Annotated in this window: 51 protein-coding genes and 2 pseudogenes (1 of these 53 only partly in view); 33 read left to right on the forward strand and 20 right to left on the reverse strand. The window is 66.3% G+C overall.

The window, feature by feature from the left end; genetic code table 11:
• The coding region (locus AB7O82_RS08945) for a beta strand repeat-containing protein (protein WP_428619204.1) at window positions 1–2417 on the forward strand (2417 nt) is incomplete at its 5' end.
• A 756-nt stretch (window positions 2418–3173) separates the two neighbouring features.
• Complete coding sequence (locus AB7O82_RS08950; RefSeq protein WP_428619206.1) at window positions 3174–4730, forward strand: hypothetical protein; 1557 nt, start codon at window positions 3174–3176, stop codon at window positions 4728–4730.
• A gap of 30 nt (window positions 4731–4760) precedes the next feature.
• Here AB7O82_RS08950 and AB7O82_RS08955 read toward each other — a convergent pair whose 3' ends face one another.
• Window positions 4761–5465 carry an HAD-IA family hydrolase gene (locus AB7O82_RS08955; protein ID WP_428548233.1) on the reverse strand — a complete coding sequence of 235 codons (705 nt, stop codon included), beginning with the start codon at window positions 5463–5465 and terminating at the stop codon, window positions 4761–4763.
• A gap of 99 nt (window positions 5466–5564) precedes the next feature.
• Here AB7O82_RS08955 and glmU point away from each other — a divergent pair, with 99 nt between their 5' ends.
• From glmU to AB7O82_RS08970, 3 genes are read left to right on the forward strand one after another with little or no spacing between them, the layout of a single operon-like run.
• Window positions 5565–6893, forward strand: a complete 1329-nt coding sequence (gene glmU / locus AB7O82_RS08960) for a bifunctional UDP-N-acetylglucosamine diphosphorylase/glucosamine-1-phosphate N-acetyltransferase GlmU (protein WP_428548230.1) — start codon at window positions 5565–5567, stop codon at window positions 6891–6893.
• A gap of 18 nt (window positions 6894–6911) precedes the next feature.
• Window positions 6912–8741 (forward strand): glutamine--fructose-6-phosphate transaminase (isomerizing), encoded by a 1830-nt coding sequence (glmS, locus tag AB7O82_RS08965; RefSeq protein WP_428548227.1) that lies wholly within the window; start codon window positions 6912–6914, stop codon window positions 8739–8741.
• A 43-nt stretch (window positions 8742–8784) separates the two neighbouring features.
• Window positions 8785–9144 carry a DUF1330 domain-containing protein gene (locus AB7O82_RS08970; protein ID WP_428619208.1) on the forward strand — a complete coding sequence of 120 codons (360 nt, stop codon included), beginning with the start codon at window positions 8785–8787 and terminating at the stop codon, window positions 9142–9144.
• Window positions 9145–9311: 167 nt separating this feature from the next.
• Here AB7O82_RS08970 and AB7O82_RS08975 read toward each other — a convergent pair whose 3' ends face one another.
• Entirely contained in the window at window positions 9312–10409 is a 1098-nt protein-coding gene (locus AB7O82_RS08975) for an EF-hand domain-containing protein (RefSeq protein WP_428548221.1), read from the reverse strand.
• Between the two features lie 262 nt (window positions 10410–10671).
• Between AB7O82_RS08975 and AB7O82_RS08980 the strand changes: the two genes are divergently transcribed.
• The 5 genes from AB7O82_RS08980 to AB7O82_RS09000 all read left to right on the forward strand — a co-directional run bounded on the left by AB7O82_RS08980 (window position 10672) and on the right by AB7O82_RS09000 (window position 15447).
• Complete coding sequence (locus AB7O82_RS08980; protein WP_428548242.1) at window positions 10672–11460, forward strand: ABC transporter ATP-binding protein; 789 nt, start codon at window positions 10672–10674, stop codon at window positions 11458–11460.
• Window positions 11461–12174, forward strand: coding sequence for an ABC transporter ATP-binding protein (locus tag AB7O82_RS08985; RefSeq protein ID WP_428548218.1), 714 nt, complete (start codon window positions 11461–11463; stop codon window positions 12172–12174).
• 12 nt (window positions 12175–12186) lie between these two features.
• Window positions 12187–13092, forward strand: coding sequence for a branched-chain amino acid ABC transporter permease (locus AB7O82_RS08990; protein ID WP_428548215.1), 906 nt, complete (start codon window positions 12187–12189; stop codon window positions 13090–13092).
• A 3-nt stretch (window positions 13093–13095) separates the two neighbouring features.
• Window positions 13096–14151: a branched-chain amino acid ABC transporter permease gene (locus AB7O82_RS08995; protein WP_428548212.1), complete on the forward strand. Its 1056-nt coding sequence runs from the start codon at window positions 13096–13098 to the stop codon at window positions 14149–14151.
• Between the two features lie 75 nt (window positions 14152–14226).
• Entirely contained in the window at window positions 14227–15447 is a 1221-nt protein-coding gene (locus tag AB7O82_RS09000) for an ABC transporter substrate-binding protein (protein WP_428548209.1), read from the forward strand.
• A gap of 106 nt (window positions 15448–15553) precedes the next feature.
• Here the strand turns inward: AB7O82_RS09000 and AB7O82_RS09005 are convergent, their stop codons facing one another.
• Entirely contained in the window at window positions 15554–18511 is a 2958-nt protein-coding gene (locus tag AB7O82_RS09005) for a hypothetical protein (protein ID WP_428548206.1), read from the reverse strand.
• Between the two features lie 461 nt (window positions 18512–18972).
• Between AB7O82_RS09005 and AB7O82_RS09010 the strand changes: the two genes are divergently transcribed.
• Both AB7O82_RS09010 and AB7O82_RS09015 read left to right on the forward strand, forming a co-directional pair.
• Window positions 18973–20193 (forward strand): ABC transporter substrate-binding protein, encoded by a 1221-nt coding sequence (locus AB7O82_RS09010; protein WP_428619210.1) that lies wholly within the window; start codon window positions 18973–18975, stop codon window positions 20191–20193.
• A 161-nt stretch (window positions 20194–20354) separates the two neighbouring features.
• Window positions 20355–22715, forward strand: coding sequence for a DUF4214 domain-containing protein (locus AB7O82_RS09015; protein ID WP_428551923.1), 2361 nt, complete (start codon window positions 20355–20357; stop codon window positions 22713–22715).
• A 25-nt stretch (window positions 22716–22740) separates the two neighbouring features.
• On the opposite strand, the gene AB7O82_RS09020 is transcribed toward AB7O82_RS09015, so the two are convergent.
• Window positions 22741–23244: an EF-hand domain-containing protein gene (locus AB7O82_RS09020; RefSeq protein ID WP_428551921.1), complete on the reverse strand. Its 504-nt coding sequence runs from the start codon at window positions 23242–23244 to the stop codon at window positions 22741–22743.
• Between the two features lie 137 nt (window positions 23245–23381).
• On the opposite strand from AB7O82_RS09020, the gene gor reads away from it, so the two are divergent.
• The 4 genes from gor (at window position 23382) to AB7O82_RS09040 (ending at window position 28302) form a co-directional block, all read left to right on the forward strand.
• On the forward strand, window positions 23382–24767 hold the full coding sequence (gor, locus tag AB7O82_RS09025; protein WP_428551919.1) for a glutathione-disulfide reductase: 1386 nt from the start codon (window positions 23382–23384) through the stop codon (window positions 24765–24767).
• Between the two features lie 133 nt (window positions 24768–24900).
• Window positions 24901–26334, forward strand: a complete 1434-nt coding sequence (locus AB7O82_RS09030) for a class II 3-deoxy-7-phosphoheptulonate synthase (protein WP_428551917.1) — start codon at window positions 24901–24903, stop codon at window positions 26332–26334.
• 42 nt (window positions 26335–26376) lie between these two features.
• The gene (locus AB7O82_RS09035) at window positions 26377–27537 is read left to right on the forward strand and encodes a hypothetical protein (RefSeq protein ID WP_428551914.1); all 1161 of its coding nucleotides are present in this window, start codon (window positions 26377–26379) and stop codon (window positions 27535–27537) included.
• Between the two features lie 135 nt (window positions 27538–27672).
• Complete coding sequence (locus AB7O82_RS09040) at window positions 27673–28302, forward strand: glutathione S-transferase family protein (RefSeq protein WP_428551911.1); 630 nt, start codon at window positions 27673–27675, stop codon at window positions 28300–28302.
• A 211-nt stretch (window positions 28303–28513) separates the two neighbouring features.
• On the opposite strand, the gene AB7O82_RS09045 is transcribed toward AB7O82_RS09040, so the two are convergent.
• A complete protein-coding gene (locus tag AB7O82_RS09045; protein WP_428551909.1) occupies window positions 28514–28927 on the reverse strand; it encodes a hypothetical protein in 414 nt (137 codons plus the stop codon).
• A 93-nt stretch (window positions 28928–29020) separates the two neighbouring features.
• On the opposite strand from AB7O82_RS09045, the gene AB7O82_RS09050 reads away from it, so the two are divergent.
• Window positions 29021–30226, forward strand: a complete 1206-nt coding sequence (locus tag AB7O82_RS09050; protein WP_428619212.1) for an MFS transporter — start codon at window positions 29021–29023, stop codon at window positions 30224–30226.
• Between the two features lie 10 nt (window positions 30227–30236).
• Here the strand turns inward: AB7O82_RS09050 and hemA are convergent, their stop codons facing one another.
• The gene (hemA, locus tag AB7O82_RS09055) at window positions 30237–31460 is read right to left on the reverse strand and encodes a 5-aminolevulinate synthase (protein ID WP_428548459.1); all 1224 of its coding nucleotides are present in this window, start codon (window positions 31458–31460) and stop codon (window positions 30237–30239) included.
• A gap of 239 nt (window positions 31461–31699) precedes the next feature.
• On the opposite strand from hemA, the gene AB7O82_RS09060 reads away from it, so the two are divergent.
• The 3 genes from AB7O82_RS09060 (at window position 31700) to AB7O82_RS09070 (ending at window position 35300) form a co-directional block, all read left to right on the forward strand.
• The gene (locus AB7O82_RS09060) at window positions 31700–33235 is read left to right on the forward strand and encodes a class I SAM-dependent methyltransferase (protein ID WP_428619213.1); all 1536 of its coding nucleotides are present in this window, start codon (window positions 31700–31702) and stop codon (window positions 33233–33235) included.
• A 60-nt stretch (window positions 33236–33295) separates the two neighbouring features.
• On the forward strand, window positions 33296–34018 hold the full coding sequence (locus tag AB7O82_RS09065) for a VWA domain-containing protein (protein ID WP_428548453.1): 723 nt from the start codon (window positions 33296–33298) through the stop codon (window positions 34016–34018).
• Between the two features lie 79 nt (window positions 34019–34097).
• Window positions 34098–35300 carry an SGNH/GDSL hydrolase family protein gene (locus AB7O82_RS09070; RefSeq protein ID WP_428548450.1) on the forward strand — a complete coding sequence of 401 codons (1203 nt, stop codon included), beginning with the start codon at window positions 34098–34100 and terminating at the stop codon, window positions 35298–35300.
• Window positions 35301–35355: 55 nt separating this feature from the next.
• On the opposite strand, the gene AB7O82_RS09075 is transcribed toward AB7O82_RS09070, so the two are convergent.
• Window positions 35356–35970: a cytochrome P450 gene (locus tag AB7O82_RS09075; RefSeq protein ID WP_428548447.1), complete on the reverse strand. Its 615-nt coding sequence runs from the start codon at window positions 35968–35970 to the stop codon at window positions 35356–35358.
• On the reverse strand, window positions 35928–36677 hold the full coding sequence (locus AB7O82_RS09080; RefSeq protein ID WP_428548444.1) for an SDR family NAD(P)-dependent oxidoreductase: 750 nt from the start codon (window positions 36675–36677) through the stop codon (window positions 35928–35930). The genes AB7O82_RS09075 and AB7O82_RS09080 overlap by 43 nt, the downstream gene beginning before the upstream one ends.
• A 111-nt stretch (window positions 36678–36788) precedes the next feature.
• Between AB7O82_RS09080 and AB7O82_RS09085 the strand changes: the two genes are divergently transcribed.
• Both AB7O82_RS09085 and gmk read left to right on the forward strand, forming a co-directional pair.
• A complete protein-coding gene (locus AB7O82_RS09085) occupies window positions 36789–37673 on the forward strand; it encodes a YicC/YloC family endoribonuclease (RefSeq protein ID WP_428548441.1) in 885 nt (294 codons plus the stop codon).
• Window positions 37663–38313 carry a guanylate kinase gene (gmk, locus tag AB7O82_RS09090; RefSeq protein ID WP_428548438.1) on the forward strand — a complete coding sequence of 217 codons (651 nt, stop codon included), beginning with the start codon at window positions 37663–37665 and terminating at the stop codon, window positions 38311–38313. The genes AB7O82_RS09085 and gmk overlap by 11 nt, the downstream gene beginning before the upstream one ends.
• Here the strand turns inward: gmk and AB7O82_RS09095 are convergent.
• The 4 genes from AB7O82_RS09095 to AB7O82_RS09110 all read right to left on the reverse strand — a co-directional run bounded on the left by AB7O82_RS09095 (window position 38288) and on the right by AB7O82_RS09110 (window position 42517).
• Entirely contained in the window at window positions 38288–39091 is an 804-nt protein-coding gene (locus AB7O82_RS09095; protein WP_428548435.1) for a lysophospholipid acyltransferase family protein, read from the reverse strand. The two genes, gmk and AB7O82_RS09095, sit on opposite strands and share 26 nt — an antisense overlap.
• A 319-nt stretch (window positions 39092–39410) precedes the next feature.
• Window positions 39411–40232, reverse strand: a complete 822-nt coding sequence (gene rsmA, locus AB7O82_RS09100) for a 16S rRNA (adenine(1518)-N(6)/adenine(1519)-N(6))-dimethyltransferase RsmA (protein WP_428548432.1) — start codon at window positions 40230–40232, stop codon at window positions 39411–39413.
• Window positions 40233–40250: 18 nt separating this feature from the next.
• Complete coding sequence (gene pdxA, locus AB7O82_RS09105) at window positions 40251–41255, reverse strand: 4-hydroxythreonine-4-phosphate dehydrogenase PdxA (protein ID WP_428548429.1); 1005 nt, start codon at window positions 41253–41255, stop codon at window positions 40251–40253.
• Complete coding sequence (locus AB7O82_RS09110; protein WP_428548426.1) at window positions 41252–42517, reverse strand: peptidylprolyl isomerase; 1266 nt, start codon at window positions 42515–42517, stop codon at window positions 41252–41254. The genes pdxA and AB7O82_RS09110 overlap by 4 nt, the downstream gene beginning before the upstream one ends.
• 210 nt (window positions 42518–42727) lie before the next feature.
• On the opposite strand from AB7O82_RS09110, the gene AB7O82_RS09115 reads away from it, so the two are divergent.
• The gene (locus tag AB7O82_RS09115) at window positions 42728–43774 is read left to right on the forward strand and encodes an FkbM family methyltransferase (RefSeq protein WP_428548423.1); all 1047 of its coding nucleotides are present in this window, start codon (window positions 42728–42730) and stop codon (window positions 43772–43774) included.
• Between the two features lie 117 nt (window positions 43775–43891).
• Here the strand turns inward: AB7O82_RS09115 and AB7O82_RS09120 are convergent.
• Window positions 43892–44545: pseudogene (locus AB7O82_RS09120) on the reverse strand (dTDP-4-dehydrorhamnose 3,5-epimerase family protein).
• Between AB7O82_RS09120 and AB7O82_RS09125 the strand changes: the two are divergent.
• A complete protein-coding gene (locus AB7O82_RS09125; RefSeq protein WP_428548420.1) occupies window positions 44479–44628 on the forward strand; it encodes a hypothetical protein in 150 nt (49 codons plus the stop codon). The pseudogene AB7O82_RS09120 and the gene AB7O82_RS09125 sit on opposite strands and share 67 nt — an antisense overlap.
• 130 nt (window positions 44629–44758) lie before the next feature.
• Here the strand turns inward: AB7O82_RS09125 and AB7O82_RS09130 are convergent, their stop codons facing one another.
• Window positions 44759–44971: a hypothetical protein gene (locus AB7O82_RS09130; protein ID WP_428548417.1), complete on the reverse strand. Its 213-nt coding sequence runs from the start codon at window positions 44969–44971 to the stop codon at window positions 44759–44761.
• Between the two features lie 53 nt (window positions 44972–45024).
• On the opposite strand from AB7O82_RS09130, the gene AB7O82_RS09135 reads away from it, so the two are divergent.
• Entirely contained in the window at window positions 45025–45189 is a 165-nt protein-coding gene (locus AB7O82_RS09135; RefSeq protein WP_428548414.1) for a hypothetical protein, read from the forward strand.
• Here AB7O82_RS09135 and AB7O82_RS09140 read toward each other — a convergent pair.
• Window positions 45179–45415, reverse strand: a complete 237-nt coding sequence (locus AB7O82_RS09140; protein ID WP_428548411.1) for a TylF/MycF/NovP-related O-methyltransferase — start codon at window positions 45413–45415, stop codon at window positions 45179–45181. The two genes, AB7O82_RS09135 and AB7O82_RS09140, sit on opposite strands and share 11 nt — an antisense overlap.
• A gap of 23 nt (window positions 45416–45438) precedes the next feature.
• Here AB7O82_RS09140 and AB7O82_RS09145 point away from each other — a divergent pair, with 23 nt between their 5' ends.
• Window positions 45439–45606 carry a hypothetical protein gene (locus AB7O82_RS09145; protein ID WP_428548408.1) on the forward strand — a complete coding sequence of 56 codons (168 nt, stop codon included), beginning with the start codon at window positions 45439–45441 and terminating at the stop codon, window positions 45604–45606.
• A 46-nt stretch (window positions 45607–45652) separates the two neighbouring features.
• On the opposite strand, the gene AB7O82_RS09150 is transcribed toward AB7O82_RS09145, so the two are convergent.
• Window positions 45653–46162, reverse strand: a complete 510-nt coding sequence (locus tag AB7O82_RS09150) for a hypothetical protein (protein WP_428619215.1) — start codon at window positions 46160–46162, stop codon at window positions 45653–45655.
• A 69-nt stretch (window positions 46163–46231) separates the two neighbouring features.
• Between AB7O82_RS09150 and AB7O82_RS09155 the strand changes: the two genes are divergently transcribed.
• The 5 genes and pseudogenes from AB7O82_RS09155 to AB7O82_RS09175 all read left to right on the forward strand — a co-directional run bounded on the left by AB7O82_RS09155 (window position 46232) and on the right by AB7O82_RS09175 (window position 50011).
• Window positions 46232–46939, forward strand: coding sequence for a pentapeptide repeat-containing protein (locus tag AB7O82_RS09155; protein WP_428619218.1), 708 nt, complete (start codon window positions 46232–46234; stop codon window positions 46937–46939).
• Window positions 46936–47379, forward strand: coding sequence for a hypothetical protein (locus AB7O82_RS09160; protein WP_428548402.1), 444 nt, complete (start codon window positions 46936–46938; stop codon window positions 47377–47379). The genes AB7O82_RS09155 and AB7O82_RS09160 overlap by 4 nt, the downstream gene beginning before the upstream one ends.
• 79 nt (window positions 47380–47458) lie before the next feature.
• Window positions 47459–48238 (forward strand): LexA family transcriptional regulator, encoded by a 780-nt coding sequence (locus tag AB7O82_RS09165; protein WP_428619221.1) that lies wholly within the window; start codon window positions 47459–47461, stop codon window positions 48236–48238.
• 43 nt (window positions 48239–48281) lie between these two features.
• A pseudogene (locus AB7O82_RS09170) lies at window positions 48282–49013 on the forward strand (transketolase).
• A 122-nt stretch (window positions 49014–49135) separates the two neighbouring features.
• Window positions 49136–50011, forward strand: a complete 876-nt coding sequence (locus AB7O82_RS09175) for a hypothetical protein (RefSeq protein ID WP_428549242.1) — start codon at window positions 49136–49138, stop codon at window positions 50009–50011.
• Between the two features lie 96 nt (window positions 50012–50107).
• Here AB7O82_RS09175 and AB7O82_RS09180 read toward each other — a convergent pair whose 3' ends face one another.
• Together AB7O82_RS09180 and AB7O82_RS09185 are read right to left on the reverse strand one after the other, a co-directional pair.
• The gene (locus tag AB7O82_RS09180; RefSeq protein WP_428549244.1) at window positions 50108–50884 is read right to left on the reverse strand and encodes an ABC transporter ATP-binding protein; all 777 of its coding nucleotides are present in this window, start codon (window positions 50882–50884) and stop codon (window positions 50108–50110) included.
• Window positions 50874–51785 (reverse strand): ABC transporter permease, encoded by a 912-nt coding sequence (locus AB7O82_RS09185; RefSeq protein WP_428549246.1) that lies wholly within the window; start codon window positions 51783–51785, stop codon window positions 50874–50876. The genes AB7O82_RS09180 and AB7O82_RS09185 overlap by 11 nt, the downstream gene beginning before the upstream one ends.
• A 475-nt stretch (window positions 51786–52260) precedes the next feature.
• On the opposite strand from AB7O82_RS09185, the gene AB7O82_RS09190 reads away from it, so the two are divergent.
• Both AB7O82_RS09190 and AB7O82_RS09195 read left to right on the forward strand, forming a co-directional pair.
• Entirely contained in the window at window positions 52261–53394 is a 1134-nt protein-coding gene (locus AB7O82_RS09190; RefSeq protein WP_428549248.1) for a tetratricopeptide repeat protein, read from the forward strand.
• A gap of 25 nt (window positions 53395–53419) precedes the next feature.
• The gene (locus AB7O82_RS09195) at window positions 53420–54997 is read left to right on the forward strand and encodes a hypothetical protein (RefSeq protein ID WP_428549250.1); all 1578 of its coding nucleotides are present in this window, start codon (window positions 53420–53422) and stop codon (window positions 54995–54997) included.
• A 290-nt stretch (window positions 54998–55287) separates the two neighbouring features.
• On the opposite strand, the gene AB7O82_RS09200 is transcribed toward AB7O82_RS09195, so the two are convergent.
• A complete protein-coding gene (locus AB7O82_RS09200; RefSeq protein ID WP_428549252.1) occupies window positions 55288–55836 on the reverse strand; it encodes an NUDIX hydrolase in 549 nt (182 codons plus the stop codon).
• Between the two features lie 6 nt (window positions 55837–55842).
• On the reverse strand, window positions 55843–56826 hold the 3' portion of the coding sequence (locus tag AB7O82_RS09205) for a UDP-glucose dehydrogenase family protein (RefSeq protein ID WP_428619224.1). It continues 348 nt past the right edge of the window; the window shows 984 of its 1332 coding nt (coding positions 349–1332); its start codon lies beyond the right edge, outside the window — the gene reads right to left on this strand; it ends in the stop codon at window positions 55843–55845.

Genomic DNA, 56826 nt, shown 5'->3' on the forward strand with positions numbered 1-56826 from the left:
GATTGGGCGCCGAGACGCTGACCGGCACGTCCGGCGACGACGTTATCGATGGCGGCGGTGGCGTCGACATGATGATCGGTCTTACCGGCAACGACAGATACTACGTCGACAATGCCGGCGACAAGATCACCGAGGCCATCGGACAAGGCGCCGACCATGTCTACAGCACTGTCGATTACACCCTGGCTGCCGGTCAGGAGATCGAGTCCCTGCGGGCCTACGGCATCGCGACGGGGCTGGTCCTGACGGGCAACGAGTTCGGCAACTATCTCGTCGGAGACGCGGGCAGCGATACGCTGAACGGCGAAGGTGGCGATGATGGGCTGAACGGCGGTGCCGGCGCCGACTTCATGGCGGGCGGCACCGGCAACGACAGATACTACGTCGACAATGCCGGCGACCAGGTCACCGAGGCGGCGGGCGGCGGCAGCGACACCATCTACGCTAGCGTCGACTACACGCTGGCGGCCGGCCAGGAGGTCGAGTTCCTGCGGAACAACGGATCGGCTGGCCTTGCGCTTATCGGCAACCAGTTAGCCAACCACCTAGTCGGCGGTGACGGCAACGATACGCTCAATGGCGGCAGCGGCGCTGACACGATGGCCGGCGGCGGCGGCGACGACAGCTACCATATCGATAACGCCGGCGACCTCGGGATCGAAGCGGGCGGGGGCGGCAACGACACGATCTACGCCAGCGTCGACTACACGCTGGCGGCGGGCCAGGAGATCGAATCTCTGCGTGTCGACGGGGAGAACGGCCTTCATCTGACGGCCAACGACTTCGGGATGGAACTGGTCGGCGGCGAAGGTGCCGATACCCTGACGGGCGGAGCCGGCAGCGACGTCATTTTTGGCGGCGCCGGAGCCGACGTCATGGACGGCGGCGACTTCAGCGTAGGGGATACCTTTCACGTCGACAACGTCGGCGACCAGGTCGTGGGACACGTCTTTTCTTCAACCATCTATACCAGTGTCGACTTTACGGTGAGCGGTGGTGTGGACAGCGCTACCGTGTACGCTGTAGGGCCAACCGGCCTTCATCTGACGGGCGGCAGCGGCATCAACACCCTGGTCGGCGCTGACGGCGACGACACGTTGACGGGCGGGGCGTTTGTCAACAGCCTCGACGGCGGCGCAGGCGCGGACATCATGATCGGCGGAGCAGACGCCGACTACTACTATGTCGACAACGCCGGGGATCAGGTGATCGAGGCGGAGAGCGACAACATCATCGGCAAGTTCGACACGATCTATGCCAGCATCGACTACCCCCTGGCGGCGGGGCAGGAGGTCGAGTACCTGCGCGTCGCAGGGGTGAATGGCCTGCGTCTGACGGGCAACGACTTCGGGATGGAGCTGGTCGGCGCTGAAGGCTCTGATACCCTGACAGGCGGAGCGGGCAACGACACCATCAAAGGCGGCGCTCAGCTAAGCGGCCCGTTTGATCCTCCGCCGGGCGATACGCTGCGCGGTGGAGCGGGTGACGACCACATTTTCGGCGGAGCTGGAAGCGACATCATCGACGGCGGCGCCGGCGCCGATATCATGGATACCGGTAGCGAGTACTTTGGCAGCTCGATCGATGGCAGCATCATGGGCATCCCGTCCTCCGATACGATCTATGTCGACAACGCCGGCGACCAGGTCTTCGGCAGCACCTGGACCTCGACCATCTATGTCAGCACCGACTGGACGGCGACCGGCAATGTGTCGGGCGCTACGGTGCGCGTTGTCGGGTCGGCCGGCCTTCATCTGACGGCTGGCGGCATCAAATACGCTCTCATCGGCGGTGCCGGCGACGATACGCTGACGGCTGTAGGGTCCACCGTCGCCCTCGACGGCGGCGCCGGAGCGGACATCATGACAGGTGGAACAGGTCGCAACACCTACTACGTCGACAACATCGGTGATCAGGTGATCGATGCGGCGCAGAACGACGGCACGGGGTTCTCCGGCGACCCGCCAAGAAGCGACATCATCTTCACCAGCGTCGACTACACGGTGGCGGCGGGCCAGGAGATCGAACATATGTACGCCACCGGGGTCAATGGCCTCCGGCTAACGGGCAATGAGTTCGCGATGAACCTGTACGGCAATGTCGGCGACGACACGCTCAACGGCGGCGGGGGTGTCGACACGCTGAACGGGGGAGCGGGCAATGACCTCCTTGTCGGCGGCACCGGCAACGATATCCTTGTCTTTGGTCTCGCGTCAGGCCACGACAAGGTTGGTGATTTCACGTCGGGCACCGACAAGATCGATCTCACGGCCTATGATTTCGCCTCCTTCGCGGAAGTCATGACGTTGGCCTCCGACGTCGGCGCCAACACGGTAATCACGTTGGACGCTTCCGACACGGTGACGTTGTCGGGCGTGCACATCTCCCAGCTTAGTTCGGGGGATTTTCTGCTCTGATCGGGCTGTACACGGCAGCCCGGCATGAGGCCATCTTGTCCCTCAAGTGGACCCAGGTGAATTTTCAAGGTGGGTCGGTGGAATTCCGGCGTAGGGATGCAAAGGGCAAGCTGCTACCGCAGACGAAGAAGAAGCGACCGAATGCACCGCAGTCCGACAGGTTGATGCGCTTCTTGCGTTACGCCTGGGCCAGGGAACAAGGTTGGCCAGAGAACAGGGTCGGCCAGTCGGCGAGTACGTAGTGCATCACCGGGGTGGCCCGTTGCTGTCCGTCAAGGATGCCTTCCAGAACGCGGCCCTTCGGGCCGGCCTGATCAGGACGCAGACCAACGCCGCGGGCAAGGTGAAGATTCTGAACCCCGGCGAGATCACGCCCCACATCATGAAGCACACACGGATCACGTGGCTACTGCGTGCCCGTGTGGCAGGTGTCGGGTCTCACTGCCACCAGTGTCGCCACGATCACCAAGGTGTATGGTCACCACATCCACGATGAGTCGAAGAATTACGCAAACGCCGTGTGAAGGCAGATGGGTGCTTTGCTTCCCCGCCGATTCGTGATGTTTGGTGCAGTCTGGTGATTGAGAAGATGTAAATTATTCAATGGGTTAACGAGGCGGGGGCCTTCACGCGGGTGGGGTCCTAGGTTCAATCCCTACAGCGCCCACCATCCATCCCCCCGGAACAATCCACACCGTGCCGCCCCTTGACATCGGGCCGAGGGTCGGAAGATCACGGGGCCTGATGCGGCGAGTGTTGGCAAACGGATTCCTGGTAGCGGTGTCGGTCGTGCTCTGCCTCGCGGTGGCGGAGGCGGCGACACGCTGGATCGATGGACATTCGTTCTTGGAGTTGCGGCTGCCCGAAGCCAGGGGCTCGATGGGGCTTGACACCACGGCGCAGCATATCGACTCGGTGCCGCTCGCGCGCGGGGTCGATCGCACGTGGTTCTACCGCCCGCCGCCCCCGTTGCCCAACCGCGGCCAGCACTCGCCCTGGACGGAGGGCGCGGCGCCTGCCGACCCCTTGGCGAGGGCCGACTTTCGCACCGACTTCAGGCCGCCGGACTTCTTCAAGGCATGGAACGCTGCCTTCGTCGGCGATCCGTGCGCCAGCCCGTTTTTCAGCGGCGCACCCGGTCGGCTGATCGTGTTCGATCCGCCTTCGGGGGAGCGCCAGCCGTTCTATCGCTACCTGCCCAATACCACCACGCCGCTCGGGCTGGTCACCAATCAATTTGGCTTCCGCGGCCCGCCGGTCGACTACAGGCGCCGGCCCGACACCGTGCGCATCGTCCTTATCGGCGCCTCGACGACGGCGGAGGCGCACGCCACAGCGTACTCCGGCTCGGAGATGCTTCACTACTGGCTCGGCCTATGGGCCGCCGCCAACCATCCCGGCCTCAGGTTCGAAGTCATCAACGCCGGGCGCGAGGCTGTGAAGTCGCCTGATATCGAAGCGATCGTGCGGCAGGAGGTCCTGCCGCTCCGCCCCGACCTGGTCCTTTACTACGAAGGCGCCAACCAGTTCGAGCTGGCGCCGCTGGTCAAGAATCTGCCTGCCCGCCCGCCGGGCGATCAGCAGGGCCGGGAGGGCACTGTGGCCGACTGGTTGCGCGAGGCGTCAGGCTGGTCGGCCCTGGCGCGACGGGGGCGCGCGCTGTTCGGCATGACGGAGATCACGGAGGGCGGGGGCGAGCCGCCGAAGCCCGACTACAAACTCGAATGGCCGCGCGGCGTCGACGAGGCCGATCCTGACATCGCGAGCCCGGATTTGCCGGTCAACCTTCCCGTCATCGTCGCCGATCTCGACCGGATGCGCAAAGAGCTCGCTGAGGTGGGCAGCGAGTTCGCGGTCGCGTCCTTCATGTGGCTGGTGCGCGAGGGCATGGTCCTGAACCCGCTGCGCAACCGGCTGATCTACGACTACCTCAACGTCAACCACTTCCCGTTCCGCTATCGCGACATTGCGCGGCTGGCGGCCTTCCAGAATCGCGTCTTCGCCAAGTACGCCGCCACGCGCGGAGTGCCGTTCATCGACATCGTGCGCTACATGCCGTTCGATCCCGACCTGTTCGCCGACGCCATCCATAACACCCAGCCCGGCATCAATCTGCGAGCCTGGATCGTGCTGCAGCAACTCGTGCCGATCATCGAGGCGCGCCTGGCGAGCGGCGCCTGGCCCAGGTCGCCGCCGCCCGCCCAGCCTGACAGCCATCCGGCCTTCGCCATCGAGCCGCGACTGATCACCTTCGATTGCACGCGGCCGCCGCCGGCGGCGTCGCCCGGCGACGGCAGGGATTCACGGGGCTAGACAAAGACCAGGGCTGCTTCGCCGGGCGGGTCAGCCGCGCGCGGCGATCTGCTCCAACGCCTGGGGCAGGCGGGCGAAGTGATCGATCACCGCTTCGGCGCCAAGCTCCTTCGCCGGCCGTGCCGTGTAGCCCCAGCTCACCAGCACCGCCGGCAGGCCGCCCGCATGAGCGGCGGCGACATCGTGGATCGAATCGCCGATCATGATGGCGCGGTCGCGCCGACCGCCGAGCCTGTCGATGAGCTTCAGGACATGGCCGGGGTCAGGCTTGCGCACCGTGAAGGTGTCGGCCCCGGCGACGTCGGCAATCGGCGGCATCAGCTTCAGGTCGCGCAGGATCGTGCGCGCCGGGTTCTCGAACTTGTTGGTGGCGACGCCCTGCCTCAGACCCAGCTGGTCGAGCCGCGCCACCACCTCGGCGACGCCGTCGAAGGCCACGGTGTAGCGCACGGGAAACTCCTCGTAGTACTGCACGAACTGCCGCGTCGCGGCGCTCAGCGCCGCATCGTCCAGCGTGATTCCGTTCTTGGCGAAGGCGCGCTTGATGGTGACTTTGCTGCCTTCGCCCATGAACAGGCGGGCGTCGTCGTCGCTGATCGGCGGCAGGTTGTGATCGGCCATCAGCCGGCTCACCGCCACGCACATGTCGCGCGCGCTGTCGATCAGGGTGCCGTCGAGGTCGTAGATGATCGTGTCGAACCGGGCGGCGATGAGATTGTCGGCGTTCGGGTGCATGCACACCCTCCTTAGCACACTCGCCTTGCAGGACCGCCAGTGTCGTGGCATCGGACGGGCATGAAATCGTCCCGCGCTGCGGCTCGCGCCGCGGACCCCGTGGCCGTCGTCGTCCTGGCGGCCGGGGCCGGCACGCGCATGAAGTCGCGTATTCCCAAGGTCCTCCATTCGCTCGCCGGCTGGCCGATGGTGCGCCACGTGATCGAGAATGCTTGCGCGCTGCGGCCGGCGCCGCGCATCGTGGGCGTCGTGGCGCCGGGCGCGAAGAGCGTGGCCGCCGCCTTCGCGCCGCACGCGGTCGTCGTGCAGGACAAGCCGCTGGGCACGGGGCATGCGGCGCGCGCGGCGCTATCGGCGCTCGCCGGGCATCGCGGGCCGGTGCTCGTGGTGTTCGGCGACGCGCCGCTGATCACGACGGCGACGCTTCGCCGCCTGGTGGCGGCTTGCTCGCGCGCGAGGGCCGCCGTCGGCGTGCTGGGGTTCGAGGCGGCCGATCCCGCGCCCTATGGACGCCTGATCCTGCGCGACGGCGGGCTGGAGAAGATCGTCGAGAGCCGCGACGCCGCGCCGGCCGAGAAGCAGGTGAAACTCTGCAATTCGGGCGTGATGTGCATCTCCGGCGAGCTGCTGCCCGGGCTGCTCGGCGCCATCCGCAATCGCAACGCCAAGCGGGAGTTCTATCTCACCGACGTCGTGGCGATCGCCCGCGCCGCCGGCCATCGCACTATCGCCGTGACCGGCGAGGAAGCCGAGTTCCAGGGCATCAACTCGCGCGAAGAGCTCGCCGCTGCCGAGCGCGCCCTGCAGCAGCGCCTCCGCCGCGCCGCCCTCGATGCAGGCGTTGGCATGCAGGACCCGGAAACGGTGTGGCTCGCCGCCGACACGCGGCTCGCCGCCGACGTATCGATCGGCCCGTGCGTGCGCTTCGGCCCGGGCGTCAGCGTGGGCGTGGGTAGCGAGATCAGGGCGTTCTGCGACATCGAGGGCGTCCGGATCGGCCGCGATACCATCGTCGGTCCGTTTACCCGCATCCGGCCGGGCTCGGTGGTCGCCGATCGTGTGCATATAGGCAACTTCGTCGAGCTCAAGGCGACCCGCATGGGGCGCGGCGCCAAGGCCAACCACCTGGCCTATCTCGGCGACAGCGACATTGGCGAGGCGAGCAACATCGGCGCCGGCACCATCGCCGTGAACTACGATGGCTACGGCAAGCACCGCACCATCATCGGCCGCGACGCCTTCGTCGGCTCCAATTCCTCGCTGGTGGCGCCGGTCCGAATCGGCAACGGCGCCAACGTGACGGCGGGCAGCGTCATCACGGAGGACGTGCCGGCCGGGGCGCTTGCCTTCGGGCGGGCAAGACAGGTGACAAAGAAGGGCCGGGCGGGCGAGCTTCGGGCACGGCTGAAAGCCCGCGCCGGCAAATAGCAACCAGCGAGCCCTCCCATGTGCGGCATCATCGGCATCATCGGCAAGGCGTCCGTCACCCCGCTGCTGGTGGAGGCGCTGAAGCGCCTGGAGTATCGCGGCTACGATTCGGCCGGCGTCGCGACGCTGGTCAACGGCCACATCGATCGCCGCCGGGCCGAAGGGAAGCTGGTGAACCTCGAGGCGCGGCTTGCCCGCGAGCCGCTCGCCGGCACCATCGGCATCGGCCACACGCGCTGGGCAACGCATGGAAAGCCGTCGGAGCGCAACGCACACCCCATCGCCACCGACCGTGTCGCCGTCGTCCACAACGGCATCATCGAGAATTACCAGGAGCTCAAGGACGAGCTGATCGCCGAGGGCCGCCGCTTCGACAGCGACACCGACACCGAGGTGGTGGCGCAGCTCCTGACGTCGCTGCTCGAGCACCAGGCCACGCCCCAGGAGGCAATGGCTGCGGCGATGGAGCGCCTGCGTGGCGCCTTCGCCCTGGTGGCGTTGTTCGCCGGCCGCCACGACCTGCTGCTGGGCGCGCGCCGCGGCAGCTCGCTCGCGGTCGGCTATGGCGACGGCGAGATGTATATCGGCACCGACGCACTTGCACTCGCGCCCTTTACCAAGCGCGTGACCTACCTCGAAGAGGACGACTGGGTGGTGCTGCGACCGGCCGGCGCCACGATCTTTTCGGGCCGCGAGGAAGTGAGTCGCCCGATCAAGCAGAGCGGCATCTCCGGCGCCATGATGGGCAAGGGCAACCACCGCCATTTCATGCTGAAGGAGATCTACGAGCAGCCGGCCGTGGTGGGCGACACGCTTCAGACCTACCTCGATCCCGCGACCCGAGCCGTCCGGCTTCCCGCGACGCCGCCGATCGATTGGACGAGTGCGGGCCGGCTCACCATCACTGCCTGCGGCACGGCCTTCTACGCCGGCCTGGTGGCGAAGTACTGGTTCGAGAAGCTCGCCCGACTGCCGGTCGAGGTCGAGGTGGCGTCCGAGCTGCGCTATCGCGAGCCGCCGCTGCCCGGGAAGGGGGGCATCTGCCTCGCCATTTCCCAGTCGGGCGAAACCATCGATACGCTGGAGGCGCTGCGCTACGCCAAGCGTCACGGCCAGACCATCGTGGCGGTGGTCAACGTGCCGGAAAGCGCCATCGCCCGCGAAGCCCACGCCGTGCTGCCGACCCTGGCGGGGCCCGAGATCGGCGTCGCCTCGACGAAGGCCTTCACCACGCAGCTCACGGTGCTGCTCGCCGCGGCGAGCGCCGCCGGCCGGGCGCGCGGTACCTTGTCGGCAGAGGACGGAGCCCGTCTTGCCCACGCCCTGATCGAGCTGCCGGCCGCCCTCAACGAGGCGCTGGCACTGGAGGCACAGTACCAGCGTATCGCCGAGGACATACTCGCGGTTGCCCGCGACGTCCTCTATATCGGCCGCGGCCCATCCTTCCCGATTGCCCTCGAAGGCGCACTGAAGCTGAAGGAAATCTCCTACATCCACGCCGAGGGCTATGCCGGCGGCGAGATGAAGCACGGCCCGATCGCCCTGATCGACGAATCGGTGCCGGTGGTGGTGGTTGCCCCGAGCGACGCCTTGTTCGACAAGACGGCCTCCAACTTCGAGCAGGTTCACGCCCGCGGCGGCAAGCTGGTCCTGCTGAGCGATGCAGCGGGCGCCGCGCGGCTTGCCGAGCATGCCGCGGCGACCGTGACGCTGCCCGCGGTCGATCCACTGGTCGTGCCCATTCTCTATACCGTGCCGGTGCAGCTCATCGCCTACTACACGGCGGTCGCGAAGGGCACGGACGTCGACCAGCCACGGAACCTGGCGAAGAGCGTGACGGTGGAGTAGGGCGCACGGTCGTCAGCCAATCGATGGAGAGCAGCGGCACGTCTTGAACGGCCGTGCGTTGCGGAGCACAAGACACGATGGCGTGCTGGACCCCGCAACGGAGGCGTTGATGGCAAAGGCCTACTGGATCGCAAATTATCGTTCGATCAAGGACCCCGCGGCTCTCGAGGCATACGCGAAGCTCGCCGGCCCGGCGATCGGCGCCGCGGGCGGGCGCATCGTGGTTCGCGGGATGCCGGCCAAGACCCTCGAGGCGGGCCTGAACCTGCGCACCGTCGTCATCGAGTTCGACAATGTCACGAGCGCCGTGGCGGCCTACGACAGCCCCGGCTATCGCGCCGCCCGGGAGCTTCTGGGTGATTCGGTCGAGCGCGACATCCGAATTGTGGAAGCCGCCGAGTAGGCCCTCGATCAGCCGGCAGGCTCGTGGGCGAGGTCGTCCGACCTCACTACGGTCCTGATCGGCACCGCCCAGGCACAGACGCTCATGTTAGCTGATCAGGCGGGTAGCCTAACGCCATTGCTTCCCGGCTTTGCCGAACCACGCCGGGGCGGAGGATGAGAATAGCCTTACCGCGTCCCCTGGGGCAGGCCAGGCGCGAGGCCCGGTGGCGCCTGCTGCGGCTGGGGGCGCGGCTGCGCCGGGGCGGGTCGCTGGGCGGGCGCGGGCGCCGGCTTGGCGGGCTGCATCGCCTGGATGATGGCGCGCATCTTCTTGGTCTCGGCTTCCTGCGCCTTCTTGAATTCCTCCTCGTTGAGGAAGCGGTCCTTGTTGGCGTCCATCTCGATGAACTGCTTGACCGCCGATGCGGTCATCTCGACGCGGTCGAGCACGCCGTCCTTGTTGGTGTCGATCTCCTGGAACTTGCGCAGCACGAGCTGGCGGCGGATGTCGTAGGGCAGCAGCCCCTGGGCCTGCGGGCCGTCGGCCGGTCCGGCCAGGGTCACGTATTCCTGCTGGCTGATCTTGACGTCGTTGTTCTTGTCGAGCTTGTCGGCCTCGCGCAGTTGCATGTCGATGAAGTCGTTGACCGCCGCCATGCCCTGGCGTCGGCGCTGCTCCATCTGCTGGCGCTCCTGCTGCTCGCGCGCGATCGAACGCTGCACGATCAGCCGCACCTCCGGCTCGGTGACCTTGTTGTCGCGGTCCGTGTCGTACTGGTTGAACTCGGAATGGATCAGCGCCTCGGTCTCGGCGCGCTCGACGAAGCCGTCGCGGTTGGTGTCGAGATTGCCGAACTCCGCCTTGGCGCGATTGCGGCGCTCATCGAGGCTCGGACCGTTGGCGACGTCGTGCGAGAAGGGCGGCTCGGCCACCTTGACGAACTCTTCGAGCGAGAGCTTGCCGTCCTTGTTGGTATCGAGCTGGTCGAACGACTTCATGCGATACTTCAGGAAGTCGGCCCGAGACACCTCGCCCTTCTTCTCGGTGTCGATCTCGACGAACCACAGCGGCAGCGGCACCGGCGGCGGAGTGCCGGTGGCGGTCTGGGCGGGCGGCGTCGCGGCGGGCGCCGGTTTCTGGGTCGTCTGCGGCGGCTTCGCCTGGGGCGCGGTCTGGTCGGCAGGGCGCGCCGCGGGCCAGCCTTGCGTCGGCGGCGTCTGCGCGAACGCAGGGGTGCCGACGGCGGTCAGAGCGAAAAGAATGGGGGGGAGCAATCGCTTCATCGGCGGTGAACCGGAATGTGAGGGGTCGTTTCGTATCAATGGCAACGCGCGGCGTGTCAACACTCCGCGCTGCGGATCGATCCTGCGACGCAATCACGCCGAAAGCATGGCGGACCGCCATTTGGGTTGCGCCAGTTCCCGGGATGAGCCATCGTGGTTTTCGAGGCATGACCCCGAAGAAGGGTCGCAAGGTATTGGGAGGCAAGGGTAATTTCGCGTGATCGGGACGTAATATGTGCCGGGCTGCGAATCCAGCATGACCATGGCAGGACCGTCTTCATCCAGCGGCGAACCGCTACTCAGCGTGTACGACGTGTCGGTCCGCTTCGGCGGAATCGTCGCGCTCGATGGCGTCACGTTCGACGTCTTTGCCGGACAAGTGGCGGGCCTGATCGGCCCCAACGGCGCCGGCAAGACCACCCTCTTCAATTGCCTCAGTCGGCTCTATACGCCCAACAGCGGCGACATCCGTTTCGAGGGCCGGACCATTCTAGACCGGCCGCGTCACGCAATCCCGCAGATCGGCATCGGCCGCACGTTCCAGAACGTGGCGCTGTTCGATCGCATGTCGGTGCTCGACAATGTCAAGGTCGGCTGCCACAGCAGGAGCTCGACCGGCTTCCTCGATAATGCGCTGCGCCTTCCCAAGGTGAAGCCGGAGGAGGAGCACATCGCCGAGCGCGCGCACGAGCTGATCGCCTTCATGGATCTCGAGCCGTTCACCAACGCCATGGCGGGCGGGCTACCGTTTCCGATCCGCAAGCGGGTCGAGCTTGCGCGAGCCTTGGCCTCGAGTCCCAAGCTGCTGCTGCTCGACGAGCCGGCGGCCGGCCTGAACCACGACGAGATCGACGTGCTGAAGGGCCAGATCAAGCGCGTGCGCGATACGCAGAACGTCACCGTGCTGCTGGTCGAGCATCACATGAGCCTGGTCATGTCCGTCTCGGACAAGGTGGTGGCGATCGATTTCGGCAAGAAGATCGCCGATGGCACGCCGGCCGAGGTGCAGCGTGATCCGGAAGTGATCCGCGCCTATCTGGGGACCTCGTAAATGGCTGCGCTGCTGGAAGTAAGAGGCCTCAAGGCATTCTACGGGCAGACGCAGTCGCTATACGACGTTGGCTTCGAGATCGAGAGCGGGGGCATCACGACCCTGCTGGGCGCCAACGGCGCCGGCAAGACGACGACTCTACGCGCGATCTGCAACATGGTGCGCACCGACGGCTCGATCCGCTTCGAGGGCAGGGATCTCAAGAACATGGCGACCGAGGAGATCGTTCGCCTCCGCATCGCCCACGTGCCCGAGGGCCGCGGCACCTTCACGACGCTCACGGTCGACGAGAATCTTCGCATCGCCGCATACACGCGCAAGGACAAGTCGGCCGTCCAGACCGATCTCGAGCGGGTGTTCACCTATTTTCCGCGGCTCAAGGAGCGAGTCCAGCAGCAGGCCGGCACGTTGTCGGGCGGCGAGCAGCAGATGCTGGCAATTGCCCGCGCCCTGATGCTGAAGCCGCGCCTGATGCTCCTCGACGAGCCGTCGTTCGGCCTGGCGCCGCTGATCGTCGTGGAAATCTTCCGCATCATGCGGCGCATCAACGAGGAGGAAGGGGTAAGCATGCTGCTGGTCGAGCAGAACGCGGCGCTCGCCCTCGATCTCGCCGATCACGCCTACGTGCTGGAAACCGGACGGGTCGTGATGTCGGGCCCGTCCGATGAGATCAAGAACGACGAGAACGTTCGCAAGTCCTACCTCGGCTACTAGAAGTCGGAGATCATGGAACAGTTTCTCCAGCAGATTGCCTCCGGCCTGGCCAACGGTGCGATCTATGCCTGCGTCGCCCTGGCGCTGGTCATGATCTACGTGTCGACCGACCACATCAATTTCGCCCAGGGCGAGATGGCGATGTTCTCGACCTACATAAGCTGGCAGCTCATGACGTGGGGGGCGAGCTTCTGGGTCGCCTTCGCCGCCGCCGTGGTGCTGTCCTTCATCATGGGCGTGATCATAGAACGGGTGATCCTGAGACCGCTGCACAGCGCGCCGCTGCTGTCGATCGTCGTGGTGTTCATCGGCCTGCTGGCGATCTGCAATTCGGTGGCGGGCGCGATATGGAGCTACCTGATCAAGGAATATCCGACGCCGTTCCCCAAGAGCAGTTTCGGGATCGCCGGCGTGATCGGGCCGCACCAGCTCGGCGTCGTGGTCGTCACCCTGGTGGTGCTCGGGCTGCTGTTCGTCTTCTTCCGCTACACGCCGCTCGGCCTCGCCATGCGCGCGGCGGCGCAGAACCCGCAGATGGCGCGGCTGGTCGGCGTGCGCGTCGACTGGATGCTGGCGCTGGGCTGGGGACTTGCCGCGGCGGTAGGCGCGGTGGCCGGCATGATGGTAGCGCACATCGTCTATCTCGATCCCAACATGATGGGCGGCATCCTGCTCTACGCCTTCGCCAGTGCCCTGGTGGGCGGCATCAGCAACCCGGGTGGCGCGGTGCTGGGCGGCTTCATCGTCGGCGTGCTCGAGAACATGGTGGCCTTCGCCGGCAACCAGATCGAGAAGGCGACCGGGGTCTACATCATCGGCAACGGCGAGAAACTCACTGTCGCGCTGATCATCGTCATTTTCGTTCTTACCGTGAAACCCGCTGGCCTGTTCGGTCGCGTCGTCGTGAAGAGGGTCTGAGCCATGCCCCGAACTTCCAACAAGGCGTGGCTGTGGGCTCTGCTGGCGGCGGCCTTCCTGGTCCCGCTGCTGCGCGACGCCGTGCCGGACGTGGTGTCCGACTACCGCCTGTTCCTGGTCAGCACCATGATGATAGCGGCCATCGCGGTGCTGGGGCTGAACCTCCTGACCGGCTTCAACGGCCAGATCTCGCTCGGCCACGGCGCGTTCTACGCCGTCGGCGCCTACGTGGCGGCAATTCTGATGGACCAGCTCGGCTGGCCCTACTGGCTGACCCTGCCGGCAGCAGCCATCATCTGCTTCATCGTTGGCTACCTGTTCGGCCTGCCGGCCCTCAAGCTCGAGGGCCACTACCTGGCCTTGGCCACCTTCGCGCTGGCGCTCGCGGTGCCGCAGATCCTGAAATACAAGTGGCTCGAAGGCCTGACCGGCGGCGTGCAGGGCATCGTGCTCAGCAAGCCCGAGGCGCCGTTCGGCCTGCCTCTCAGCGAGGACCAGTGGCTTTACTATTACATACTGGTCGTCATGGTGCTGCTGTACTGGGCGGCCGCCAACATTCTGAACAGCCGCAGCGGGCGCGCCATGATGGCGATTCGCGACCAGTACATGGCCGCCGACACGATGGGCATCGACACCGCCCTGTACAAGACCGTGACCTTCGGCATCAGCGCCGCCTATACCGGCATCGCGGGCGCGCTCTCGGCCTCGGCAATCGCCTTCGTTGCGCCCGACAGCTTCAACTTCTTCCTGTCGATCAAGTTCCTGATCGGCCTGGTGGTGGGCGGCATCGGCTCGCTGGCCGGGTCGGTGGTGGGGGGCATCTTCTACGTGCTGGTCGACAACTCCGCCCAGGCGCTCTCGACCTTCGTCAAGAACGACCTTGGCCTGCAATTCGACCTGTCGGCCTACACGGTGTTCGGCATCCTGCTGATCGTGCTGATGTACCTGATGCCGATGGGCATCGTGGGCGGCGTCACCCACCTGATCCGCAGCCTGCGCAGCAGCCTGCGCGGCACGCCGGCCAAGGAACATCAGGCCGCTGCCAAGCAGCGCGCCTGACCGCCTGAGCCTGAAAAAACCACGCATCCGAGTAAGGAGTAGTCGATGGCGTAAACCCACCCAGGGAGGATAACCATGAAGACGAACAGGCGTAGCGTCGTCGGCGGTCTCGCGGCCGCTGCAGTGCTTTCGGGTACCCGAGTAGCGTATGCGCAAAAGAAGTACGACGAGGGGGCGACCGACAAGGAGATCAAGATCGGTCATACCAACCCCTACAGCGGGCCTGCGTCTTCCTACGGCATCATCGGGAAGGCTGAGGAAGCCTATTGGAAGAGTGTCAACGACCGCGGCGGCATCAACGGCCGGATGATCAAGTTCGTCACCCTCGACGACGGCTACTCGCCGCCCAAGACGGTGGAGATGGTCCGCCAGCTCGTCGAGCAGGAGAAGGTGCTGGCCCTGTTCCAGACGCTGGGAACGCCGACCAACACGGCGATCCACAAGTACATGAACCAGAAGAAGGTGCCGATGCTGTTCGTCGCCACCGGGGCATCCAAGTGGGGCAAGCCCAAGGAGTTCCCGTGGACGATGGGCTACCAGCCCGACTACCATACCGAGGCCGTCATCTACGCCAAGCACATCCTGGCCAACGTCAAGGACGCCAAGATCGGCGTGCTGATGCAGAACGACGACTATGGCAAGGATTACTGGGAGGGTTTCAAGGACGGCCTGGGCAAGGAAGCCGGCCGCGTCGTCAAGCACGTCACCTACGAGGTGACGGACCCGACGGTCGACAGCCAGACCATCCAGCTCAAGGACTCCGGCGCCAACGTCTTCTTCAACATCTCGATCCCGAAGTTCGCCGCGCAGTCGATGCGCAAGGCGGCCGAGATCGGCTGGCGGCCGGTGCAGTACCTCAACAACGTCTCGGCCCAGGTGACGACGACGATGAAGCCGGCCGGCTTCGAGAACGTGCAGGGCGTCATCACGGCGGCCTGGCTCAAGGACCCGACCGACAAGCAGTGGGACAACGACGCCGAGATGAAGACCTGGCGCGAGTGGATGGCCAAGTACGTCCCCAACGGCAATGTCGGCGACGTGAACTACGTCTACGCCTATTCGGTGTCGTTCCTGATCGAGCAGACACTGAAGAAGTGCGGCGACAACCTCACGCGCGCGAACCTGATGCGTCAGGCCGCCAACCACCAGAAGCTGCGCGTGCCGTGCCTGCTGCCCGGCATCACCGTCAGCACCAGCCCGACCGACTTCTACCCGGTTCAGGCGGTCCAGCTCCAACGCTTCAAGGGCGAGAGCTGGGAACTGTTCGGTGACGTCCTGTCGGCCGAGGCGACCTGACGCCCGCCTGCGCACCTGCCGCAAAAGGCCGCCGTGAGGCGGCCTTTCTTTTCCCATCGCCCCGGGCCTCGCCGAGGCGCGTGATCACCACCGAGCTGGAACTCGGCTAGCTCAGCCAGGCACTGCCGTAGGCGCTGGTGAAGTCGATGCCTACGATGAGATCGTTGAAATCGTGGTCGCTGCTGCTGCCCTGGCGGTCTTCCCAGCCCCAGGTGTTGAGGCCGTAATTCCACAGGTGGGCGACCGGCTGGCCGCCCGAAGTTTCGTTGGCCTGGGAGAACCCCCAGTAGGTCTGCGAGGTCGTCAGGTTGACCAGGGTCATGGCGATCAGGTCGCCGGAGTCGACGTCCTTCAGCTTGGTCTCGTGGTACTTGCCGTAGCCCGGGCCGAGGATCGACGTCTCGTTCCCGTCCGTGTGGTAGGCGCGCGCCGCCGCCGCCGCTTCATAGCCCGCCGTACCCGGCAGGAGGCCGCCGACCGAGCCCAGCAGGTCGTCGACCCGGTAGAAGGTGAGGGCGATCGAATCGGTGCCGTCCTGGCGCAACCGCACGATCGCCGTCTGGTCGTCCAGGGCATCGACCGTCTCGGCGACGGCGATCGGCCGGGCGACGCGCACCATCTCGTGCGGCACCGTCCCGGTGCCGGTCGGCACCATGTAGTCGACGAAGCCGAAATCGGTGGTCAGCGTTCCCTGCACCGTCTTGCCCTGTGCGGCATGGATCTCGACTGTCAGCGTCTCGCCCTCGGCGAGGGCGTGCTGCACGATCGTGCCCTGGGTTTGCGAGTCGAACAGACGCACCAGCGCGGCGTCGAAGTCCTCTTGCAGGGACTGCTGAGCGAGCTGGCTGGTCCACGCCTGCGCGCCGCTCGCCGCACTCGTGTAGGAGTCGGTCTGCGTGCCCATCGACACGACGACGCTGGCACCGTGCTTGGACACCGTCTGGAAGAGCAGGCTCTGAGCGACCGCGCTGGTCGGATCCGACGCGCCGAGATCGAGCACCGGCGGCTTGTCGGTGTGCGACATCTGGGAATGCGCGATCGCCGTCAGAGTGCGCGCCAGGATGGTGCCGTTGGGTGTGCCCAGCCCGGTCGTCAGATCGTAGCCCGCCTGTGCTTCATAGCCGTTGCCGGTGGGCACGATGTCCAGGCCGACGTCGGAATCGTGGACCGGGCCGTCGGCCGTCGTATAGAAGCTGTTCTTGTTGTTGCCCATCGTGATGTCGTTGAACGACGCGGGCGCAATGGCTGCGGCGGCATAGAGCAGGTCGTTGTAGTAGCCGAGCAGAGGCAGATTCTGGTCGGTGAAGATCGCATCGATCTGCGCCGTGAGAGCGGCCCACAGCGGCGTCGACGCACTCGTGCCGCCGGTTGCGGTGAGCAGCGACTGGCTGGTGTCGCCGACATAGCCGGCGTTCAACACGGCGTACTTGGTATCGCCGTCCGCCAGCGCCGCGACGTCGGGATAGCCGCGCTTGCCGCCGGTCATGTCGGAGAGACCGAAATCCATCTGGTAGCCCGGAATCAGTACGCCCGAGGCAATGCCTCCCGAGCCGGCATTGTTGGAGCCGAAGGCTACCGTGAGCTGGTCGGTGTTCGGATCGACGAAGGCCTCGTCCATCTGCCAGACGGTCTCGAACAGCGTGGCCAGCGGGGTAGCCGCATCCGGAGGTGCCGGCGCCACGTCCGGCATCGTGTTCGGCAGGCTCTTGAGCCCGGCGGCGACCAGCGAGAACAGGGTCGCCGGAACGCTCATCAGGGCCGCATCCAGGTGGGTGGTGAGCGAATCGTCGAGGCCGGCGACGTAGCGTCCGGCGATCGAGGTGCCGCCGACTCCGATGGCAAACGGCGAGGCCTGCCACTGGTTGACGTTCGCGATACCGTTGTAGATGTACCCGGTCGCGCCCTGGTCGCCCGCCGCGTTGTGCACGGAGACGTTTGCCAGGGCACCGTCGACGAAAAGGTCGTGCCATGCCTGGTAGAACGGCGACCCGGCCGTCGACTGCGTGAACCCCACGATCGACGACGACAGGACGTGAGGATCGTTGATCTGATCGAAGAACGCCGCCTGGTAGGCGGCGAAGGGCGTCCCCGAGAGCAGGGCGTAAAGAAGCTGCGTGCTGTTCGGTGCAGCGCCTGCGACTGTCGAGATATCGAGCCCCAGCTCGGGGTCGACCTGGCCTGTGCCGTCGGGGCCGGTGACCACGACGAACTCGTCGGCCGTGACCGTCGGCAGGCCGACCTCCTGCCGGTAGGCATTGTAAGCCGCGAACAGCGCCTGCTGCTGATTTACGTCGTCCGCGATGATTGCGATGGCAGGCGTCTCGACCGTGGACGATAAAGGAAAACCGTAGTTGCTCGCGATCGCGGCCGGCGTGGCTTTCTCATAGTCGCCGTTGTTGGCGGCATCGTTTCCGATGCTGAGCGGTCCCGGGTCGAGGGTCACGCCCGTCGAGTCCTTCACCTCCGGATTGCTCAGGAGTGCGTCGACCTCGAACCACAAACCGCCGATGTCGTCTTTGGAGATCTTGCTGTTGAGGCCGAGATCTCCGGTCCAGGCGACCCCATCGTACGTCGACCCATCGACCCAGAGCAGCTCGTTGCCGAACAGATCCTGGAACGTCGTCGGGTCGACGGTCGCCCAGATCGTCCGGTTCTCGACGGAAGAAACGAAGCCGCTGCCCGTCGCATTGTCCAATGCGCTCTGGCCCACGACCGACACCAGGTCGGCGCGTACCTTTTCGTATGTCGCCTGGTCGGCACCGTACTTGTCGAAAACGGCGTTCTGGTCGGCGAGTGCCGCCTGACGCTCGGCCCAGGAATGGTTCGTCAGGAGATCGGTCGGATCGTGCTTGCGTTTGACGATCAGCGCGATGGTCAGCGCGGCGCCGGACGACGCTTCTCCTATGGTCGCGTCGGTCGAGCCGGACTTGAAGAAGCCGGCCAGTGTATCCTGCGCCTTGCTTGCGTCCCCCGTGGCGACGTCCTTGTACTGGCTCTCCGTGTATTGATTGGTCCCGAACGCGTCGAGAAACGTCGACTTCGTCAACTGACTATACGTCGCCACCCGGTACTCCCATTCCCACTCATATATAATTGCATGTTAAATGCGAACTGTCCAGTCGTAGCCTTTGCGATGGATGACGTCAGGTTGGCGCAGCGACAGCGCCGTCGCGAGCCGACCCTTCGACAGGGAGGGCACGCTTCACGTGGGACGACACAAACGTGCTTCGCGACCAGGGTGACAGTCACCGCGCGCTATGCGTTGGCCGCTGGCAGCGGAAGCGGTTCCGCTTCGGAACGACCTCGCGTTCCCGTCGCCTGATTGCGTGGCACTGGCATACGGTCTGCCACGCCATTCCTCTCTCCTGAGCAGGGAGACGAACGCGAAAATGGGGCATGCGTTTTACATTGCAAACTTGTATAGCGCGGAGCCCGTTTTCTCCTTCCCAGGGCCTGCGATTTCGCGCAAACCTGCCGCGTGTAAATGCGTAGTGCGTACAGAAGCGTAAGGCACAGGAGGACACGTTGAGGATCAATAGGCGTGGTTTTGTAGGCGGTGCGTCCACGGCCGCCATTTTGTCAGCGTCGGGAGTGACGTTCGCGCAAAAGAAGTATAGCGACGGAGCATCCGACAAGGAAATCAAGATCGGCCACACCAACCCCTACAGCGGTCCGGCGTCCTCGTACGGCGTGATCGGCAAGGGCGAGGAGGCCTACTGGAAGAGCGTCAACGACCGCGGCGGCGTCAACGGCCGCATGATCAAGTTCATCACGCTCGACGACGGCTATTCGCCGCCCAAGACCGTCGAGGTCGTGCGCCGGCTCGTCGAGCAGGAAAAGGTGCTGTGCACCTTCAATACGCTGGGCACGCCGACCAACACGGCGATCCACAAGTACATGAACCAGAAGAAGGTGCCGATGCTGTTCGTCGCCACCGGGGCGTCGAAGTGGGGCAAGCCCAAGGAGTTCCCGTGGACGATGGGCTATCAGCCCGATTACCACACCGAAGGCGTGATCTATGCCAAGCACATCCTGGCCAACATCAAGGATGCCAAGGTCGCCGTGCTGATGCAGAACGACGACTACGGCAAGGACTACTGGGAGGGCTTCAAGGAAGGCCTCGGCAAGGAAGCCGGCCGCGTCGTCAAGCACGTCACCTACGAGACGACCGATCCGACGGTCGACAGCCAGGTCATCCAGCTCAAGGATTCGGGCGCCAACGTCTTCTTCAACATCTCGATCCCCAAGTTCGCCGCGCAATCGATCCGCAAGGCGGCCGAGATCGGCTGGAAGCCGGTGCACTATCTCAACAACGTCTCGGCCTCGGTCGCCTCGGTCATGAAGCCGGCCGGCTTCGAGAACAGCCAGGGCATCATCACCGCGGCCTATCTCAAGGATCCGACCGACAAACAGTGGGAAAACGATCCCGAGATGAAGGCGTGGCGCGAGTGGATGGCGAAGTACATGCCTGGCGCCAATCAGGCCGACGCCAACTACATCTACGCCTATTCGGTGTCGTTCCTGATGGAGGCGACGCTGAAGAAGTGCGGCGACAACCTGACCCGCGAGAACCTGATGAAGCAGGCCGCCAATCATCAGAAGCTCAGGGTACCATTGCTGCTGCCCGGCATTACCGTCAGCACCAGCCCGACCGATTTCTATCCGGTCCAGTCGGTGCAGCTCCAGCGCTTCAAGGGCGAAACCTGGGAACTGTTTGGCGATGTCATGTCGGCCGAAAGCACCTGAGCGTTCCTAACAGCAAGAGAGAGAGAGGAAGGCCGCCGCTCACCGGCGGCCTTTTTTGCGTGCAACGTGAGAGTGTGTTCGTCGACCCTTTGCCATGATTCTGGTGTATAGTAACTTGTTAACTATGCATCTCGCGCCCCCGCAAATTCAAGGTAGTTTTCGTGGCCAATTTGTTGACCGACCAGACCGACGCGCCCGTGGAAGGGTGGCAGCCCGTCATTTCTCCCGATGGTTCAAAGGTCGCGTTCGCGAGTTACCGCTTTGACCTCGTTAGGGGTGACACCAACAACCAGCCCGACATCTATGTCGAGGACCTCACTACGAGGACCGTCGCGCGTCTGTCGAACGACGCCACAGGCGCTGCTTCCAACGGCAAATCGCTCGGTCCTGTATTCTCACCGGACGGGACCAAGGTCGCCTTCGTTAGCAACGCCACCAATCTGGTGCAGGGCGATACCAACGGAATGGCCGACTTCTTCATCGCAGACCTGTCGACAGGAGAAGTCCAGCGTGTAGCGACGGGAGCCGCCTACGAACCCGATTTCGACACGCCTCGCCTCGTGTTCTCACCCGATGGCTCGAAGATCCTGTTCCGAAGCCTCGCTTCCGATCTGGTGCCAGGCGACACCAATAACCACAACGACATCTTCCTGAAGGATCTCGCGACGGGCGTCGTCACTCGCGTCTCGATCGGCGAGGGCGGCGCGCAGGCAATCAGCGACTCATCAGACGCCGTTTTCTCTCCGGACGGAACCAGGATCGCCTTTTCCAGCGCCGCGTCGAACCTGGTTGCGGGCGACACCAACGGGGCGATCGATGTCTTCGTGAAGGACCTCGCGACAGGCACGATCGAGTGCATCGGGAGCGCCCTCCACAACGGTTCGACGACCAGTGCACCCGTTTTCTCGCCGGGTGGGACTCACCTCGCTTTTCGCTCAGGCAACGGGGTCTTTCTCTACGATCTGGCGACCGGGGAGCGCACGGCGGCGTTTCAGGAGGCGTTTGGGCGTCTGGCCTACAATCCCATCTTCTCGCCGGACGGCACGAAGACGGCCTTCTGGGCCTCCATCTTCGGCGTTTCCGGCATGGCCGTCTTCGTCAAGGACTGGGTTACCGGCGGTCTCATGGTCGCCACGCCACCGCCCGGCGACCTCATTCCGGGGACCGCTGACCTTAGCTGGGTCGGCAACACATTGGCCTACACGGCGACGCAGAATGTCTACCTGCAGGCCATGAGCATCGTCGCGGTAGCACCGCTCGACGCGGTCAAGCCGGAGGGCAACTGGGGCGAGACGACATTCACCTTCACCCTCACGCGAAGCGGTGAGCTATCGGCCTACCAGAGCATCCGCTGGGGCGTCTCAGCAGTTCCGTACGACGACCCGGGTATCTGGAGCACTCCCCGACCGGGCGGGGAGGTCACTTTCGCACCCGGCGAAACCACCAAGACGATCGCAGTCCAGGTCGCTGCCGACGGCTTCGTCGAGCCGGATCAACATTTTCTGGTGACGCTGTTCGATCCCGACGGTGGACTGATCTACGACACGGCATTGGTGGAGGGCGTGATCCTCAACGACGATTCGATCGTGCACGCTGATGCCTTCATCGTCACGCCGGGGCAGACGCTGCAGATCAGGACGACGATTCCTACCGATCCGAATGAGAGATTGGGCGTTCTGGCCAACGATCAGCTCACCGATCCGGTGACGGTTTCGCTGGTGCACGGTCCGGCGCATGGAACTCTCGCGTTCGGCACTGACGGACACTTCGATTACACGCCCGATCCCGGTTTCACCGGCATCGATCGCTTCACCTATAACGCTGACGACAGTCTAGGTCAGGGAAACGGCGAGGTGCTGCTCTATATCGTTCCGGAGATCGTTGGGCCGGCGACGACGCTCGACCTGCCGGCATTGACGCCCGAAGAGCAGATCGCGGCAACTTATGTCGCCTTCTTCAACCGGGGGGCCGATGCGCCGGGCTTCCAATTCTGGCTGAACCAGTTCCACGCCGGGCAAGAAACGCAAGGGCCGACGGCGCTGCTGGCCAACATCGCGAGCTCGTTCGCCATCAGTAGCGAGGCCAAGACACTCTATCCCTTCATCGATCACCTGCAGGATGCTCAGGACTTCGAGTTCAACGGGTTCGTGAACACCATCTACTCGAGTTTGTTCGGGCGTTCGCCGGACGCTGCCGGGCTGGCCTACTGGAGTGAACGGCTCCATCAGACTCTCGAGCAGGGCGGCTTTGTCGGCTCGGTGCTTGTCGACGTGATGAGCGGTGCCCAGAACACACCGGGCGGCGCGCAGGATATCACGAGGCTGATGGGCAAGGTGGCGGTCGGTTTCGCCTATGTAGCCGAGCAGCAGCAGTTAGGTACGTCCTGGACAGAGGATCAGCGTGCCGAAGCGATCGCGATGATGATCGGCATATCCGACAAGCCAGAGACGGTGCTGATGGGCATCGCTTACGCGGAGAACGTCGTGCTGGCCCACGCCCTCGCGAGCTTGGGCGGAGCCTGACGCTCCGCCTCTCGCCCTGCCGTGCTCAGCGGTCGCTGGGCCTCCGCTGCAGCGCGCCCCGGCACTCGGCAGTGTCGATGCGGCCGTCGTTGTTGGTATCGCACCGGGCAAAATTGCGGTCAGTCTGGGCCACGAACTCTGCCAAGGTCACGACACTGTCCTTGTTGGCGTCGAGCAATTGGAAGTAGGTCGACTGGCGCTGGGCCTGGCGATCGGTCGGCAGGACGCTGTTGGCGCCGGGAGTGCGGGCGAACAGCTCCTCCTTGGTGAGCTTGTCGTCGCCGTTGGCGTCGAGCCGACGGAAGCGGGCTTCCTGGCCGGCCTTCCATTCGGCCCGGTCGACCACGCCGTCCTTGTTGGTGTCGTATCGCATCAGCCCGCTCGGGGCGCGGCCGCCGCGCTCGGCAGGGGCCGATTGCTGCGAGGCCGGCGGCTGCGGCGATGTCGGCGCAGGCGAATCGCCGGGGGCGGCGAGGACAGCGCAGCTCACGAGGGCCAGGGTGGCGGACATGGAGAACAGCTTCAGCATGAGTCATATCCTATAAGTTGTATCAGGAAATGGTTTAGAAACCTCCAGTTCCCTTACTTCGCCGTCTAAGCCCCGATATAGTCCGACGCGCGACCGGATTGTGGCCGTGTTGTGGTTTTGTTCTCGAGGTTATCCACATGGCTTATGACTACGACCTGTTCGTGATTGGCGCCGGTTCGGGCGGCGTGCGCGCCTCACGTATTGCCGCCGGCCATGGCGCCCGGGTCGGCATCTGCGAGGACTACCGTGTCGGTGGTACGTGCGTGATCCGGGGCTGCGTCCCCAAGAAACTCCTGGTCTACGGCTCCAAGTTCGCGCACGAGTTCGAGGACGCCGCCGCGTACGGCTGGTCGGTGCCGCAGCCGGCACATTCCTGGGCGACCCTGCGCGACAATGTGCAGAAGGAGGTCGACCGTCTGAACGGCGTCTACATCCGCCTGCTCGAAGGTGCCGGCGTGAAGCTGCATCTGGGCCGCGGCCGGCTGATGGATCGCCACACGATCGCCGTCGGCGAGCAGACGGTGACGGCCGACAAGGTCCTAATCGCCACCGGCGGCGCGCCGGTGATCCCGGAAATCCCTGGTCGTGAATTCGCCATCACCTCCAACGAGGCGTTCCATCTGCCCGAGCTGCCCGAGCGCATCACCATCGTCGGCGCAGGCTACATCGCCGTCGAGTTTGCCGGCATCTTCAACGGGCTTGGCGTGCACGTCGACCTGGTGTTGCGGCGCGACCGCGTGCTGCGCGGCTTCGACGAGGAATGCCGCACCGCCGTGCACGAGGCGCTGGCCCACAACGGCATCAAATTGCGTACCGAGACGCAGATCGCGCGCATCGAGGCAACCAACGGCGGGGCGCCCTATCGCGTGCACACCCAGCACGGCGGCATGTTCGAGACCGACCTCGTCATGTATGCCACCGGCCGCGCTCCCAACACCGAGGGCATCGGCCTGGAGAAGGCGGGCGTGCAGCTCAACAAGGTGGGCGCCATCGCCGTCGACGAATGGTCGAAGACGACGGCCCCGAACATCTGGGCGGTGGGCGACGTCACCGACCGCATCAACCTCACCCCGGTGGCGATCCTCGAAGGTCATTGCTTCGCCGACACCGAGTTCGGCAGCAAGCCGCGCAAGGCCGACCATCGCAACGTGGCGTCAGCGGTGTTCTGCCAGCCCGAGCTCGCCAATGTCGGCCTGACCGAGGAGGAGGCGCGCCATACGCTGGGCGAGCTGCGCGTGTACGTGACCGCCTTCCGACCCATGAAGTACACCTTGTCGGGCCGCCAGCAGCGCACCTTCATGAAACTGATCGTCGAGGCCGCGACCGACAGGGTCGTCGGCGTCCACATGGTGGGCGACGATGCCGCCGAGCTGATCCAGGGCCTTGCCGTGGCGGTGAAGGCCGGGGCGACCAAGGCTCAGTTCGACGCGACGGTGGGCATCCATCCGACCGCTGGCGAGGAATTCGTCACCATGCGCACGGCCCGCGCCGAACCCACGCCGACGCGCCGCGCGGCGGAGTAGGCGGGGCCGCCGCCACTGGCCTTTTATCCACAGCGCGTATAGGTTCACCGTCCCCGACGACCGGGTGTCCCCGCCTGCTGGCCCCCTCTGGGTGTGAAGGCGGGGCGGCGGTCGCGGGCGTTTGGAGGAAGAAATGACTGCGATTGCGGGCTCATCCCAGGCTGCCGTGCAGGCCTCACACAGCTCGAGCGCCGCCGACTGGACGCCGACGAGCTGGCGCAGCCGGCCGGCCCTGCAGATGCCGGTCTATCCCGATGCCGCGCTGCTCGCAGGCGCCGAGGCGCGGCTGCGGCGCTACCCACCGCTCGTCTTTGCCGGCGAGGCGCGCAAGCTGAAGTCCGCGCTGGCCAAGGTGGCCAATGGCGAGGCCTTCCTGCTGCAGGGAGGCGACTGCGCCGAGAGCTTCGTCGACTTCACCGCCAATAATATCCGCGATACGTTCCGCGTGCTTCTGCAGATGGCTGTCGTGCTGACCTACGGCGCCGGTGTGCCGGTGGTGAAGGTCGGCCGCATGGCCGGCCAGTTCGCCAAGCCGCGTTCGTCCAACGTCGAGAAGGTGGGGGACGTGGAGCTGCCGTCCTACCGCGGCGACAACGTAAATGGCTTCGAGTTCTCGGCCGAGGCGCGCCGGCCCGATCCCGAGCGGATGGTGCAGGCCTACAACCAGTCGGCCGCGACGCTCAATCTCCTGCGCGCCTTCGCCCAGGGCGGTTACGCCGACCTGCACGAGGTCAATCGCTGGAACCTCGACTTCGTGCGCAACTCGCCGGCGTCGGAACGCTACCACGACCTGGCCGCGCGGCTCGACGAGACACTGAACTTCATGGCTGCCTGCGGGCTCACCTCGGCGACCACGCCGCAGATCGCCGAGACCGATTTCTTCACCAGCCACGAGGCGCTGCTGCTGCAGTACGAAGAGGCGCTGACCCGCGTCGATTCGACCTCGGGCGACTGGTACGACTGCTCGGCCCACATGGTTTGGATCGGCGACCGTACGCGCCAGCCCGACGGCGCGCATGTCGAGTTCATGCGCGGCGTGCGCAACCCGCTGGGCTTCAAGGCCGGCCCCTCGCTGTCGACCGACGATCTCCTGCGCCTGATCGACACCCTGAACCCGACCGACGAGGCCGGGCGCATCGTCATCATCGCCCGCATGGGCGCCGACAAGGTGGCCGACAAGCTGCCGCCCCTGGTGCGGGCGGTGAAGCGTGCCGGCCGTTCGGTGGTGTGGTCGTGCGATCCCATGCACGGCAACACGGTGACCGCGGCCAACGGCAGGAAGACCCGGCATTTCGACGCCATCCTGAGCGAGGTGAAGGATTTCTTCGCCGTTCATCGCGCCGAGGGAACGCACCCCGGCGGCGTGCATTTCGAGATGACCGGTCAGGAAGTGACCGAGTGCGTCGGCGGCGCCGTCGACATCACGGTCGACGGGCTTGGCGAACGCTACGAGACGCAGTGCGATCCCAGGCTCAATGCCAGCCAGGCGCTCGAGCTCGCCTTCCTGCTCGCCGAGCAGCTCAAGGCCGAGCGCCTGTCGGTCGCCCGGTCGCGCATCACGGCATAAAGCCGGAGGCGATCGGCGGTGGGGAAGGCCGGGGGAGGGCCGATGACGCAAACGCAGACGCATCCGAGCAGCGGCGAGATCGAACGCTACACCGATCATTATTTCAATCGCACCAAGCAGGTCATCGGCCGCTTCGGCGATTGCCGCGTGACCTATGCAATCTTCATGCGCCGACCGGTCGTGTTCGCGCCGCGGCTGGCGTTGGAATGGCTCGAGGAGCTCGGCCGCTCGCGCAACAACTCGGTCGACCTCGACCTGCGCTATGCCGAGGGCAAGTGGGTCGGCGCCGGCGAGCCGATGATGTACATCACCGGCTCGTTCTTCCATCTGGTCGATCTCGAGACGATCTTCCTGCAGAAGCTCGGGCCGGCCTGCGTCGCCGCCTACAACGCCTGGACGATGTGCGCCGACATGCCGAAGACGGCTTTCCTCGCCATGGACGCGCGACACTGCGCCGGCCAGGAGATGGCCGAGATGATGGCCTACGCCGCGTCGGTCGGCTCGGCGCGCGCCAAGCGCAAGGTGGGCGCGGTGGGCTTCATCGGCAACGCCACGCACGCGACGGCGCATTTCTTCGGCCGCGATCACGGGCTCGGTACCATGCCGCACGCGCTGATCGGTTATGCCGGCTCCACCGTGCGCGCCGCCGAGATGTATCACGAGACCTTCGCCGGCGAGCCGATGACCGTGCTGGTCGACTACTTCGCCCGCGAGATCTCCGACTCGCTGGAGGTCTGCCGGCGCTTTCCCGAGCTGGCCGCGGCTGGCAACCTGTCGCTGCGCCTCGACACGACCGGAGGCCGCTACATCGAAGGCCTCGATCCGGCCTCCTCGTACGCCGAGCTGGAACGCTTCTCGCCCGAATCGATCCGCGGCTATCGCAGCGAGGAGGAGCTGCGCTATCTCGTCGGCACCGGCGTGTCGGCGGCGGCGATCTTCCATCTGCGCGCCGCGCTCGACCGCGCGGGTTTCGACAAGGTGAAGATCGTGGCCTCGTCCGGCTTCGGCCCGGCCAAGTGCCGCGTCATGGCCTCGTGCAAGGCTCCGATCGACGTCGTCGGATCGGGCTCGTTCCTGCCATCGAGCTGGACCGAGACCTACGCCACCGCCGACATCGTCGAGTACGACGGCGAGAAGCGGGTCAAGATCGGCCGCGAGTTCCTGCACCGCGCACGCCCCAACGGCGCGGCGCGGCCGCTGTAGAGCTTTTTTGTCATCGTGAGTGCAGCGAAGGGTCTCATCGCCGCCGACCTCTGAAGTACATGGAACTCATGGCGCTGAGGCTGCGCTCAGGACGACGAAGGTTGGCTCAGACGACAGATCGAGGAGGGGAACGCAATGCTCAAGCTCTATTACGCGCCCGGGGCGTGCTCGACGGCATCGCATATCGGTCTCGAGGAAAGCGGCGCTAAGTTCGACTCGCAGGCCCTGGCCTTCGCCAAGAGCGAGCAGAGGACGCCGGAGTATCTGAAGATCAATCCGCGCGGCCGCGTGCCGGCACTGGTGATCGACGAGGGCACGATCGTGGAGAACACCGCGATCCTCGACTTCATCGCAACGAGATACGCACCGCACCTGATGCCCTCCGACCCGGTGCAGCGGGCGCGGGCGATCTCGCTGATGGCGTGGTTCTCCAATAACGTGCACCCGTCCTTCACCCACATCTCCCGGCCCGAGCGCTTTGCCACCGATACCGGTGTGTTCGACCACCTGAAGGCGGTCGGCCGCGAGAACTTCCACAACGCGTTGAAGGAGATCGACGGCATCATCGGCACCAAGCAGTGGATCCTGGGTGACCAGTTCAGCGTCGTCGATGGCTACGCCCTGGTGTTCTACGGCTGGGGTAAGCGCATCGGCCTGCCGGTCGAGGAACTGAAGAACTACACTGCCTGGAAGGACCGCATGCTGGCCCGACCGGCCGTGCGCCGTGTGCTCGAGCGCGAGAACAACGTGCTGGTTGCTACCTGAAGCGCGCTGGGCCGGCTCGGGCAAACCGCAGGCGGCCCGCACATAGGCGCGGTCCTGATTGGAAGGGGCTACGTCCGGAGGGGGCGATGATTAGGAAGCTGGTTTTCGTGTCTGCGTGAATGCTGAAAAGCGCCCGACTCATGGTACCTGTCAGTGGGTCTGGACGCCGAACTGAAGCGCCAATTTGGACGGCGCCGAATTAGCAATCGCTCTACCCAGCCACGAAGCTCCGATACAGTGACTGCAGGTCGGCCGTATCCTGCGGCGTGATCTCGCCATCCAGCACGCGGGCTTCCCAGCCGCGCAGCCGGTTCTTGATCTCGGGCGGGGTGCGCGGGCTCAGCAGCAGCATGAAGAACTGTTCGTGCGCCGTCGGCTCGCGATCGCGGCGGTAGCCGAACGGGCCGGCACCTCCGGCGGCGCCCGCGGCGCGGCTCTCCAGTTGATCGGGCGGTGGCTGTGACGGCGCCTCGCCGATCGTGGCCGCAAGCACTTCGTCCCAGGTGAGGCCGGCCTCGCGCACCATGGTCGAGGCGAGCTTGGCCGCCGCCAGCGCCTCGTCGGCGTGGCTGCTGTCCAGAATTTCGAGCACCTTGACCAGGGTGGTACGGTTGAGCGTCGTCATCGGCCTGCTTCTGCTTCTTTGACTGCCGTGTCAGGAAGCGGCATTAAGCGCCTGCAAAATATAGATTGTGCAACTCGCGATCAAGTTCGTCCCGTGGCTTCCTCCCGCAACGTCTTCGGTTTCTATCTGCTCGGCCTCGCGAGCTGGTTCGTGCCGCTCGGCATCCAGATGGTGCTGTTCCCGTGGCTGGTTGCGGTGGTGCTACACATGGACGCCTTCGCGGTCGGACTGGCCCAGACGGCGATGATGGCGCCGTCGCTCCTGTTCCTGCCGATCGGCGGCCTGGTTGCCGATCGCGGAAACGCCCGTCGCCTGCTGCTCGTCTATCACGTGATCTACGCCCTCCCGCCGCTGGTGCTGGCGGTCGTGCTGGCCCGCGGCGGGCTCTCCTATCCACTGCTGATCGCCTACGGCGTCATCACGGGAGGGATCGGCGCCTTCGCCGTACCGACACGCGATGCCCTGCTGCCGGTCGTTGCCAAGGAACGCGGCCTGCCGCGCGCGGTGGCGCTGGTGACGGCGCTGCAGTTCCTGGGCCAGCTGATCGGCATCGCCTTCGCCTCGTCGGCCGATCGCTTCGGCGCCGAGCCGCTGCTGCTGTTGCAGGCCGGATTGCTGCTCATCGGTTGTCTCGCCGTGCGCGCGCTGCCCGAGGCGCTGCCGCATCCTGCCGCGGCATCGACCGGCTTCTGGCGCAGCATGGCCGAGGGCGTCGTCGTGGCCGCCCGATCCGAGCAGGTCTGGCCCGTGCTGCTGATCAATTTCGGCGTCGGGGTGTTCTATGTCGGGCCGTTCATGGCGGTGCTGCCGCTCGCCGTGCGCGACGTCTATGCCGGCGGCGCACTGGAGCTGTCCTACGTCAACCTGGCCTTCTGGGCGGCGACGATCCTGGCCAGCATGGCGCTGGTCGGGCTGGCCCGCCGGCTGACCCTGCGGGGCCGGCTCATCGCGGCCGCCGTGTCGGCGGGCTTCGTCATCCTGTTTGCCCTCTCGACCTTGCCGCCCTTCCCGGTGTTCGTCGGCCTGATCTTCGTCTGGGGAATCGGCGCCGGCGTGACCATGACGCAAAGCCGCACGGTGGTGCAGATCGTGGCGCCGGCCAGCCATCGCGCGCGCCTGATGTCGCTGTTTCAGCTCGGCATCGGCGGCGGCGGCCCGATCGGCGCCTTCCTGACCGGCTCGATCTGCGCCCTGTGGGGATTGCAGGCGGCCATGCTCCTGCCGGCGGCCGGAATGGTGCTGCTGGTGCTGGTGATTCTGTTCCGCTCGCGCCTGTGGAGCATGCGCACGGTCGAGTAGGGCGCCGGGCCTACTCGGCAGCAGCGCGCTGGCCGAGCCCCAGCCGCTGCCAGACGTCCTGCAGCGCCGCGACCAGGCAGGCCATCTCGCCGTCGCCGTGCAGCGGCGTCGGGGTGAGACGCAGCCGCTCGGTACCGCGCGGCACCGTGGGAAAGTTGATCGGCTGGACGTAGATGTCGTGGCGGTCGAGCAGCAGGTCACTCGCCTGCTTGCAGAGTGCGGCGTCACCCACGAACACCGGCACGATGTGGGTAGAGGAGGGCATCACCGGCAGGCTGGCCGCCGCGAGCTTGCGCTTCAGCATTGCGGCGCGTTCCTGATGGCGCACGCGCAGCTCGGGATGGCTCGTCACGTGGCGCACGCTCGCCAGCGCCGCGGCAGCGATCGCAGGGGGCAGCGAGGTGGTGAAGATGAATCCCGAACCGCAGGAGCGTACGAAGTCGACGGTCGCGGCCGAGGCCGCGATGTAGCCGCCGATGACGCCGAATGCCTTGGCGAGCGTGCCCTGCACGATGTCGACCTTTTCAAGGACGCCGTCGCGCTCGGCAACGCCTGCACCATTGGCGCCATACATGCCGACGGCATGGACCTCGTCCAGGTATGTGAGCGCGCCGTAACGATGGGCGATATCGCAGATTTCCTCGATGGGCGAGACGTCGCCGTCCATCGAATAAACCGATTCGAACGCCACGATCTTGGGGGGCGCCGGATCGGCCGCGGCCAACAGCGCCTCGAGATGGGCGACGTCGTTGTGGCGGAAGATGCGCCGTGTCGCGCCGGAGTGGCGGATGCCGGCGATCATCGAGGCGTGATTGAACGCATCCGAGTAGATCTCGCAGCCCGGCAGCATGGCGCCCAAGGTCTGCAACGTCGTCTCGTTGGCGACATATCCCGAGGTGAAGACGAGGGCCGCATCCTTGCCGTGCAGGGCCGCCAGCTCGCGCTCGAGCGCGGCATGGAGCCAGTTGGTGCCGGAAATGTTGCGCGTGCCGCCGGCGCCCGATCCCTGAGTGTCGATCGCCTCGCGCATCGCCTGGATCACGACCGGGTGCTGACCCATGGCGAGATAATCGTTGCTGCACCATACCGTGACGTCGCGCGGCGCCTGGCCCTCGCGGTGCAGCCGGGCGCGCGGAAACGCTCCGACGATCCGCTCCAGCTCGGCGAACACCCGGTAGCGGCCTTCGGCGCGCAACCGGTCTAGGTGCTGCGAGAAGAATCCCTGATAGTCCATTTTCTTGCTCCCGGGAGCCGATTTTAGTCGGAATGCGCGCCGCCAATAGGGGTATTTTGGTCGCGGCGCGCCTTGATCCCGCGCAAACACCCCAGTCCCGCCCCGACGCACGGAATCGTGATGGCCGCCTACGGAGGCGCGCTGCAGGGGTTTCTGCCCGTGGCGTGCCTGGCAATGAGAGCCATGACCCCGTCGCAGGCATTCGCTATGAGGGGGGCGGCCTCTTGCGAGACTGATCGATGAGTGACTGGACTGACGGCTACCTCACCGACGTGGAGTATTCCCACGCCTACAACAAGGAGCTTAATCCCCTGGTGGCGCGGCTGGCGTTGCTGGCCGCCGGCCTTTCGCCGCCCCGGTTCGGCACAGCCTGCGAGCTGGGTTTCGGCCAAGGCCTCAGCATAAATCTCCATGCCGCGACATCGACCACCGAATGGTGGGGCACGGACTTCAACCCGGCACAGGTGGGCTATGCCCGTGAGATTGGCGCTGCGTCGGGCGTCGATGTGAAGCTCCTCGACGAAGCCTTCGCCGACTTCGTCCACCGGCCCGATCTGCCGGATTTCGATTTCATCGGCATGCACGGCATCTGGAGCTGGATCTCGCCCGAAAACCAGGCGCTGCTCACCGACTTCATCCGCCGCAAGCTCAAGGTCCGAGGAATTCTGTACATCGGCTACAACGTGGTTCCGGGATGGGCGTCTTTCGCGCCGATCCGCCACCTGATGGCCGAGCATGCCGCCCTCTCGGGCGCCGCGGGAGGTGGCAAGCTCAACGTTCTCAAGGGCACGCTCGAGTTCGTCGAAAAATTCCTGGCGACGAACCCGGCCTTCCGCCGCCACAATCCGTTGGTCGTGGACCGTTTCGACGGTATCAAGGGCAAGGATCCCAACTACCTCGTTCACGAGTTCCTGAACGGTCATTGGCGGCCGACGTACTTCACGACCATGGTCGAGGCGCTCGGACCGGCCCGCGTCTCGTTTGCCTGCTCGGCGAGCTACTTCGAGCATTTCGATCCGCTGAATATCACCGCCGAGCAATGGGGGCTGCTGCAAAGCGTGCCCGACGGCCCGTTCCGCCAGTCGCTGCGCGACTTCATGATCAACCAGCAGTTCCGTCGAGACTATTGGGCCAAGGGTGCCGGTCGGCTGACGCACCTGCAGCAGGCCGAAGCGCTCGCCGCCGAGCGCCTGGTGCTGGTGTCGCACCGACCCAAGGTCGAGCTCAAGATCAAGGCGCCACTGGGAGAGATTGCCCTGCACGCGCTGGTCTACGATCCAATCCTGGACCTGTTCGCCGATCACCAGCCCAAGGCGATCGGCGAGATCGCCCGAGGGATGCAGCCCCGCAACGTCAACTTCAAGCAGGTGATCGAGGCAGTCATGGTGCTGGCGGGCGCCGGCCACCTGGCGTCGGCCCACGACGACGCCACGAGCGACCAGGTGCGTCCGGCGGCCAAGAGACTCAACGATGGATTCCTCGAGCGTGCGCGCAGTGCTGGCGATGCGAACTTTCTTGCCAGCCCCGTGACCGGCGGCGGGATTGCCGCGACCCGCCTGGTGCAGAACTTCCTTCTCGGCCATCGCAAGGGGCGAAAGACCCCGGGCGAGCTGTCGGAGTTCGTCTGGCAGATGCTGGATGCGCAGGGCCAAAAGCTCATCAGGGAGGGCCAAACACTCGAAACGCGTGAGGGAAGCCTCGCCGTGCTGATGCCCCAGGCGACAGGCTTCCTCGACGAGCAGCTCCCGATCCTGAAGGCATTGCAGATCGAGTAAGGTCCCATTGGCTCTCGACCCGGTCGACAGCGGGGCATCGGTTGAGGCAAAAAGCGTCCCATGAGCAACCCTCCCCGGAACCAGGACCCTCGCGGCGTCCGCAAGGCCGAGGGATCGTCTGCGGTCGACGACTTCGTCCGCGAGGTCGAGCAGTTGCCGGCCAGCCGCTCAGCCGGCGGTCGTGGACGCCTGCTGTTCGCCATGGACGCGACGGCGAGCCGTGAGCCGACGTGGGATCATGCCTGCACCATCCAGGGCGAGATGTTCGTGGCGACCGAGACGCTGGGCGGGCTCGACGTGCGCCTCGCCTTCTATCGCGGCTTCGACGAGTTCAAGGTAAGCCGCTGGACGGCCGACGGGCATGAGCTGGCGCGGCTGATGAGCGGCGTGCGCTGCCTCGCCGGCCGCACCCAGATCGGCCGCCTGCTCGCCTATGCCGCGGCGCAACGCCGCGAGAGCCGGCTCGATGCCGTGGTCTTCGTCGGCGACTGCTGCGAGGAGGATGTCGACGCCGTAGGCCACGAGGCGGGCCAGCTCGGACTTCTGGGCTTGCCGGTCTTCGTGTTTCAGGAAGGCGAGGACCGCGTCGCCTCGCGGCTGTTCCCCCAGATCGCCCGGCTGACCCGCGGCGCCTATTGCAGGTTCGACCGCTCGAGCCCCGACCAGCTCAAGCGCCTGCTGGGCGCGGTCGCCGCCTATGCCGCGGGCGGACGCCAGGCTCTGCTGAAGTATGGCCGCGAGCAGGGCGGCGCCGCGGCGCTGCTCACCAACCAGATGAAATGACGCCGGCCGCGCGAAACGAGCACGCCGCCGTTGCGACCTTCCTCATGACGCGGTTCGCCGGTTAGCCAGGATCGCATCCGTGCGTTGGCTTCGTGTCGTCCTGATCAATTTCCTCGGCATCGTGCTGGTGCTGGTCTTCGCCGAGGGCGTGGCCCGTTTGGTCGAACCCAAGGTTTCCGACAGTTCCAATCCGATCACCTTGCCCGATCCCGAATTGGCCTGGGCGCCGCATCCCAACGGCCGTTCGCACGGTGTGAGCTCGGAGTTCGACATCGAGACGGTGAGCAACGCGCTCGGCAACTACGATTTCCGCGTGCCGCCGGACGCCGACGGCAGGCGGCTGTCGATCCTGGCGCTGGGCGATTCCCACACGGCGGCGTCCGGAGTCTCGACCGGGCAGACCTGGCCCAAGGTCCTGCAGGCCGACCTCGAGAGGAGCGGCGTGTCGGCCTGGGTTCACAACGGCGGCGTCCACGGCTACAGCCTCGACCAGTACTTGGTGCGCCTGCGCCGCATGGCGCCGATCGTGAAGCCACGCGTGGTCATCATTGGCTTCTCGGCTGCAACCGATTTTTACGACGTCGGCCGCACCAGGGCCGGCGACTTCGTCTACGGCAGCGACATCGGCCGCGTCTACTTCTCGCTCGGCGACAACGGCGAGCTGGTTGAGCACCGCGAGCTGGTTGGCAAGAGGCTTGGTCGTGAGGACGGCACGACGCCGATGCTTAGCCTCGCAAGGCTGCGCAGTGCGCTCGAGCGCCTCGCGCTCTACCGCCTGTTCAAGCGCAGTGAGCTCGCGATGTGGCTGGCAATGCGGCTCAGCACCACCGACGAGGCGCTGTGGCCCGGCCTCGACACCGCGCTGAAGATCGATCTGGCAGGCGAGGACCGCCGGCGCTTCGATCTCGCCAGCAAGCTCATCGGCCGCATCGCCGAGGAGTCGCGCGGGGTCGGGGCCACGCCCATGCTGGTCCATATCCCTTACCTTGCGCAGGTCTACGATTCAGTGTGGCAGAGCTCATTCGGCTCGGTGCCGGGTTATGATCGCGACCTTGCCGGCAAGCGGCTGGGCGATATCGCCCGGGAGTACGGCCTGCTCTATGTCGATGTCTATCCGGCGATGCGCGACTACGTTGCGCGCCATGGCGGCGAATGGGTGCACTACCCGATCGACGCTCATCCCAACGTCACCGGCCAACGACTGATCGGCAATGCGGTGTTCGACGTGCTGAGCGCCTGCTTGAAGAAGAACCCCGAGCTGAAACCGGACGGCTGTCGCTGACTCTCGTGTAGAGGAGTTCATTGCCGGGAGCGCGCCACTCCGTGGCGCTCATGAGCTATGTGATCACCAAGAAGAGCGCCACCGAGTGGCGCGCTCCCGGCGCATGACGCTCGATGTGGAAGGAATACGGCGCCTCGAAAACCGCTTCGTCGCGGTTGGCCGACCAGTAGCACATCAGGAGACTTTCGCCGGCGCGGATATTTCGCCCGCCCAACGCGTAGTCCTCGGTGGCCGTGCGGAAGAAGTGCTTCACTGGCGAGACCCAGCGCGGCATCTCGTCGATAGCGCCCGGCAGCGGATCCGGATTGCCCCGCAGCCTGGCGAGCTGGTCGGGATTCTGCAGCAGCGCCAGAAATCCGCCGGCCGCGGTCGAGCTCGTCGTGTCGTGGTCCGCCGTGACGATGATGACGTGGCAGGACAGGGCCTCGAACTCGGCGATGGGCTCGCCACCGATGGTGGCGTTGGCAATTACGCTCGCCACGTCGTCGCGCGGGTTTCGGCGGCGATCGGCGACGATCTTGCGGAAATACTCGAAGAAGTCCGCTGCCGTCTGCCTGGTCGTCTCGGGGCTTTCGGCACGCCGCAGTTCGGGATCGGTCGAGCCTTCGCCCGCAGCTACGTCGCCGGCTAGGCCCCCATCAATCGCGACGTCCAGCGGCCGGGCAGGCACAGGCCGAGCCATACGGCGGCCTTGGTACCGATCGGGAAGGCGATTCGGGCGTGGTTGCGGGCCAGCCCGCGGCGGATGATGGCGGAAGCCCTTTCCGCAGTCATCAGGAAGGGCATGGGGAAGGGCGCGTTGGCAGTGATGCGCGAGACGACGAAGCCCGGGCAGACGACGCTCACGCCGACTCCACTCTTCTTCAGCACGAAGCGGATGCTCTCGCCCCACACCCGCACGGCCGCCTTGCTGGCATTGTACGATGCCGAATAGGGCAAGCCGATGAAGCTTGCGAGAGAGGACACGATGGCGATCTGCCCGCGCCGGCGCTCGATCAGGCGGCCCATCAATGGCTCGACCGTATTGAAGACGCCGTCGACATTGACCTCGAAGGTCTTGCGGATGAGGGTGAAGTCGTCGAGCGAGGAATTGTCCTTGTCGATCGAGATTCCGGCATTGGCCACGATCAGGTCGACCGGATGGCTGTCGTCGAACGCCGTCAGCCAGGCGGCAAAACGGTCGCGATCGACGACGTCGATGGTGTCGGCGACGACGGTGGCGCCCTTGGCGCGGCAGGCCTCGGCCACTGTCTCCAGTCGTCCGGCGTCGCGGCCGGTCAGCGCCAGGGCGGCGCCCGGACGGGCATAATCGAGAGCCAGGGCCTCTCCGATGCCGCTGGAGGCGCCGGTTATGACGATGCTGGAGAATTCCTTCATGGGATAACCTTCTGGCCCGGCGCGTTGTCTGCACGTCGGGCCGATACTAGAGTGCCGCGCCGCGCAACGGCCAGTAGGCGCGGCAGTGGAGTTCGACGGTTGATTGCAAGCATGACGGGATACGCCCGCGCCCAGGGCGCGGATGATCGGCGGCGCTGGGCCTGGGAGGCGCGCAGCGTGAACGGGCGCAACCTCGATATCCGCTGCCGCGTGCCCCAGGGTTTCGATCGCCTGGAAAACCCGGCGCGCAGCGCTGTCGGGGCGAAATTGAGGCGCGGAAATGTCTCGCTCACCCTGACTATCACCAGCGAGCGCCAGTCCAAGCCCTTGCGCATCAACCGTGCGCTTCTCGCCGAGCTTTGCACCCTGGTCGAGGAGGTTCGCCGCGACACCGGCGCCGCGCCGCCGGCCGCGGACGGCCTGCTGCGCGTGCGCGGCGTGATCGAAGAAGAGGACGAAGGCGAGGAGACCGAGGAGGCGCTGGCCCGGCTCGACAAGGCGCTCTCGGCCACGCTCGACGAGGTGCTGAGAGCCCTGGCATCGGCGCGCGCCGCCGAGGGGCAGGCGTTGGCTCGCGTCATCACGGGGCACATCGACGAGATCGACGGATTGTGCCGGCGGGCTGCCGAGCGCGCCGCGACGCAAACCGGCACCCTGCGCGCGCGCTTCGAAGGGCAGCTTTCCGAGCTGCTCGAGCGCGCGCCGCCGCTCTCCGAGGAACGCTTCGCCCAGGAGGTGGCGCTGCTGGTCGGCAAGGCCGACGTGCGCGAGGAACTCGACCGGCTCGACGCGCACATCGCGCAGGCGCGCGAATTGCTCACTGAGGCGCGACCCGACAATCCGGTCGGCCGCAAGTTCGATTTCCTGTGTCAGGAATTCAACCGCGAGGCCAACACGCTGTGCTCGAAATCGGCCGATATCGAGCTCACGCGCGTCGGCATCGATCTGAAGGGCGCCATCGAGCGCATGCGGGAGCAGGTCCAGAATGTCGAATGACGCAGAGGTGCCGCCTCCCCATCGGCGCGGCCTGATGCTCGTGCTGTCCTCGCCGTCGGGGGCGGGAAAGACCACCCTGTCGCGCCAGCTCCTGGAGAACGATTCGCACATAAAGCTCAGCATCTCCTGCACCACCCGCGAGCGCCGGCCGGGCGAGGTCGACGGCGTCGACTACCGTTTCGTCGATACCGCCACCTTCCGCGACATGCTGGAGCGCGGCGAGTTTCTGGAGCACGCCCGCGTGTTCGATCACTACTACGGCACGCCGGGGTCGGCGGTGGCGGAGGCCCTCGATGCCGGCGGCGACATGCTGTTCGACATCGACTGGCAGGGCACCCAGCAGCTCAAGGAAAAGGGGCGCGACGACCTGGTGACAGTGTTCATCCTGCCGCCGTCGACGCACGATCTGGAAAAGCGGCTGATCACGCGTGCCCAGGACACGCCCGATATCGTCGCCCGCCGCATGGCCAAGGCGGCCGACGAGATGAGTCACTGGGCGGAGTACGACTACGTCATCATCAATCGCGATATTGCCACCAGCCTGATCCAGCTCAAGTCGATCCTGACCGCCGAGCGGCTGAAGCGCGAGCGCCAGTACGGCCTCGCCGATTTCGTCATGGCGCTGCGCGAGGGGCGGTAACCGGCTGGCCGATGCCGGTCTGACCTTGCGAGCGCAGCACGAGCTGCGAGGGCGTGTAGGTCCGGCCGGAAAACTCGGCGATCAGCCGATCGCTGTTGCTCTCGATCGTCTCCTCCAGCCGGCGCATGAAGGTCTGCTTGTCGAGACCGGTCTCGATCGCCGGCAGGAATTCGATCGCGGCGCGGCCCGCATGCTTGCGCCAGTCGCGCCGGTTCCACAGCAGCCCGAGCGAGGTGGCCACCGGCGTCACCGGCAGGCCGAGGTCGCGATAGAGATAGTAGATGCCCGAGCGATAGCGCTCGCGCTCGCCAGGCGCCATCAGATTGCCTTCGGGATAGATCGCGATGTGCCGCCCGCTGTCGTAGGCCCGCTGGGCGAACTCCGACAGGTTCTCGCGCTCACGTCCGCCGCCGCACGTGTCGACGCGGATCATCTGCAGTCGATAGAGGATCGTGCCGATCAGCGGATAGTGGAAAAGTTCCTTCATGGCGACGAAGGCGATGCCCGGGATGATGGCCGCCAGATAGATGCCGTCGCTCTCGCTGTGATGCTTGTTGGCGAGCAACGCCGGCCCCCGCGCCGGCAGGTTCTCCCGCCCGCGGAACTCGACCTTCATGCCGCCGATCACCTGCGCCGCCCACACCACGCCCTTGGCCCAATAGTGCAGCAGCCCGCGCAGAACTACCGGCGTCGGGATCGGCACCAGGATGATGCCCACGATCGCCGTGACGATGGTAAATCCGTAGAAGAAGAGGTTAAAGGCGAGGGAGCGGATCATGACTGGGCAAATTAGTGAGTGAGCGCTCACTTGTCAATGGAGGAGCTGCCGTCCAGTATTCGTGTGGGAGGCGTAGAGCGCAAACGGCATGGGTGCGCTGGTTGGGCAGCCTGATGCGAGGTGGGCTGGGGCGTCCGTCGATTGCACCGTCCACTCCAGCCAGACACGGCGACGGGTGCGGTTCTCCGCCTCGGACAGCGCCGCATCGGCCCAGCCGACCGACGTCGACGTACAGACGATGACAGGCGTCGAAATCCGCTATCCTCTGGCGGCAGACACGCAGCCGGCGAGTCAGCAGGTCTGGATGTCCAGTGCCATCCTAGGCCCGCGCCAGCCGGACGAAATCGTCGATCCCGAGCTCTTCGGCGCGCGCGGTCGGGGAGAGGCCGAGGCCCTGCAGCACCGCCACCGGATCATCGAACAGGCTCGCCAGCGAGCCGCGCAGCATCTTGCGGCGTTGGCCGAAAGCGGCGGCGGTGACTCGTTCCAGGGGAGCGAGGTCGGCCAGGCGCCGGTCGGCGGGAAGCGGGGTCAGGCGCACGACGGAGGACGTCACCTTGGGCGGCGGCACGAAGGCCGACGGGGCGATATCGAACAGCGGGCGCACGGTGCAGACGTGCTGGGCGATCACCGACAGGCGACCGTAGGCCTTGCTGCGCGGTCGGGCCACCAGGCGGTCGACGACTTCCTTCTGGAACATCAGCACCATGTCGGTGATGGCGTCGGCGCCGCGCAGCCAGTGCAGGAGAAGGGGCGTCGAGACGTTGTAAGGCAGATTGGCGACTATGCGGCGAGGCGGTGGGCCCAGAGTGGCGACGTCGATGGCGAGGGCATCGGCCTCGATGACGTCGAGACGGCCGCCGGCGGCTTGCTGCAGCTCGGCGAGGGCGGTGATGGCGCGGCGGTCGACCTCGATGGCGACCACGTGGCCCGCACCCTCCATCAGCAGGGCGCGTGTCAGGCCGCCGGGGCCGGGACCGATCTCGATGGTCGTGCCATCCGCCAGCGGAGCCGCGCTGCGCGCGATGCGGCGCGTCAAATTGAGGTCGAGCAGGAAGTGCTGGCCGAGTTGCTTTCTGGCATCGAGGCCATGGGCACTGATGGTCTCGCGCAGCGGCGGCAGCCGGGCGAGAGCATCCATCGGCGCCGCGCTCTCCGGCTAGCGGGCGCGCCGGCGCGCCATGTCATCGGCCATGGCGATCGCGGCGAGCAGGCTGGTGGGATCGGCGCGGCCACTGCCGGCGATGTCGAGCGCCGTGCCGTGATCGGGCGAGGTCCGCACGAAGGGCAGACCGATCGTCACGTTGACGCCGCCTGCGAAGTCCACCGTCTTGATTGGGATCAGCGCCTGGTCATGGTACATGCAGATTGCCGCATCGTAGGCTCGTCGCGCCGCCGCATGGAATAGCGTGTCGGCCGGCGCCGGTCCGCTGACGGCGATACCGTCGCGTCTCAGCGCCTCGATCGCCGGTGCAATTACCCGAATCTCCTCGTCGCCCATCGCGCCCTGCTCGCCGGCGTGCGGATTGAGGCCGGCCACGGCGAGGCGGGGATGGGCAATGCCGAACAGCGTGCTCAGGCCCTGCGCCGTCAGGCGACCGGCGCGCACGATCTTGTCCGCATCGAGGGCGCGCACGGCCTCGGCCAGCGACAGGTGGATTGTCACCGGAACGACCCTGAGCTCGGGGCAGGCCAGCATCATGGCGACGTCGACACCGCCCGCCAGCTCGGCCAGGAACTCCGTATGACCGGGATGCCTGAAGCCGGCATCGTGCAGCGTCTTTTTCTGCAGCGGGTTGGTGACCAGGCCGGCGATCTCGCCGGCGAGCGCCAGCCGGGCGCCACGCTCGATCGCCTCGAGGGTCGCGGGCGCATTGACGGGGTCGGGGTGGCCGGCGTGCGACGGCCCGCGCAGGCGGATCGGCAGGACGGGCAGGGCCGACCTGAAGAGCGCTTGGGCTTCGGCCGGCCTTGTGATCTCCCCGATCGGTACCGTGAGGCCCAGCGCCGCCGCAATGGCAGCGAGGCGTTGCGGATCGTCGAGGGCGAAGAACGGATGGCCGCCCTGCTGCCGGCGCGCCAGCCAGGCCTTGAGAGTCAGTTCTCCGCCAATCCCGGCCGGCTCGCCCATCGTGACGGCGAGCACCGGGCCTCCCTCCGTCACGGTTGCTTGACGTCGATGGTCGCCTGGCGCCGCAGGTCGCGCATGTAGCGCCGTCCGGCAGCCTCGAGCTTCTGCAGCAGGATCTGCTGCGAGATCGAGTCCCGGGCGGGCAGGCCGTCGCCGCCGGTTTTGCGGCACAGCGCCACGATCTGTACGCCCTCGGCGACGCGGAACGGGCCGGCGGTTCCACCCGGGTTGAGGCGCGGCAGCTCCTCGTACATCTGCCGGTTCGCGGCGAGATCGCCGACCCGCACGCCCTGCAGGTCGCCGGCCGTCGCGCCCTTGGTCTGCTGCGCCAGGGCGAACAGATCGCGGCACTGGCGCACCGAGCTCATGGTCTTCTGGGCGATACCGGTGATGCGGCTGGTCTCCTCGGGCGAGGCGTCTGGCGGCAGCGGCAGGGTCATCTGCACGAGATTGAGCCGGATGTCGTCGGGCCGGGCGGTGGCGAACTGCCGGCGGTCGATGACGTAAATGATGTGATAGCCGGCGGCGGTGCGGATCGGTTCCGAGGCTTGTCGAACCGGGAGCCTCTCGACGGCGGCGTCCAGGGCGGGGTCGAGCGTGCCGGGCAGGACCCAGCCGAGCTCACCGCCGGCCTGCGCCGTCGCGCCCTGTGAGAATTGCTGTGCCACGGCGCCGAACGGGGCGCCCGCCCGTAGCTGGGCGATGATGCGGTCGGCGCTGCGCTTGGCCTCGTCGGCAAGCTCGGGGCGGTCGACAGGCACGAAGATTTCGGCGACGCGCGCCTCGGTCTTGCCGACGTTCGACTTCATGCGGTTCAGCGCGTCGTCGATCTCGCCCTCGGAGACGTCGACCTGGGGCCGCACCCGCCGCCGCACGATCTTGCCCCAGGCGATCTGCGCGTCGATCTGCTGGACGGCGATGTCGAAGGGGACGCCGACGCTCTGCAGGTACTGCCTGAACTGTCCGCGCTGCAAGCCTGCGGCGCGCTCGATGTCGCTGAACCGCTGGTCCAGCTCGGCCGGGCTGGTCTTGAGGCCGAGCCGCTTGGCATCCTGGATCTGCAGTTTCTCGTCGATCATCTGGCGCAGGATCTGCGAGGCCATGCGCTGGCGAAGATCCGGGCTGTCCGTCAGACCAGTAGTCCGGATGGCGAAGAGGACCCGCTGCGAGAGGTCGAAATCGGTGATCGCGTCATCGTTCACCCGCGCCACCACGCGCAGGCCCTGGGCGGCCGCGGCGAGCGGCAGCAGGACGACCATCAAGGCGACGAAAGTGCGAAGGAGCGACGCGGACATTGCACCGGCTGTTGACAGAGGGGACCACATTATAGGCTGCGACCGATTCGCCGCAACGCACCGCGGCCCTCGTAGGGAGAGACTATGGCAAGAGTGCGGGCAAGCTTGACGCTTGCCGGCGGGTGGTTTAGCCGAACACGGCAAGTTTGCGACGTGAGGTGCGTCGCGGTTTCAACGTGTGACGGCCCGAGAAGGCGAACGATCCGCCGAATGACCACTATCCGCCGCTCGATCAGCACCCCCGGCACATGGACCCGGATTTGTTCAGGGGTGGGCTATCATCTCGACAATCTGGGCCGCTGGCTGATCGTCAACGCACCGGCGATCGGCTCCACCTACGCTGCCCTGCTGGCGCCGGGCGTGCCCCGCCTCAGGCCGCGGCCGGGTTGGGTGTTCGCCGAGGAATACTACGACCAGCGCCGCTGGCTGGCCTGCCGGCGAGGGGCGCTGTGGGAGGCGGCGCGCGAGAAGGAGCTCGCCGTGCCGCTCACCGTGCGCTGGCACGGCGGCACGACGGTCGACCTCACCCTGGGCAACGACAACAGCCTCTGCCTCTACGTCTGTGGATCGTTCGAGCCGAACGAGTTCGCCTTCCTCGACCGCGTGCTGCGGGCCGGCATGGTGTTCGTCGATGTCGGCGCCAATGACGGCTATTACACGCTGTTCGCTGCCCGCCGCGTCGGCGCAACGGGCCGGGTCGTCGCCGCGGAGCCCAGCTCGCGCGAGCGTGCCCACCTGCAGCGCAATCTCGGTCGCAACGGCCTCGACAACGTCACCGTGATCCCTGCGGCGATCGGCGCCGCCCCAGGCCTTGCCGACCTGCACCTCGCGCACGGGGTCCACGCCGGCCACAACACGCTGGGCGACTTCGCCCACGACGACGTCGTGCGGGCGAGCCTCGAGCGCGTGCCTGTGGAGACGCTCGATGCCGTGGTCGCCCGGCTCGGGCTGGCCCGGGTCGACTTCATCAAGGTCGACGTCGAGGGCGCCGAAGCGAGCGTCGTCAGCGGCGCCACGGCGGTGCTCACCGCGATGCGGCCGATCATGCTGATCGAGATCAACGACAAGGCGCTGCGCGCCCAGGGCAACTGCGCCGCCGGGCTGGTGTCGACCCTGCAGGACGAGCTGCACTACGAGATCTTCGTCTTCTCGCCGATCAGCGGCCTGGTCGAGCGCCCCAAGGACAGCGACCCCCTGTCGCCCAACATCGTGGCGATCCCCCGCGAGCGGGTGGCCGAGACCCTGGCGCCAGCGTAGCTTTCATCGCTTGGAGCGCGCCACTCCGATGGCGCTCATGGCCTGTGTGAGCGACAAGAAGAGCGCCATCGGAGTGGCGCGCTCCAAGCCCATTTTCATAGGACGTGGCTGAGAAGTCTAATGTCGTCTCTGGTCGCGTTCCGACAGGATGGGGTCGCGGATCGGCCACCAGATGTTCAGGGCCGGATCGTTCCACAAGGGAGTGAACTGGCCGGCGTGGTTGTATTCGGTGCTCTGCTTGTAGTGGAAGATCGCGCGCTCGCTCATCACCAGATGGCCATTGCCGAAGTTGGGCGGCACCAGGACCTGCAGGCGATTGCTGTCCGACAGGGTGAACGAAGCCCACTCGCGGTACTGTGAAGAGTTCGGGTCGTTGTTCACCACCACCAGCTAGAAGCTGCTCTGCAGGCAGGAGATCAGCTTCCAGGTCGTGCCGTCGCCGTGGAGGCCGCGCAGCACGTGGCGGTGCGAGATCGAGACGTCGTCCTGGATAAAATCGATCGGAATGCCGGCGGTGAAGTAGGCATTGCGGTTGTAGGTCTCGATGTAGTGACCACGAAAATCCTCGAACACCGTCGGCGGCTTGATCAGCAGCACCGATTCGAGCTTGGTCGTGAAGACTTCCATGATAACCCCTCCCCGATCAGGTCGCTGGCTTCGGTGCGCCGACAAGCTCCTCCTTCCGGTAGACGAATGTCGTACCGGTGAAGGGCCCGCTTGCCGAGCAGTTCGCCGCCGGCGACGCAGCCCTGTCGCCTGACGATGATGCATTCTGGCTGTGGGGGTACTGGGGGCGCTTCCGCGCCACGCTCTTCCGCACGCCGCTGCGTTTCGGCGCACCGGGCGAGCATTAGCGGCCGGTCGAGGGCGCGGCACGGGCCGTGATCGACGACATCGTCGGGCGAGCCCGGATGCGCGAGGCAGACAATCGCAAGTGGCGGTCGTGGCATCTGTGACGCGCCGCCTTGCAAGCCGGGCAGGCGGTCAATAGGAAGAGCCGGCGTAGAGGAAATCGGGGATGTCTTGCATCGCATGCCACGTCTGCGGCGCGTCGGCCGTCGAGCCGCTGCACCAGGGTGGTGCGCGCTTTCGGCTCGTGTCGTCGGATGTGCAGCCGGTCGAGGGTACGGCCGGGTTCGCCTTCTGCCGGGCGTGCGCCACCGTGCAGAAGGCGGTGACGCCGGCGTGGCGGGCCATGACCGAGCTACGCACACTACGACATCAATCACCAGGGACGCGGTGCCGAGCCGATGATCTTCGAGTCGGCCAAGGGCAGCGGCCCGCGCTCGCTGATCCTGCTGCAGAACCTGCTCGACATCATTGACTTGCCGGCCACCGGCCGCCTGCTGGACATCGGCTGTGCGAACGGCACTTTGCTCCGCAGCGAGGGACCTTTTCTGCCGCTCAAGGCTTGACCAAGTAGGCGCCCGGCACATTCGTCCAGTCGAAGGTGCGCAGCCGGACCTCCGGCTTGCCGGCCAGGAACTCGTCGACCGCCGCGGTCTCGCCCGGCCAGTCGGCGATGGCGTACTCGTCGAAGATCACCAGGCCGCCGCGGGCCACGCGGTCCCACAGCGCCTCGAGCACCGCGCGCGTGGGACGGTAGAGATCGCAGTCGAGGTGGATCAGGGAGAAGCGCACGCCAGGATTCTCGGCGGCGAATTGTGGACGGTTTGCTCGATGTCGCCATCGATCAGCTTGACGCGCGCCTTGAAGAGGATGAAGCCGTCAGCGTCGAATATCTCGATGGCGTCGAGACGCTGCAGCACTTGCGATCGATCGAAACCAGCGGCCCCCACATGACGCGGAAATCGCCCATGTGCCTGTTGTAGCTGATGTCCTGGTGCGACGGGACGCGGACCAAGGAGCAGTTCGGGATCACGAACCGCGCCGTCGGCGGCATGTGGGCGAACAGCCGTTCGGTGGCCAGAAGCTCGAAGAGGAGGGGTGGCGGTTCACGAAGCGCGGGATGTCGCGCAGCTGGTCGGCAAGCCGGACCTCGAGCGGAAAGTGGCCGAGGAAGATGTGATTGTCCCTGTCGGGCACCTGGTCGGCCGGCCGCTGCATGAGCGCCGTGAGCTGCGCCGGCGCCGCCGCGTCATCCTTGGCGATGCCGAGCCCGTCAAGTCGAGCGAGCTCGGCCCGCAGGAAGTCGGCCGTCCTCTCGGCCAGCCCGACCGGCAGCAATCCCTTGGCGATGACGACGCCCTCGCGGCGAAAGATTTCGAGCCCGCGCCCGGTGTCGGCGGCATCGATCGAGAGGTCGTGCAGGCTGGTCATGTCCTCGGAGCTCGCAGTGGTCGTCGGGTCGGCCGACGCGTCGATAGCCCCCTTTTTGCGCTGTCCGGCAACCGGCTCGGCCGATCCTGGGAAAATGTGGATTATCATGCGATAATCGCATTGACATACATTGCGAGTATCGCAATCGTGATTGGCAACCGCAACCGGATTGCCCCCATGCCCATGACCAGTTTCTCCCTTCTCGATCGCTGGACCCTGACCGTCCGAATCCTCGCTGAGATCGACTGTTCCGACGATACGCCACACGCCGCCAGGCTCGGCCAGGCCGTGTGGTGGGCGTGGCGCCGCGGCCTCGATCTCTGCGGGCTGAAACTCAGTTTCGCCGATCTTCGCGGCGCCAGGCTGCGCGGCCGGGCGCTGCGCGAGGTCGACCTCCGACAGGCCATCCTGCGCGGCGCCGATCTGCGTGATGCCGATTTGCGCGATGCCGACCTGGGTGGTGCGGATCTCGCCGATGCCGACCTGAGCGGTGCCGTCCTGCGCGGCGCGGCGATGCACGACACCGACTTGCGCTCGGTCAATCTCTACGGGGCAGATCTGAGCGGCGCCGATCTGTCGCGGGCGGTGTTGGGGGACGTCCCGGTCGTTCCGGCCATCGACGCCAGGATCCTGGCGGCAATCGACGCCGGAGGCCACCTCGAAACGGCTGCCTGGCATACGTGCGAGACGACCCATTGTCGCGCCGGCTGGGCCATAAAGCTCGCTGGACCGGCGGGCGAAGCGCTCGAGGAAGCCCTCGGCGCTGCCATCGCCGGCACCTTCATCTATGCCGCGAGCCGGCCTGGAATGCCGATTCCCGACTTCTATGCGAGCAACTCCGACGCGCTTGCCGACCTGCGCTTGGCGGCGACGCAGCGGGCGTGACCGCCGCACCGGGGTCACTCGCGTACTCGATCCGCCGGGCGCGCCGGCCGCTGCCGCTGCAGGCCCCCGGCAATGCTCCGTATCGGCGCTGGGCAGCGGCCGCCTGCTCCGCCGAGGTGGCCCATGCCCGGGATGATTTTTGGGCCTGCGTCCATCGCCTCGGGTTGGCCAGCCGGTTCGATCGCGACGACGGGTTCGGCGGTCACGAGGCGCCATTCCGCTTCGCCCACGAGGCGCACGCTTTCGCCGCCCTCGGATGGCTCGTCCATTTGCAGGCGCATGAGAGCGACCGACGGGGCCCCTGGGCGGCGCTGCGCTGGGACGTCTGGGACGCCGTGCGGCGCCGGCTCTGGTGGGTCGAGCGGCAACGCCTGTGGGCCGGCTTCGTGCGCAGTGTCGAGCGCTACCGGTCCACCCGCCGCGCGCTTGAGGTGATTTGAGCATCGTATTGCGAAATACGCATTGCGTACTTGCGGGCATCCTGTCACACTGGTTTCATTTCCGGCAGTGAGCCTCGACATGGACCACAAATGGCTGAAGGAGATGCTCGGGCGGCCCGGCTATTCCCAAGCCGGCCTCGCCGCGGCACTCGGCCGCAACCCGTCGGCCATCAACCGCATGGTGCGGGGTGAACGGCAGATCAAGGCGAGGGAGCTGCCGATCATCCTCAAATATCTCGATGAACCTCCCGGCGCGGAGGCGCTCGTCGCCGCGCCGCCGCCCAGTGCCCGTTTGCCTCGCGATGCGATGCCGCGCTCCAACGCGCGCTTTTCTCAAGATGCCGCGCCGCCGCCCGACGCGCGCTTGGCCCACGATGCCTTGCCGCGCCCCAACGCGCGCTTCGCCAGGGATGCGGTGCTGCCGCCCTACCGCAGCGAGATGCCGAAGGACGTGCCGGTCTACGGCACGGTGGTAGGCGGCGACGGCAACAATCTGGTCGACTTCGAGCTCAATGGCGCCGTCGTCGACTACGTCCGCCGGCCGCCGCGGCTGGCGGCGCGAGCCGATGTATTCGCGGCCTACGTGCAAGGCGATTCGATGATCCATTGGCGCGAGCCCGGCCAACTCGTCTATGTCGAGAGCGCCAAGCCGCCGCGGGTGATGGACTACGTCTTGGTCGAGCTCAGGCCGCCGGTCGGCGAGGGTACGCGGCCGGCAATGATCAAGCGCCTGCTCGCCGTCACGCCGACCAAGCTCCGGCTGCGACAGTACAATCCGCCGCGCGATTTCGAGGTGGATCGCCGCACCGTGCTGCGTCTCTATCGCGTCCTCGACTGGGACGAACTGCTCGGCGTGTAGCGCGACGCACCTCGCCTCGGCCAGGATGTGAACACATGAAATCGTGGCTCAGCGCAACTACGACACCGATCTCGACTCGGTCCAGCAGGAACCCCTGGATGCGCGCAGCAGCCATCTGCGCCGGCTGATCTTGCGGGCGATCGAGAACGGCGGCCGCCGCCATATCGGCCCGTCGCTCTCCCTGGTCGAGATCGTCCGCGTCCTCTACGACGAGTTCGTGCGCCACGATCCGGCCAACCCGCGCTGGCCGGGACGCGACCGCTTCATCCTGAGCAAGGGCCATGGCTGCCTGGCGCTCTACGCAGTGCTGGCCGACTGAGGCTTCTTCCCGGTCGAGGCGCTCGACAGGTTCTGCCGGTTCGACTCCTTCCTGGGCGGCCGAGACGATGGTGCCGGGGTAGAGGCAGAGGCCTGCAGCGGCTCGCTGGGCCGCGGCCTGTCGATCGGGCTCGGCACGGCGCTGGCCGCGCGCATGTCAGGGCGCGACAGCAAGGTCTATGTCGTTATGGGCGACGGCGAGATCAACGAAGGCTCGGTGTGGGAAGCGGCAGCCTGCGCCGACAAGCACCGCCTCGCCGACCCGAAGGCGGTGATCGACTACAACAAGATCCAGTCGGCCGGCAGCGTGTTCGAGATCCAGAATATGGAGCCGCTCGCCGACAAATGGCGAAGCTTCGGGTTCCGCGTCTTCGAGTGCAACGGCCACAGCGTCGCCGAGCTGCGCCGGGTGTTCCAGGCCACTGCCGCCGCGCCGCTCGACCGACCACGCGTCTGATCTGCCATACGGTGAAGGGCAAGGGCATCCCGGCGGCGGAGAACAATCCCGCCTGGCGCCATCGGACGGCACTGTCGGAAAGCGACCTCGACGCCATCCACGGCGCGCTGGGCAACTGAACCATGCGCAAGTGCAGCCTCGACATGGTCCATGCGCTGGCCCGCCGCGACGGGCGCGTGGTGTTCATCGGCTCCAACCTCTCGCCCAATCTTCTGGGCGACATGAAGAAGGAGTTTCCGCAGCGCTACTATATGGAAGGCATCTCGGAGGCCAACGTCGTCGGCATGGCCGCGGGCATGGCTCTCGAAGGCTACATCTCTTACGTCAACATCATCGCGACCTTCCTCACGCGACGCTGCTACGCGCAGGTCGCGGTCGATCTCTGCGTGCACGTCCTGCCGGTCCGGCTGATCGGCAATGGCGGCGGCTACGTTTATGCACCGTTCGGGCCGACGCACCGGGCGATCGAGGACATCGCAATCATGCGCGCGTTGCCGGATATGACGGTCACCGCGGCATGCGACGCCGAGGAGATGACCCGCCTGATGGAGGCATCGCTCGACCAGGCGTTCCTCGAGGTCGGCAAGGACGAAGGCCTGTTGCCGGCCTCCTTCCAGGGCAACAAGATTGCCGTCAAGCGGGCTCTGCTGGCCGAACGGCGCGACGGGCTCCTGTGGCAGACACTGCAGGGCCTGGTCTACGGCCGGCGAATCGACGCGGCGAGCCTGTTCGACGGGGCAGCGGACTTTCTCGCGCTGTGCCAGCAGCGTGGCACCGAAGTGCTGGTGGTCAGCCACAAGACCGAGCTTGCCCATCACGATCCGCTGTCGACCAACCTGCGCCACGCGGCGCTGCGCTGGATGGAGGCCAGGGGCCTGTTCGATTCCATGGGCCTCGAGCGGATTGACTGGGCGCTGCTTACAGCGCCATTGACGGAGGGGAAAGGCCCCTGCGAAGGCTCCCGTCGAGGCCCCTCTGATTCCGACGCCGGAATCTGAGCATTTTTGTCCATTCCCCGCTCCGTATGACGGGCACCTCCCCCGAAGACGCTCCCGTTGACGGGGGGCGAGTGGCGCCGCCGCGGATGCGAGTGATCACGTCGCCGAGAAGCGGCTCATGCTGTCCTTTTCGAGGCGGGTGGCGCGGCGGTAGGCGCGGATGACGTCGGCCACATCACCCGATTCGCGCACGCGGCCGTTATCGATCCACAGGGCGGACTCGCACAGGCGGGCGAGCTCGGTGGTCGAGTGGCTGACGAACAGCAGCGTGCCGGTGCGTCGGAAGCGGTCGATCCAGTCGACGCACTTCTTCTGGAAGGCCAGGTCGCCGACCGCCAGCGCCTCGTCGACGATCAGGATCTCGGCATCGATATGGGCGCAGATGGCGAACGCGAGCCGCATGCGCATGCCGATCGAGTAGAGCTTGATCGGCTGTTCCATGAACTCGCCGATGCCGGCGAAGTCGGCGATCGAGGCGAACTTGCCGACGATCTCGGCGCGCTTGAGGCCGAGCACGGCGCCGGCGATCAGGACGTTCTCCCGACCCGTCGCCTCGAGGTCGAAGGTAGCGCCCAGCGCCAAGACCGGCGCGACCCGGCCCCTGACCCAGATTTCGCCCTTGGTCGGCCGCGTCATGCCGCAGACGATCTGCAGCAACGTGGACTTGCCGCAGCCGTTGCGCCCGATGATCCCCAGGCTCTTTCCGCGGATCACCTCGAAGCTGACATCCTTCAGGGCCCAGAACGACTTGTAGTAGGGCTTCTCCTGGCTGCCGAACAGCACCTGCTTCACCCAGTCCTTGGGGCTGTCGTAAAGCTTGTAGGCTTTGGCGAGGTGCTTCGCCCTGATCACCACGTCAGCTTCAGATGACATCTGTGATGCTATCCTGCTGGCGGCGGAAGAACCAATAGCCGAACCAGAACATGAAGACGGAGAGGAACAGCGTCCAGGCGACGACCAGCAGGTTGGGAATCCGGCCGAACACCACCAGGTCGCGGATGATCTCGATGAACCCCGTGAGGATGTTGAGGTACATCAGCCGCATCATGTCGGGGTCGAGCTGCTCGTGCGAGAAGAACACCGGCGTGGCGAACATCAGCACCGGCGTCAGCGTCATCATCAGGTAGGCGGTGTCGCGCGTGAACGCGCCCATCGCCGACAGGAGCCAGGTGAGCCCGAGCAGGAACGCCAGGAACGGGATGTACCACAGCGGCAAGAGAAGAACTGTCCAGTGCAGCGAGCCGGAGAAGATCAGTTGGCAGAGCAGCATCAGCGCCAGGCCGATCGAGGCGTAGGTCGTCGCTCTGAGCGTCGAGATCACTGGCAGCATGTGGGCCGGGAACATGGTCTGCTTCAGGTAGTGGGCATATTCGTGCAGCAGGGAGGGCGCGCGATAGGCCATCTCGGCGAAGAAGTTGAAGGCGATCAGCCCGCCAAAAACGAACAGCGCGTAGTCGATCGGTGAGGACGCCTCGGCGTTGTTGGGCAACTTGACCGCGCCGTTGAACACCAGCGTGTAGGTGACCAGCATCAGCAGCGGGGCGAAGATTGCCCAAACCCAGCCGGCCACCGACCCGCTGAACCGCTCGCGTAGCTCGCGGCGCAGGATCGCGGCGATCAGGTCGCGGTTGCGCCAGGCGCTGGTGAAGGGCTCGGCGAGGAAGCGGCCGAGCCGGGCCGGCCAGCCGTTGTCGCCAGGTATGATCTCCTTGCCGTCGACGATGTGCAGCAGGGGCACGTCCTGCGCCGGGGGAGCAACGTGGCGCGGTGGCACATCATGCTCCCGGGTCACGTCGGGGTCCGGCCGATCCAAGTCTAGCTTAGTCATTGAAATTAAACGATAATCCTCGTTCCTGCGTGCAAGTCAATTGGTAGCAATTACCTGCCCGGCCTCCGCCGTCCCGGCTGAACTGAGGAACCTGCCCTTGCCCTGCAGGCCCGATTGCCCAGGGACACATCAAAGGCCGGCAACGAGGCGCCGCGGACTTCGCAGCGCATCTCTTAGAGTGTGACGGGGGCGCTTTCAATGCTGGCAACGGGGCGCGACGCCGTCGAGGCAACGCTGTTGCCAACCGGCATCAGGCGGGCGGGGCGGCATTGCCGCCAGTGCGGCGGGCCGGATAGGTCGCAAGGGGCCGCCATGCTGGCTTGACGGCCTCCGGAGCTTAGGCTAGCGGGACGCGCTTGATGTACTCCCACGTTGTCCGCCGCCGCACCCTCCTGATGGTCGAGGCCGGAGGTATGCGTCCGTGACGGACAGCAGCATCCTGCGGGCGGCGTTCGCGCCGCTCGCCCGCTTGTGGCGGCGCCAAGCTCAACCGATCGTGTTCGACGCGCCCTCGGGCGACGCCGAGCAGGACGCCGAGCGCCTCTACCGTGACGGCCTGCTCCGTGCGCGCCGCGGCGATGCCGAAGGGGCGCTTGCCCAATTCGACCAGGCGATCGCCCAGGTCCCGCTGGCCGACGCGATCGAGGCGCGGGCGGAATTACTGGATTCGCTCGGCCGATGGGAACTGGCGCGTCCCGAATACGAGCGCGCGCGGCGCTTGTGGTCGGAAGCGCCCGGCGGCATGCCCGACAGGCGCTACCTGTTCCGGCGCGGTGGCTCGTTCGCCTTCGAGATCGAGGCTTACGAGCTTGTTCGCAACAACGTCCGGAACAAGGTCCTGCCGCAACTGGCTCACGGCAATGCGCTGCTGGTGCGCGGCCGGGCCAAGGAGGCGCTCGACAGCTACGAGCGCGCGCTCAAGGCGAAACCCGACCTGCCCGAGATCCTGGCCCTCAAGGGCGAGGCGCTGGCAACCCTCGGTCGCTACGACGAGGCGATCCAGGTGTTCGACGGAGTGCTCGCGGCTCGGCCGAATGACGGTGAGACGCTGAACAGCCGCGGCATCGCGCGCATGGCGCTGGGCCGCATCGCCGAGGCCAACGATGATTGGCGCCGTCAGTTCGAGCTTCTGCCGCCGACGCAGCCCGCGGCTCGCGGCTGCGTGGCCCTGCGCCACGGAAACTACGGCGCGGCCTTCCACGAGTTCGGGCTGGCCCGCTCCAAGGAACCCCGCCAGCCCTGCTGGCTGCTTTACCGGCTTGCTGCCGGACGCCTGGCCGGGGTGTCGTCCGAGCCGTTCACCGTACCCGCCGGCAACGAGTGGCTGTCGGCGCTGATCGCGCTCTATGCCGGCCAGGCGACCGAGGAAGGCCTGCTCGGTCGCGCGAATTCCCTCGGCGGGCGTACCGAAGCACTGTTCCATATCGGGGTCGTGGCGCTCGGCGCCAACCCGGCAGTGGCGCGCCGCCACTGGCGCGAGGTCGCCGACCGTGGGCCGCCCGCGATGATCGAATACGCCGTCGCCCGCAACGAGCTGACCCGCCTCGGCGCCTGAAGGCCCTGCCCACATCGAGGAGCGCATGTTCTCGGTAATCCTCTACGGCCGCAACGACAGCCACGGCTACAACCTGCACAAGCGGGCGGCGATCAGCTTCAATGCGCTGGCCGAGGTGATGTCCGATCCCGACGACGAGATCCTGTTCGTCGACTACAACACGCCGGACGACCATCCGACCTTTCCCGAGGCGATCCACGATACGCTGACCGAGAAAGCCAAGAGGGTAATGCGCATCCTGCGGGTACGTCCCGAGCAGCACGCCCATCTCAGATCGAAGACGCATCTGGTCGCCCTCGAGGCGCAGTCGCGCAACGTGGCGCTGCGGCGCTCCAACCCGAACAACCGCTGGATCCTCTACACCAACACCGACATGCTGCTGGTGCCGCGCAACGAAGGCGAGTCCCTCAGCACCATCCTCGGCGACCTGACCGACGGCTTCTACCAGGTGCCGCGCTTCGAGATTCCCGAGATGCTGTGGGAAGCCGCCTTCGATCGCCGTGATCCGGCCGGCAATCTCGCCAAGCTGCGCGACTGGGCAGTGCGCTTCCATCTCAACCAGATCGTCCACAACTACATGCCGATGAAGTACGACGCCCTGGGCGACTTCCAGGCGGCATTGCGCGACGACATGTTCGCCATCCACGGCTTCGACGAGGACATGATCCTGGGCTGGCACTGCGATTCGAACCTGGCAGCCCGGCTCGCGCTCTATCGCGGCCGTGTCGACACGCTGATGGACAAGGTGTTCGGCTACCATTGCGACCACACGCGGGTCGCCGCGGCCAACAACAAGGGCCGCGCGACGCGCATGAACGACCAGGACCGCTTCATCTGGAACGTCGCCTCGCCTTACGTGCCGGGGCAGGCCGAGACCTGGGGCTGGCCCGACGTCGAGATCGAGGAGGTCCGGCTCGACCGCGACACTGCCTATCAGCGCTTCACCGCAGGCCTCGACAAGGCGATCGCGCCGGCCACGACGCCGTTCACCGGCACGAGCCTCGAATGGCAGCTATTCGAGGACCTTACCTACGACCTGCCGCACACCCTGCCGTTCGTTTGCGATCAGATGGTGACCTTTCCCAAGACGACCGCCGTGCTGGTCGCCGCGACGCGTCCCGACTTCCTGAGCGGTTTCGCCAGCGCCTGGAAAGGCATGGGCTTCACCGGTCCGCTGCTGGTGCCGACCGAATGCGAAGGCCTGCCGGCCGATCTCGAGGGCGTTGAGCGCGCCCCCATGAGCAGCCTGTTGCCGCGCGCCGAGATGTTCATCTTCGAATTCGGCCTGGCGACGCAGACCGCGACCGAGCCGGTGCGCACCGGGCGGGTCATGACGCCAGTCGACAAGAAGCGCCTGCGCGTGCTCGAGAAGCTGTTCAAGCGGGCGGCGGCGACCGAGGCCCAGACGCGACCCGTCGGCCGCCGCGGGGCCCGCCGTTTCATCGGCGTCAACGTGATCTACAACAAGTTCTGGACGGCGTTCACCGACTATGTCGGTGCCAACATCAATCCTTTCTGCAGCCAGGTCCTCGCCGGCCTGCCGCGCGAGGACGATTCGCTCAAGGGCAAGGTCCTGAAGTTCCGCGGTCGCCACGCGATCTGACGCCGGCCATTCTCCTCCCCAGCTTCTCTGCTACGGAGCGCGGGCACATCTCCTTCTCCTCCCCCGTCATCGGGGGAGGTGCCCCGTCATACGGGGCGGAGGGGGAAGGCTGCACACAAGATGCTTCTGATCCCGACGTCGGAATCGGAAAGACCCCGGCTGAGGCTCCCCCTCCGGCCCTTCGGGCCACCTCCCCCGATGACGGGGGGAGGAAAGGGAGAGGGCCGCTCCCTGGCGAATTCCCTTGGGAGGAGAATGCGGCGCTCGCGCCTCAGCGATGGATGGCGCGACTAGAATCGCAACCTCACCAGCCTCGCGTCGCTGGAGCGGCGCAGGAAAGCCTGCAGCCACATCAGGTCGGCGAGATGAAGGGCAGGCAATTCAAGCCGGGCGGCCTGCACCTGCTCGAGAAGCTCGGTGAAGGGCAGCTCGCGCGCGTGGATGATTTCGGCCGCGTCGGGCACCGGATCGGCGGTCCTGTGCGCGTCGAGAGCGAGGAAGCAGTGGATGCGATTGGTCTGGGCCGCGGGACAGACCGCGGCCGAGCCGATCGGATACCAGCGCGCGCCGGCATAGCCGGTTTCCTCGAGCAACTCGCGCCGGGCTGCCGTGAGCGGCGTCTCGGCGTCGTCGACGGTGCCCGCCGGGAATTCGGTCCGCACCCCGGCCACCCCGTGCCGGTACTGATCCACCAGCACGACGCGATCACCGGGCGTGAGCGCGATCACGTCGACCCAGTCGGGAAGCTCGACGATGGGTTGGCTGCCCGGCGGCTGGGCCAAGCGCAGCCGGAGCCAGCGATCGGCGAAGGCGTAGGTCGACGTACCTCGCCCAATCACGGGCCGCTAGCGGCCCGAACCGAGATAGAGCACGTCGGCCACCTCGGCGAACTTCGCCGCCGGCAGAGTGCGCCACAGGTCGAGCACGGTGAGGCGCTGTCCGTCGCGCTTGCACCAGGCCGGCGCGATCGCCTGATACTCGGGCCATGCCGTGGCGACGATCAGCAGGTCGCTCTCGCGCACCGCACCCTCGATCGAGGAAGCGCCGACGACCTTGTCGCCCAGCACCGCCATCGCTGCGTCCTGGGCCAGCGGATCGTGCACGGCCACGACATAGCCCATGTCGGCGAGCCGGGTCGCGAGCTTGACGCTGTGGCTTTCCTCGACGACCGGCGTTTGCGGCTTGTAGGACAGGCCGAGGATGGCGATGCGGGTGCCGGCCTTGGAGAACTTGGCGACCAGCCCGGTCAGCCGGTCGACCTGGTAGTTGTTGATGCGGTCGGTCGCCTCGGCGACGTCGGCGCGGGCGCCGATCTTGCGCGCCAGCGCGGCGAAGGCGACATTGTCGCGCGGGAAGCAGGGGCCGCCGTAGCCCATCGCGCCCTTTAGGTACTTCGCGCCGATGCGCGTATCCGCCCCCAACGCCCTGGTGACGACGTCGACGTCGGCGCCCGGCAGCCGGTCGCAGATGTCGGCCAGCATGTTGGCATAGGAGATCTTGGTCGTGACATAGGTGTTCACCGAGATCTTGGTGAGCTCGGCATTGATGAAGTTCATGCGCTGGACAGGCGGCTTCTTCTCGCACATCTGCAGATAGATCGTCTGCAGCATGTCGCCCGCCTTCGAATCGCTCTCCCCGATCAGGATCGAATCGGGGTAGAGCATGTCGCGCACGACGCTGCCGAGCGCGATGAACTCCGGGTTATAGCAGAGGCCGAGCTCCGGCCCTACCTTGCGGCCCGACGCCGCCTCGAGCGTCGCCTTGATCTCGCCGCCGGTGGTTCCCGGCATCACCGTGCTGGTGATGACCACCATGTGATAGCCGTTCTT

It is taken from the genome of Reyranella sp., from assembly GCF_050185545.1.
Classification (GTDB): Bacteria; Pseudomonadota; Alphaproteobacteria; order Reyranellales; family Reyranellaceae; genus Reyranella.

Bases quoted from the DNA above. Each gene is read 5' to 3' on its own strand.
- AB7O82_RS08955 (WP_428548233.1), bottom strand. From the start codon at position 5,465: ATGCACCCGAACGCCGACAATCTCATCGCCGCCCGGTTCGACACGATC.
- glmS (WP_428548227.1), top strand. From the start codon at position 6,912: ATGTGCGGCATCATCGGCATCATCGGCAAGGCGTCCGTCACCCCGCTG.
- AB7O82_RS08975 (WP_428548221.1), bottom strand. From the start codon at position 10,409: ATGAAGCGATTGCTCCCCCCCATTCTTTTCGCTCTGACCGCCGTCGGC.
- AB7O82_RS08980 (WP_428548242.1), top strand. From the start codon at position 10,672: ATGGCAGGACCGTCTTCATCCAGCGGCGAACCGCTACTCAGCGTGTAC.
- AB7O82_RS08985 (WP_428548218.1), top strand. From the start codon at position 11,461: ATGGCTGCGCTGCTGGAAGTAAGAGGCCTCAAGGCATTCTACGGGCAG.
- AB7O82_RS08990 (WP_428548215.1), top strand. From the start codon at position 12,187: ATGGAACAGTTTCTCCAGCAGATTGCCTCCGGCCTGGCCAACGGTGCG.
- AB7O82_RS08995 (WP_428548212.1), top strand. From the start codon at position 13,096: ATGCCCCGAACTTCCAACAAGGCGTGGCTGTGGGCTCTGCTGGCGGCG.
- AB7O82_RS09000 (WP_428548209.1), top strand. From the start codon at position 14,227: ATGAAGACGAACAGGCGTAGCGTCGTCGGCGGTCTCGCGGCCGCTGCA.
- AB7O82_RS09020 (WP_428551921.1), bottom strand. From the start codon at position 23,244: ATGCTGAAGCTGTTCTCCATGTCCGCCACCCTGGCCCTCGTGAGCTGC.
- gor (WP_428551919.1), top strand. From the start codon at position 23,382: ATGGCTTATGACTACGACCTGTTCGTGATTGGCGCCGGTTCGGGCGGC.
- AB7O82_RS09030 (WP_428551917.1), top strand. From the start codon at position 24,901: ATGACTGCGATTGCGGGCTCATCCCAGGCTGCCGTGCAGGCCTCACAC.
- AB7O82_RS09035 (WP_428551914.1), top strand. From the start codon at position 26,377: ATGACGCAAACGCAGACGCATCCGAGCAGCGGCGAGATCGAACGCTAC.
- AB7O82_RS09040 (WP_428551911.1), top strand. From the start codon at position 27,673: ATGCTCAAGCTCTATTACGCGCCCGGGGCGTGCTCGACGGCATCGCAT.
- AB7O82_RS09045 (WP_428551909.1), bottom strand. From the start codon at position 28,927: ATGACGACGCTCAACCGTACCACCCTGGTCAAGGTGCTCGAAATTCTG.
- hemA (WP_428548459.1), bottom strand. From the start codon at position 31,460: ATGGACTATCAGGGATTCTTCTCGCAGCACCTAGACCGGTTGCGCGCC.
- AB7O82_RS09060 (WP_428619213.1), top strand. From the start codon at position 31,700: ATGAGTGACTGGACTGACGGCTACCTCACCGACGTGGAGTATTCCCAC.
- AB7O82_RS09065 (WP_428548453.1), top strand. From the start codon at position 33,296: ATGAGCAACCCTCCCCGGAACCAGGACCCTCGCGGCGTCCGCAAGGCC.
- AB7O82_RS09080 (WP_428548444.1), bottom strand. From the start codon at position 36,677: ATGAAGGAATTCTCCAGCATCGTCATAACCGGCGCCTCCAGCGGCATC.
- AB7O82_RS09085 (WP_428548441.1), top strand. From the start codon at position 36,789: ATGACGGGATACGCCCGCGCCCAGGGCGCGGATGATCGGCGGCGCTGG.
- gmk (WP_428548438.1), top strand. From the start codon at position 37,663: ATGTCGAATGACGCAGAGGTGCCGCCTCCCCATCGGCGCGGCCTGATG.
- AB7O82_RS09095 (WP_428548435.1), bottom strand. From the start codon at position 39,091: ATGATCCGCTCCCTCGCCTTTAACCTCTTCTTCTACGGATTTACCATC.
- rsmA (WP_428548432.1), bottom strand. From the start codon at position 40,232: ATGGATGCTCTCGCCCGGCTGCCGCCGCTGCGCGAGACCATCAGTGCC.
- AB7O82_RS09110 (WP_428548426.1), bottom strand. From the start codon at position 42,517: ATGTCCGCGTCGCTCCTTCGCACTTTCGTCGCCTTGATGGTCGTCCTG.
- AB7O82_RS09115 (WP_428548423.1), top strand. From the start codon at position 42,728: ATGACCACTATCCGCCGCTCGATCAGCACCCCCGGCACATGGACCCGG.
- AB7O82_RS09130 (WP_428548417.1), bottom strand. From the start codon at position 44,971: ATGGCCCGCCACGCCGGCGTCACCGCCTTCTGCACGGTGGCGCACGCC.
- AB7O82_RS09135 (WP_428548414.1), top strand. From the start codon at position 45,025: ATGATCTTCGAGTCGGCCAAGGGCAGCGGCCCGCGCTCGCTGATCCTG.
- AB7O82_RS09150 (WP_428619215.1), bottom strand. From the start codon at position 46,162: ATGATAATCCACATTTTCCCAGGATCGGCCGAGCCGGTTGCCGGACAG.
- AB7O82_RS09155 (WP_428619218.1), top strand. From the start codon at position 46,232: ATGCCCATGACCAGTTTCTCCCTTCTCGATCGCTGGACCCTGACCGTC.
- AB7O82_RS09165 (WP_428619221.1), top strand. From the start codon at position 47,459: ATGGACCACAAATGGCTGAAGGAGATGCTCGGGCGGCCCGGCTATTCC.
- AB7O82_RS09175 (WP_428549242.1), top strand. From the start codon at position 49,136: ATGCGCAAGTGCAGCCTCGACATGGTCCATGCGCTGGCCCGCCGCGAC.
- AB7O82_RS09180 (WP_428549244.1), bottom strand. From the start codon at position 50,884: ATGTCATCTGAAGCTGACGTGGTGATCAGGGCGAAGCACCTCGCCAAA.
- AB7O82_RS09195 (WP_428549250.1), top strand. From the start codon at position 53,420: ATGTTCTCGGTAATCCTCTACGGCCGCAACGACAGCCACGGCTACAAC.